The sequence below is a fragment of the Brevibacterium sp. 2SA genome, assembly GCF_005502845.1.
GTDB lineage: Bacteria > Actinomycetota > Actinomycetes > Actinomycetales > Brevibacteriaceae > Brevibacterium.
The window spans coordinates 1-56,489 of sequence record NZ_SCMW01000005.1 but is presented as its reverse complement, the minus strand read 5'-3'; the positions used below and the strand labels follow the sequence as shown (position 1 = coordinate 56,489).

The window sequence follows — 56,489 nt, the reverse complement described above, 5'->3', positions numbered from 1 at the left end:
GGCGCTGGCGACTCGGTGGGTGCGGGGTCTCCGGGTCCGAGGTCACCTGGTCCCGGTTCGGCTGGTCCCGGTTCGGCTGGTCCGGGCTCAGCCGGGCCGGGGGCCACCGGTGCTCGGGGCACCTGGGGCGTCGGTCCCGCAGCCGGACCGGGCAGAACGGGGCGCTCGCACGGTGTCAGCGGCGAGCAGAGCCCACCCGTCCGATCGACCGTCGTCGCCCCGGAGGCCTCGGGGGCTGTGGCCCCCACGGACGCCGGGACCGTGAGCGCGAGAGCAGCCAGGAGCAGCGCCGTCCGACGCCCCCGCGCCCTCATCCAGTCCCCTCATCGCTCGCCGTGGCGCGCGGTCCCATCCAGGCGACGACGAGTACGGCGCCGATGCTCGCCAGCAGCATGCCGAGGACGAATCCGCCGAGGTTGACCCCGACGAGCGAATAGATCGCGACGATGAGCGCGAGGATCCCGTAGAACACATGATGCGTCGGCATCGTGATCGCGAGGACGCCGAGGAGCACGAGCGCGATCGGGATGACCGTGGCCTGCAGGCCCTCGATGCCGAACTGGATCTGGATGTTACCGGTGTCGAGCTGGCCGGAGAAGAAGAGCTCGAGCCCGCCGAGGACGACGAGCACCCCGCCGATGAACGGCCGCTGCCGACGCCAGTGCCGAAAGCCCCGGCCGTTCTCGGCCGTGCGCGTCGTCGCGGCGATACGCGACTTCTCGGTGGCACGCGACTTCTCCGTGCTGCGGCGGCTGCGCCGCGACGGCGGTGCCTGCGCGTCCGGGGAGACTGCCGCGTCAGTGGTGGTGGCGGTGCTCTCGGTGTTGGTCGATGCCTCAGCCATCAGAAGCACGTCTTCGAGCCGTCGGTGAGCTCCAGCTTCATCCCCTTGAGGGTGAAGACGGACGCCTGGGTGCTCCAGGCCGTCTGCTCGAGGCCCGAGATCGCGATCGTATCGGCGTCCTGGGCGAAGTCGCCGGGCGAGCCCTTGGCTTTGGTCTCGACGTCCGAGGCGTCAACGCCGATGCGGATGTTCTCGAACTCGGCGTCGCCCTTGAGTCCGGTCATGCCGATCTGCAGATCGCTCGCGGTCGCTGGTTCGCCGTTTCCTCCGGCCGTGATGAGGACGCCGACCTTGCCCAGCGGCGTGTCGGTGACCGCAGACTGGCAGAGATCGTTCAGCTCAGCGCTCTTGATGTTCGCGATCGCGACAGTGTGGTCGCCGCCCTCGGTGTCCTTGGCGACACCGCCGTACTGGGAGAATCCGGTGCCATCGAGCTGGGAGGCGCTGATCTGGAACTGGCTGCCGGAGACGGAGAACGAGACGGGGACGGCACCCTGGGCGACCCCGCCCATGAGGCCGGCGGAGACGATGCCCGCGGGAATCGCGACGAGGGCGATGCGCCCTGCGTGAGTCGAGCCGAGTGCGCGCAGATGACGGAGCATGGGGAACTTCATTGATCCTCTTCCCGACGCCGACTGCAGCGTCGGCGCCTCGAATGTGACGTAAGTTACTACGGGGTGTTACTGCACGGTATAACGATCGTCGGCGGCAAATCAACACCCTGTTCGCGGGTCGACCGGAGCGCGGGCACCCCCGCCGAAACCGTGACATCCGTAGTGCCGGTGTGCGGATTCCGTCGGGTCCGCCGCGAAATCCGCACAGCCTCGGTGAGGGCATGATGACCGTCCGAGCAGTGATGATTCGCCCAGGTTTCGCCACTTGTTGCTCAGGTCACGTGTTGATAGCGTGAGACGCAGGCATGCGCGATCCGTCGCCCCAGACGGTGCTGTGGCATGCAATCGCGTCATCGGAGCCCACCCAGGGCACCGCGAGTCAAAGGAGTCCGATATGAGCAATTCAGTCAGTGCCGCGACCGGCTACCGGGTCGAGAACCCCGCGACCGGCGAGATCATCGAGCGGTTCGACACCGCGACGGACGAGCAGATCGGCCAGGTCATCGACGACGCTGCCGAGGCCTACCTCTCCTGGCGTGAGAAGACCATCGAGGAGCGCGCCGCGATCGTCAACAAGGTCGCCGACCTCTTCGGGGAGCGCAAGGAGGAGCTCGCGAAGATCATCGCCGAGGAGATGGGCAAGCCGATCCCCGAAGGCGTCGAGGAGGCCGAGTTCTCCGAGGCGATCTTCAACTACTACGCCGACAACGGACCCGAGTTCTCCAAGGACGAGGAGATCAAGTCGTTCTCCGGCGGCAAGGCGTTCATCCAGCGCCGCCCGGTCGGCGTGCTGCTCGGCATCATGCCGTGGAACTTCCCGTACTACCAGGTGGCGCGCTTCGCTGCCCCGAACCTCGTGCTCGGCAACACGATCATCCTCAAGCACGCGGAGATCTGCCCCCGCTCGGCGGCGGCGATCCAGCAGATCATGGACGACGCCGGTGTGCCCAAGGGCGTCTACAACACCGTCTACGCCTCGCACGACCAGATCGAGACGATCATCGCCGACCGCCGTGTCCAGGGTGTGTCCCTGACCGGTTCGGAGCGGGCCGGTTCGATCGTCGGTGCGCTCGCCGGCAAGTACCTCAAGAAGGCCGTCCTCGAGCTCGGCGGTTCGGATCCCTACATCATCCTCGACACCGACAACCTCGACGAGGCGGTCGACACCGCGTGGGGAACCCGTCTCTACAACACCGGTCAGGTCTGCAACGCGAACAAGCGCATGATCGTCATGGACGACATCTACGACGACTTCGTCGCCGGTCTCACCGAGCGCGCGCAGAGCTCGCAGAAGTCGAACCCGTCCGATCCGATCGAAGGCGGATACTCGCCGCTGTCCTCGCGCGCTGCCGCGGAGAACCTGCGCAAGCAGCTCGACCGCGCCGTCGAGCAGGGTGCGACGCTCGTCGGCGGTGAACTCGCCGACGACGGTTCGGCCTACATCACCCCGGCCGTGCTCACCAACGTCACCGAGCAGATGGACGCTTACCGCGAGGAGCTCTTCGGCCCGGTCGCGACCGTCTACAAGGTCTCGAGCGACGACGACGCCCTCAACCTCGCCAACGACACGGACTTCGGCCTCGGCGGCGCCGTGTTCTCGAAGGACGAGGAGCGCGCCGCGAAGATCGCACAGCGCCTCGACGTCGGCATGTCGAACGTCAACACCCCGGCCGGTGAGGGCGCGGAGATCCCGTTCGGCGGCACCAAGCGCTCGGGCTTCGGCCGCGAGCTCGGTCCCTACGGCATGGACGAGTTCGTCAACAAGCGCATGTACTACGTCGCCGAGTGACCACCTGGTGAACTCAGCCTGATCGGTCGCGCACCGATCACCGCGCGGGCGTCGCGCCGGGTCCGGGAGTCATCCCAGGGCTCGGTGCGGCGCCCGCGTCGCTGTGCGCTGATCGCTCGCCGCCGGATCCGGCGGCGTCAGGTCTCGAATTCCCAGTCGGCATCGTGAGGCAGCGACGGCACGGGCCAGCTCGGATCGGGCTGGAACGATTCATAGCCCGAGCCGAAGGGGAACCGCCACTGCTCCACATCGGCCACCGCACGCTGAGCGGCCTCGCGGATCGACGTGACGTCGGCGGAGGAGAACAGCCCCGCTGCCTCGGCGAATTCGAGTTCGTCCTCGTCCTTGAACCGATGCGTGCCGTCCGCGGTGACCACGAGATCGAGGACGAGATCGGAGGTCGTGATGCCTGAGCCGTCGCGGGTGAACGGAGCCTCGATGTTGACGTAGTAGGAATCGCGTCGTCCCGACGCGCTCTCGAAGAACCACACGGAGTGCATCGTGTCGGGTTGGAACACCGCGAGGATTCCCTTGCCCACCCAGGACCGCACCGCCTGCGCCCGAGGAGCCGTGAATCGTGCGGATCCTTCGGCGCTGCGCAGCTCCGAACCGTCCGCGAGGACCTGATGGAGCACGCGCGTTCCGGGTGCCAGCCACACCGCCAGATGCCGCTCGTCGTCGGCGACGACCGTGACAGGACGCTGATCGACGAGATCAGGGAAATCGGGGTTGATATAGGTCCACAGGATCGCGTCCCCGCGGTGCCATCGTCGGTCATCCATGCCTCCCAGTATCGCCTCCGAGGTGGATGCATCGCCTCCGAGGCGGATCCCGCTCGACATCAGCCCTGAATTCTGCGCTCATCTCCACCCTTTAGACTGCGCACTATGACGGAGCAGTGGACATCACGGTGGCACATCACCGGCAACGGCCAGGTCATCCGACAGTGGTCGAACAGCACGGACGCAGGCGAACAGGTGTTCCGGCGGATTCCCGCCGACCGCCGCCCCGAACTCTCCGAGATCGTCGCCCTCGACGAGGAGCTCAGCCGCTTCGACACTGTGTGGAGCCGGGTGACGATGGTCTTCGTCTGGCTCGGCGCACTCGCGATCCTCGGTGTGATCTTCGGGCTCTTCGGCCTCCCGATGTACGGCGTCGCCGACTCGATCTCGCTGGCCGTCGGCGTCACCTCGGTGATCATCATCGTCCTCATCCCCATCGCCGCGATCTTCATCATGCGCGCCCTGCGCTCCCGCGTCACCCGGCTCTACGCCGAGGCGGGACTGACCGACCCGCTCGGGATGATCGTTCCGGCCCCCGACGCCGAGATCATGGTCGGCGCCCCGAAGACCGTCTCCACGGACCCGACACCGGCCAAGGCGCCGGACATGAGCGCGCGCAGCCAGGCGGCCTGACCGCCTCGAGCCGCACGACCGACGGAGGTCCCCGTGCCCATCACCGCGAGCATCCTCGAGACCGCGGCGTCCCATCCCGACCGTCCCGCGATCGTCGGCGGCGACGACCGGCTCACCTACGCCGAGCTCGTCGCGGACTCCCGGGCCGTCTTCGCCGCCGTCGACGCCCTCCATCGCGCCCAAAGCGCCCCGCCGACACCGGCCCCGGAGGCCGCGGGCGTGCCGATCACAGCCGTGAGCCACACCTCGGCGTTCCTCACCGCCCGCATCGTCGCCGGGCTCGCCGGCTTCCGCGCGGTCTCCGCGACGATCGACCCCCGCTGGCCGCTGAGCCACCAGGTCGGGATCATCCGGGCCACCGGCATCGGCGTCGTCATCAGCGACTCACCCGCCCTCGCCGAGGCGCTCGCCGCCTCCGCATGGACCGGCACCGTCATCTCCGCGACCGCCTTCGAGGCCGCCGTCGCCGCCCACCGGTCCGATCCCGACCTGACCGCCCCGCGCGTGCGCGCCCCCGCGGAGCCCTTCCTCATGCTCTTCTCGTCGGGCACGACGAGCAACCCGAAGGCGTTCATCAAGACCCGGGAGCAGTACCGGGCGAACGTCGCCGTCTCCGCCGCCCACCTCGAACCGCTGCCGGGCGTCGCGACGCTCGCGCCCGGACCCGTGTCCTACAGCCTCACCCTCTACGCCGTCATCGAGAGCCTCGCGACCGGCGGCAGCGTCCACGTCGCCGACGAGTTCGACCCCGCCGCGATGGGTCGGCGCATCGCCGAGGAGAACGTCACCCGGATCGTCGCGGTGCCGGCAATCGTTCGGGCGCTCGCCGAGGCGGCCGACCGCGACCCCGAGCGTTTCGCCGGTCTCGACCTCGTCGTCACCGGGGGAGCGAACCTGCCCGCAGTCATCCGCGACCGCCTCGGCGCCGTTCTTCCCGACACCCGTCTCATCAGCTATTACGGGGCCGCGGAGATCGGATTCATCGGAGACTCCCGCGCCGGCGACGGCACGTGGATCACGATCTATCCGACGATCGGCGCACAGATCCGCGACGACTCCGGTTCCCCCGTGCCCGACGGTGAGCTCGGGACGCTGTGGATCCTCGCCGCCGCATGCTCCGAGGGCTACGTCACCGGCACGAGCACCGAGGTCCTCCGCGGCCCCGACGGCTGGGCCACCGTCCATGATCAGGGGCGGATGGCCGGTGGTCTCCTCCAGCTCGCCGGACGGGCCGGGGACATCGCGGTCACCGGGGGACACAAGGTCTCCCTCCCCGAGGTCGAACGGGCGTACGGCACCGTGCCCCACCTCGGCGAGGTCGTCGCCATCGCCCTCCCCGATGCGAACCTCGGCACCGTCGTCGCCCTCGTCATCGAGGACGGCGGCGACCGGCCGACGCCGACGCAGGAGCCGGAGTCGGAGCCGGAGTCAGAGTCGATGGCGGGCCTCCCGGACAAGGCGGCTCTCCTCGCGCACGGGCGGACCCAGCTCGCACCGCAGTTCGTGCCGCGGCGGTTCTACGTCCTCGATCAGCTCCCGCGCACGGTCGGCGGGAAGATTCGACGCGCAGAAACCGTTGACCTCATCGTGAACGAACAGGGACGCAGACTGTGAGGCGGCGACCGTGAGCGGTGACCGCCGCGCCGTCATCACCGGCATGGGCGCGATCACCCCGAGCGGGCTCGACCCCGAGAGCCTCTGGGACGCGGTCCGCGCGGGACGGAGCGCGATCGACGTCCTCGTCGGCGAGGAGTTCGCCGACCTCGCCGTGCGCATCGGCGGGCAGATCACGGACTTCGACGCCGAGGCGGTCCTCCCGCGAGCGCTCGCCCGTCGTCTCAGCCCGGTCCAGCACTGGGCGATCGCCGCCGGCGACCAGGCGCTGGCGCAGGCCGGCATTCCCGACCCTGCCGCGGCGCTGCCGTGGGACCGCGAGCGCGTCGGCGTCATCGCCGCCACCGGATCCGGACCCGTCGATGCCATGCAGGCCGCCACCCGCGCCCTCGACGCGGCGGGCCCGCGCGGTGTCCCGCTCACCCTCGCCATCCACGGCGCCCCCGATTCCGCGGCCGCCCTGCTCAGTCAGCGCTTCGACCTCCGCGGACCCGCACAGGGCGTGTCGGCCACCTGCGCGTCCGGGGCGATCGGCCTCGGCGAGGCGATGCGGCGCATCCGCCACGGATACGCCGACGCGGTCCTCGTCGTCGGGATGGAGGACTGCCTCGGACCGGTCAACCTCGCCTCGAACGCCAACCTCCGGGCCCTCGCCGCCGGGTACGAGGACGATCCGCATGCGGCGAGCCGACCCTTCGACGCCGCCCGGAAGGGCTTCGTCATGAGCCACGGGGCTGCGGCGATCCTCCTCGAATCCGCTGACAGCGCGGCCGCCCGTGGTGCCGCGGTGCTCGCCGAGCTCGCCGGGTTCGGAGCCGCGAGCGACGCCCACCATCCGACGAACCCGCACCCCGAGGGCCGCGGTGCGGCAGCGGCGATGCGCGCGGCACTGACCGATGCCGGACTCGAACCGACCGACATCGACCACATCAACGCCCACGCCACCGGCACCCCGGCCGGCGACCGAGCCGAACTCGCCGCCTTCGACGCCGCCCTCGGCGAGACCGCCCGCACGATCCCGATCAGCGCGACGAAGTCGAGCACCGGCCACCTCCTCGGCGCCGCCGGAGTCGTCGAAGCGATCATCGCCGTGCACACGATGCGGGATCAGACTCTGCCGCCGACGCTCAACCTCGGCGACCCGGACGCCGAGGGCTGGGACATCGTCGCTGGTCAGGCGAGGTCAGTGGGTGACGAGTCGCCGATCGACACCGTGCTGTCGACCTCCTTCGGCTTCGGCGGCCACAACGGCGCGATCATCCTCGCCCGGATCACCCCGTGAGGACTCGCCCGGATCACAGCGTGACAACAGAGAACAAGGAGAGACGATGACCGATCGCGAAGCCCACATCACCGAACTCGGCGAGCGCTTCCTGCCCGCAGAGATGCTCGAGCGCTTCCGGGAGCGCGCAGCTGTCACCGACCGGGAGAACGGCTTCTTCGACGCGGACCTCGAGGAGCTCAAGTCCCGCGGCTACCTCACGCTCTTCGTCCCCGTCGCCCACGGGGGACCGGGGCTGAGCCTCTTCGAGGTCGCCCGACTCCAGCAGCGCCTCGCCTCGGCGGCCCCGGCGACCGCGCTCGCCGTCAACATGCACCTCATGACCACCGGCGTCGTCAAGGCCTTGGCCGATCGCGGCGACGATTCGCTGAACTGGGTGTTCGACGAGGCGATGGCCGGTGAGATCTTCGCGTTCGGGATCTCCGAACCCGGCAACGACTGGGTGCTCCAGGGTTCGCACACCGAGGCGGTCCCGACCCCCGACGGCGGCTACGAACTCACCGGGGTGAAGATCTTCACCTCGCTGTCACCCGTGTGGACCCGGCTCATCGTCCACGGCGCGATCACCCCGGTCGACGACGGCATCGCCGGCCCCGACGGCGACGAGCCGGCGGAGGGCGAACTCGTCTACGGGTTCATCGACCGCGACGCCCCGGGAATCACCGTGTCGGAGACGTGGGACGTCCTCGGCATGCGGGGCTCCCAGTCGCGGGCGACGATCCTCGACCGCGTGCCGATGCGCCCCGACCGCGTCTCGCGGGTCATCCCCGCCGGTCGTCACCCCGACCTGCTCACGTTCGCGATCACGAGCAACTTCCAGCTCCTCATCGCCGCCGTCTACGCCGGCATCGCCGCGCGCGCCCTCGAAGTCGGGGCGGCAGCGCTGAAGACGCGGAGATCGGCGAAGTCCGGGACGACGTTCGCCGAGGTCCCCGAAGCCCGCGCCCGCCTCGCCGACGCCCACCTCGACTCCCTCACGGTGCCCGCGATGATCGACGCGTACTCCCGCGACTTCGACGACCTCGTCGATCACGGCGCCGGCTGGCCTCTGCGCCTCGTCGGTGCGCGGATCAAGTCCGCCGAGGTGGCCCGCCGCACCGCGGAGGCCGCCCTGCTGAGCACGGGCGGCAGCGGCTTCGACAACAGCCACGAGGCCTCCCGGCTCTACCGTGACGCGACGGCCGGGCTCTTCCACCCGCCGAGCCCCGACGCCGCCCGCCCGATGTACGCCGCAGTGCTTCTCGACGACTGAGCGCTCCTCGGCGACTGAGCCCTTGGACGACTGGGAATTCCCGCAAACATATTGACATATAAATATACGTGCATACGATTGGGGTATGGACGAGAAGCGGAACGAGTCGGCAGCTGTCACAGCGACGAACGACCGGTCGCGTGCGAAACCCGGCGATGACGGGCACGGCCACGGTCGCCTCGGCGGGCCTGCCTGGGAGCTCGGGTTCGCGATCACCTCCGGTGTCACCTACATCGCCGGAGCGATCTTCGAGTACTTCGTCCCCGGCGCACCCCTGACCCAGATCGCCATCCCCCTCTTCCTCGCGACGTACTTCTTCGGCGGGTTCTTCACCTTCGCCACGGCGATCAACTCCGTGCGGCACGGCCGGTTCGAGGTCGACTTCCTCATGCTCGTCGCCGCGATCGGCGCGGCCAGCGTCGGCCGGTTCGCCGAAGGCGCTGTGCTCCTCTTCCTCTTCTCCCTCGGTCACGCCCTCGAGGAGTACGCGATGGGACGGGCCAAGCGCTCGATCGAAGCGCTCGCGGAGCTCGCCCCGGCCACCGCGCTCGTGCGCATCGGCGATGTCGTCGTGGAGCGGCCCACCGAGGACCTCGAGATCGGCGATGTCGTCGTCGTGCGCCCCCATGCCCGCATCCCCGCCGACGGCTTCGTCGCCGTCGGCAACTCGGCCGTCGACCAGTCGGCGATCACCGGCGAGAGCATCCCCGCGGAGAAGTCCCCGGTCACCGACCGCACCGAGGCTGTCGACAACCCTGGTCGCATCGACCCGGCCTCCCGGGTGTTCGCCGGCACGGTCAACGGCTCCGGCTCCCTCGACATCGTCGTCCTCGCCGTCTCCGCGGACTCGACGCTCTCCCGGGTCGTGACGATGGTCCGCGAAGCCGATGACACGAAGAGCGCGACCCAGCGCTTCATCGACCGGTTCCAGCGCTGGTACGTTCCCGCCGTCATCGCGATGGTCCTCATCGTCCTCGCCGTCGGCTGGTTCGTCCTCGACGAGACGTTCGCCGACAGCTTCTACCGGGCGATGCTCGTCCTCGTCGCAGCGAGCCCGTGCGCGCTCGCCATTGCCACTCCCGCCGCCGTCCTCTCCGGTGTCGCCCGCGCGGCCCGGGCGGGACTGCTCATCAAGGGCGGTGGACCCCTCGAGACGCTCGGGAAGGTGCGCTCGATCGCCTTCGACAAGACCGGCACGCTGACCTGGGGACTGCCCCGGCTCACCGACATCCGACCCGCCGCGGGTGTCGAGGCCGACGAGCTCTCCCGCGTCGCCCTCGCCCTCGAATCCTCCGTCGACCATCCCCTGGCCACGGCGATCGTCACCGGGCTCGACCCGCAGGTGCCGGCCGCCGACCGGCTCGAGGCCGGCGACGTCGAATCGGTCACCGGTCAGGGCGTGACCGCGACGATCGCCGGGCAGCGCGCCGAACTCGGCAGCCTGCGGATGTTCTCAGGCGATCTCACTCCGGAGATCGAGGACCTCGTCACGCAGCTGCAGAACGCGGGCCGGACGATCATGGTCGTCCGCTGGGGCGGCCGGTTCCTCGGGGCCCTCGGCGTCATGGACGCCCCGCGCGCCGAGGCGAAGGCCGTCATCAGCTCCCTGCGGACCTCCGGCGTCGATGAGCTCGTGATGATCTCCGGGGACAATCAGCGCGTTGCCGACGCGATCGGGTCCGAGGTCGGCGTCGACACCGCCGCCGGCGACCTCATGCCCGAGGACAAGGTGTCGACGATCCGCCGACTCTCCTCGCAGGGCGACACTGCGATGGTCGGCGACGGCGTCAACGACGCCCCGGCCATGGCGAACGCCTCGGTGGGGGTGGCGATGGGGGCCGCGAGCTCGGCCGTCGCGCTCGAGACCGCGGATGTCGCACTGATGAGCGACGACATCGGCAAGGTTCCGTTCCTCATCAGGCTGAGCCGGGCCTCCTCGGCGATCATCCGGCAGAACCTCATCGCCTCCCTCGTCATCGTCGCCTTCCTCGTCCCCGCGAGCCTGCTCGGGCTGCAGATGGGACCGGTCGTGTTCATCCATGAGGGATCGACGTTCCTCGTCGTCCTCAACGCTCTGCGGCTGCTGCGGTTCGGCAACGGCGACGAGCACTCGGGCATCGCCCACGAGAACCGCCCCGAGCCCGCCCGGGCGTGAGCGGGTCTGCTGACCGGGGCGAGCCGCTTGCTAGACTGGGTGCCATGATCGATTCGATGAAACTGTGGAACCGCCGCTGACGGCGGCGGGACCGGTCTTCTCAACCCTCTGATCTCTCGTTCGCCGTCCAGGCTGATCGCCGGGCGGCTCCATTGTGCTGTCCGGCTCCATGACGAGCTGAGAGACTGCAATGCCACTGACTTCACCATTTCGACACATCACCCTTCCCGCAGGCGCGGCCGCGCACATCCGCGCTGAGAACCTCACCGTCGACCGCGGCGGATGCTTGGTCCTCGACGGCGTCGACGTCACGCTCTCCGCCGGCTCCCGGCTGGCCATCGTCGGCGAGAACGGGCGCGGGAAGACGACCCTGCTCCACGTTCTCGCCGGTGCGCTCGTTCCCGACGCGGGGACGGTGACCCGCACCGGAACGCTCGCGCTCGTCGAGCAGGAGCTCGACGCCGTGGGGGAGCGGACTGTCGGCGACCTCATCGCCGAGTCCATCAGCGACGAACTCGCGGCACTGGCGGCGCTCGAGGAGACGACCGCGAGGCTGGCCGGCGGTGAGACCGGGGCCGAGGACGACTACGCCGCAGCCCTTGACCGTGCGACGGGCCTCGACGCGTGGGACGCCGAACGGCGCATCGACATCGCCCTTGCCGGGCTGCACGCGACGACGGACCGAACCCGCACTCTGGCCAGCCTCTCGGTCGGGCAGCGCTACCGTGTGCGCCTGGCCATGGTGCTCGGATCGACCACGGACCTGCTCCTCCTCGACGAACCGACGAACCACCTCGACGCCGCTGCCCTTGACTACCTGACGACCCGCCTGCGGGAGCATCCCGGCGGGATCGCAATCGTCAGCCACGACCGGGCCATGCTCCGCGACGTCGCCATGACGTTCCTCGACCTCGATCCCAGCCGGGACGGGCGGCCACGCACGTACGCCGGCGGCTATGCGGGGTGGGTCGACGGGGTGCGACGCGAGCGGGAGAGCTGGGAGCAGGACTATGCCGCCGAGGTGGCCGAGCACTCCCGTCTCACGCAGGCCGCCGAGGATGCCCGGGGGCGCCTCTCCACCGGGTGGCGACCGCCGAAGGGCACGGGCAAGCACCAGCGCGCGACGCGGGCAGCCGGAGTCGTCCAGGCCTTCAACCGGCGAGTCGAGGAGCTCGAGTCCCACCGGGTGACGGTGCCGCAACCCCCGCTGCGCCTGTCCTGGCCGGTGTCGCGGACGCGCCCCGGGTCACCGATCCTCAGCGCTGACGACATCACAGTCGAGCGGCGTCTGACTGCGCCGGTGTCGATCGCTGTCGACGGCGGCGATCGGCTCGTGCTCAGCGGTCCGAACGGGGCAGGCAAGTCGACGCTGCTCGCGGTGCTCGCCGGACTGGTCACCCCGAGCACCGGGGTGGTGTCGCGGCATCCTGAGGCGCGGATCGCACTGCTGACCCAGGAGCCACCCGACTGGGACGCGACGACGCCGGCGTTCCGCATCTACGCCGAACACGTCGAACACGTCGAACACGTCGAGCGGAGCGCACGGGAGAATGGTCGGGCACGCGCGCGAAACGACGATGGCGCGCCGTCGCTGACGAGTCTCGGCCTGCTCGACTCGGCAGCGGCCAGGACGCCGGTCGGACGTCTGTCCCAGGGGCAGCAGCGACGCCTCCAGCTCGCGCTGTGCCTGGCCGAGCAGCCCGATCTGCTCCTCCTCGACGAGCCGACGAACCATCTCTCCGCGTCGCTCGTCGACGATCTCACCGATGCCCTGGGCACGACCGCCTCGGCGATCGTCGTCGCCACGCATGACCGGCAGCTGCGCGCTGACCTCGCGACATGGCCGCAGCTCGCACTCGAGTCCTCAGGTTCGGCGTGAGCGACGAAGTTCCGGACGCGGAGTGTCGATCTCGGTGACCAGAATCGACACTCCGCGTCCGGAACTTCCGTCACGCGGCCGTCACGCGGCGGCGTGACGACCGCCGCTGGCTCAGACCTCCGGGAGGAGGGAGATCGGGTTCTCGATGCAGTCGGCGACGAAGGTGAGGAACTCGCTCGGCTCGGCACCGTCGCACGCACGATGGTCGAAGACGAAGCTGAGGAACATCACCTTGCGCACCGTGAGCTCGCCGTGTGAGACCCACGGCCGGTCCTTGATCCGACCGAGGCCGAGCATCGCGACCTCGGGGAGGTTGATGATCGGGGCGGACCCGTCGACGCCGAAGACGCCGTAGTTGTTGAGGGTGAACGTCCCGCCGGTCAGCTCCGAGGACGCGAACTTGCCGGTCGAGGCCTTGCCCACGGTCTCGCCGATCTCGTCGCGCAGCTGCCGCAGACTCATCTCCCCGGCCCCGTGGACGACGGGAACCATGAGTCCGCGCGGCGTCTGGGCTGCGAGCCCGAGGTTGATGTCGCCGTGGGTGACGATCTCGTTCGCGGCCGTGTCGATCGAGGAGTTGAGGATCGGATACTTCTTCAGCCCGGCGATGACGAAGCGGGCGACGAGGGCGAGCAGCGAGAACTTCTCGCCCGTGCGGGCCTCGAGGGCCTTCTTCGTCGTCAGCAGCTCGGTCGCGTCGACGTCGAGCCAGATCGTCGCCTCGGGAATCTCCCTCCGCGACTGGGAGAGCCGCTCGGACACGACCTTCCGCAGTCCCGTGATCGGAGTGCGGGTGTCGCGGTCCGTGCTCGGGATCGGGGTTCCCGTCGTGGCCGCGGTGTGCGGCTGGCCCGGCGCCGAGGTGGGCGTGGCCTGGCGCTCAGGAGTGCCCTGGAGGCCGTCCGCACCCTGTCGGTCGACGGCGGCGAGGACGTCTGCCCTGGTCACGACCCCGCCTGGGCCGGTTCCCGGCAGGTGCTTCGCGCTGATGCCATGATCCTTCGCGAGTTTGCGCACGATCGGCGAGGAGACGGGGGAGGTGGTGGCGGTGTCTGCCGGCTGCGCGGGAGCCGGGGTGGACGGCGCGGCCGGCTCAGCCGACTGGGCCGGTGTGCTCGGCGTCTCCGCCGGTGAGACGGGCGACTTCGCGCCGAATGAGCGCTTCTTGCCCGAGCGCGCCTTCGGCGCGGTCGTCCCGTAGCCGATGAGGTTCGCTCCTCCGCCTTCGATGCCGACGGGGTCGGCGTCGTCGGTGGGCAGTTCGTCCGCGGCGGCACCCGAATCGGCACCAGTGGAACCGGCACCGGCGGCATCGCCCGCGGGGGCAGCGTCAGTGGCCCCCGCCTCGGCGACGGAGAGCAGGGCCTGCCCGGCCTCGACGGTGTCACCGGCGTTCGCGTGGAGCGCGACGATCGTGCCCGCGAACGGGCACGGCAGTTCGACGACGCTCTTCGCGGACTCGACCTCGACGACCATCTGGTCGACGTGGACGGTGTCGCCGACGGCCACCTTCCAGCCGATGAGCTCCGCCTCGGTGAGGCCCTCGCCGAGGTCGGGGAGGATGAAGTCGCGTGCTCCGGTGGTCGAGACAGCACTCATCACAGCTCCCAATCCCAGGATTCGAGGGCGTCGAGGACGCGTTCGGCGGTCGGCAAGTAGTACTCCTCGAGCTTCGGGGACGGATAGGGCACGTCGAAGCCGGTGACCCGGAGGATCGGGGCGGCGAGGTACGTGAAGTTGCGTTCGGTGACCCGGGCGGCCACCTCGGCGCCGTAGCCGCCGAACTGGGCGGCCTCATGGATGACCGCGGCCCGTCCGGTCCGGCGGACGGAGGCGGACACGGTCTCGTCGTCGAACGGCGAGAGCGAGCGCAGGTCGATGACCTCGATGGACAGTCCGTGCTCGGCTCCCGCCTCGGCGGCCGAGAGGGCCGTGCGGACGGTGGGCCCGTACGCGAGGAGAGTGACGTCGCTGCCCTCGCGGACCACCTCGGCGCGGTTCATCGGAGCCGTCGTCACCGGCAGGCTGAGCGTGTCCTTCATCCAGTACCGGGACTTCGGCTCCATGAAGATGACGGGATCGTCGGAGGCGATCGACTCGCGCAGGAGCGAGTACGCGTCGGCCGGATTCGACGGGGTGACGACGGTGAGTCCCGGCGTCGACGTCCAGTACGCCTCGGAGGAGTCCGAGTGGTGCTCGACGCCGCCGATGTCACCGGCGTACGGGATGCGGATCGTGATCGGCAGGGTGACACGGCCCTTCGTCCGGTTCCGCATCTTCGCGATGTGGGAGACGATCTGCTCGAACGCGGGGTAGGCGTACGCGTCGAACTGCATCTCGATGACCGGGCGCATTCCCGCCATCGCCATGCCGACCGCGGTGCCGGCGATGCCCGACTCCGCGAGCGGGGAGTCCCACACGCGTTCGGGTCCGAATTCCTTCCGCAGGCCCTCCGTGACCCGGAAGACCCCGCCGAGGCGGCCGACGTCCTCGCCGTAGACGACGACGTTCTCGTCCTCGGCCAGGGCATCGCGCAGCGCCTGGTTGAGGGCCTTCGTCATCGTCACCGAGGCGGGGGCGGCGGTGGTCGCGGTCGTAGCGGTGTCTGTGTCTGTGGCCGTGTCCGCGGTCGCTGCGGTCGCCGTCGCTGCGGTCGCCGGCTCAGGGGTGTCGGCGGGCGCGGTGTCGGTCGTGGAGTCGACGCTCATGCCTCAGCCCCTGCGAGTTCGGCCTCGAGCTGGGCGCGCTGCTCGCTCAGGCTCGTGCGCTCGGTCCCGTAGACGAAGGCGAACAGCTCGGTCGGGTCGACCTCGGCCTCGGTGTTCATCGCCTCGCGCACCGAGGCGGCCAGCGTCTCGGCCTCGGCAGCGATCTCTGCGACGCGGTCGTCATCGAGGACGCCGCGGTCGCGGAGGAACGTCTCGAGGCGGTCGATCGGGTCGAACTGCTTCCAGTGCTCGACCTCCTCGGCGTCGCGGTACTTCGTCGGATCGTCGGAGTTCGTGTGCGACTCCATCCGGTACGTGAGGCATTCGATGAGGGTCGGCCCGTCGCCTTCGCGACCGCGTTCGAGGGCCGCGGAGACGGCGGCGAACACGGCGGCGACATCATTGCCGTCGACGCGGATGCCGGGCATCCCGTAACCGGCGGCGCGGTCGGCGAGCATCGTCGCGTTCGACTGCTCGCGCAGCGGGGTCGAGATCGCGTACTGATTGTTCTGGATGACGAAGACCGTCGGGGTCTGCCACACCGAGGCGAAGTTGAAGGCCTCATGGGTGTCGCCCTCACTGCTCGCACCATCGCCGAGGAACGTCAGCGTCGCCGCGTGACGGCCCTTGAGCTTCGAGGCCATCGCGAAGCCGGCGGCATGGAGGGTCTGCGTGGCCAGCGGCGTCGCCGCTGGTGAGGTGTGGTACTCCTGCGGGTCGAAGCCGCAGTGCCAGTCACCGCGGAAGGCGGCGAGGATCTCACTCACGGGCACGCCGCGGGTGAGCAGAGCCGCGGAGTCGCGGTACGTGGGGAACAGCCAGTCGTTCGGCGACAGCGCAGTCGTCGCGCCGACCTCGCACGCCTCCTGTCCCGCCGCCGACGGATACGTGGCGAGGCGTCCCTGCCTGGTCAGGTGGGTCACCTGCGCCTCGAACCGGCGGACGAGGACCATCTGCCGGTAGAGGCCGGTCAGGGTCCGATCGCTCGGGATCGTCAGTCCCTCGGTCGGGGTGTCGGTCGGTCGGCCGTCGGGGCCGATGAAGCTGATGGGCTGCAGCTGGGGAAGAGCGCGGCCTGTGGTGGGAACGTCGATGGTCATGACTTCATGATGACGTGACCGCGATCACCGATCCAGGCTCTCCAGACGGTCACGGACGGGGGTGCCGATCGTGTCGCGAACGGTGGACGAACTGCCCGAACGAGGCGGGGTGGAGGGGACGAATGGCCGGGGTCGAATGGTCGAGCGGGAGCTGCTGAGCGTGGGAGCCGCTCAGATCTCACCCCAGCGGTAGCCGCGGGCGGTGAATGCCTCGGCGACCTTCTCCCTCCTGCCCTCGACGCCGCCTTTGAAGGCCTGGTGGCCGCCGGTGGTGAGGATCGTCAGCTGACGGCCGTCGAAGTAGGCGGTGACGAACGACTGCCGCGTGATCCGCACCGGGTCTCCGCTGCGCGACCCGACGGTGATCCCGTCCTCGCCGATCGTCAGCCGCGACGTCGACTCGACGACGACGAGCGCGGCCACACCGCCGAGCAGTGCGCCGAGGATCGGCCGGGCGACGACGATCCACTGCTCGTCGAAGGCGCTGAGCTTCTCGATGATGTCGCCGAAGGGAATCGGGAAGCGGGCGGCGAGCCCGGCGACCGCAGGCAGGAAGAAGCCGAGCGCGATGCCCGCGGCCACGCAGACGAGGCTGATGACGACGATGTCGGAACGGCTGAGGGCGAAGACGTCGGCGGGCGCGCGTGACATCGATCCTCCCGGGTCTCGTGACAGCGCGGATCTCACGCCGTTCTGGAACATCAGTGTACCAGGATGGAACATTAGTGTTCCATGGGGGAGAATCGAGAGACGGCGATCTCTCGATCCGACGGTCGGCGATGCGGCTGGGCGATGAGACACGATCCGACGACGAAGGGCGCAGATGGGCACAGGGATGGGACGGCTCGGCAGGGATGCCCTCGTGCGGGAAGCGCTGGCGGTGCTCGCGGCGAATCCGGCGGCGTCGATGGGCGAGGTCGCGACGCACCTCGGAGTCGGTCGCACGACGCTCTACCGGCACTTCGGCGATCGGGAGGCGATGATCGCCGAGGTGGCCCGCCACGGTGCGCGGGTGTTCACTGACGCCTTCCGATCGGCCCGGCCCGAGGTCGGCAACGGTCTCGACGCCGTAGAGCGGGTGTGCACCCAGCTCTTCACCGTCCCCGACGTGCTCACCCTGCTCTTCGCCGACAATCCCATCATCACCGACGACACCTTCGCCGAGGTGGAGCGCGAGCGTCGCGCCGCCGCGGCTGGCGACGGGGATGCTGCCGTCGGTCAGCAGGGTGGGGCTGAGGGTGACGCCCTCGAGGCGGTCATCGCCCGCGGTCAGGCCGACGGGTCGATCACCTCCGAGGTGCCCGTCGAGTGGGCCGCGATGTACGTGTTCCTCACCGTCGGCTCCGGGCATCTCCACTCCGTCAGCGCCGGAGTCGCTGATCGGGAGGCTCGGGCGCGGGCGCTCGCACTGACGATCCGCGCCGTCCGGCTGACCCTGGCCGCCGGCTGACCCTGGCCGCCGACTGTGCGGGTGCCGACTGTGCGGGCGCTGAACGGCGACACGCACGCCATGTCGGCAGGAAATCGTCAGGCGGGCAACTCGTCGCCGGCGCATCGACTTCTCGCCGACATCGCCCGCGTGTCGGCGTCGGGGAGTCGGGGCAAGCGGCCCTGTGGGGTCGGCACACGGCATTCGTCGGGGCGCGGTGTTCGCCTGACGATCAACCGCCTCGGCGGATTGCGGGGCGACGATAAATCAGGTTAGGCTAACCTACGAGATCACGAACGGACCGCGCATCACGGCAGTTGACACACCTGCTTGGAGTCGCGTCCCGCGGGATCTCACTGTTTCATCCGACACGGAACCCTCGACAGCGGCGATTCGGTCGTCCGCGCAGATGCTGCCGATCATCGTGCGCGCACGACTCAGCGACGACCGCTTCGAGGGTTTCCGTCGTTCGCTCCGCGAAAGGACGCCATGACACTGAAGACGATGACCGCGCTGACCGCCGGCTGTGCCGCGCTCGCCCTCCTCGCCGGCTGCGGGGGAGGCGGTTCCGCCGACGCCGAGGCGGCAGGCGGAGGCGAGACCCGCACCGTCACCGACGCCACCGGAGCCGACATCGTCATTCCCGCCCAGCCGCAGGCTGTCGCCACCCTGCACTACGCCGCGACCGAGACCCTCATGGACCTCGGGATGACGCCCGTCGGACAGGGCGAGTACCAGGAGGCCTCGGTGCCTCAGGGGTGGGTCGACCGCCTCGGCGAGGTGCCCGTCGTGGCGACCGACGAACCGGACATCGAGCGGCTCGCGACGACGGACCCCGACCTCATCCTCGCCCCGAACACCCTCGATACCGGTGTCGTCGACCAGCTCGAGGACATCGCTCCCGTCTACCAGTTCACCCTGCGCGGCGGAGACCGCGCGAACTGGAAGCAGCGGGTCGGGGAGGTCGCCGACGCGGTCAACCGGAGCACGGAGCTCAAGGCCCTCGACGACGCCTTCATCGCCGAGCAGACGCGCATCAGCGAGGAGTACAGCGACGTCACCGACGGGACGACGATCGCGACGCTCTCCTCATTCACTGAGAACACCGCGTACCTGTGGGGGAGCGGGAACATGCTCGGAACGATCTACGATCCGCTCGGTCTCACGTGGTCGGCCGACGAGGACAGAGTCATCGCGGAGAACGCCGAGGCGGCGGAGCCCGAAGCCGAGGTCTCGCTCGAACTCGTCGACAAGGCCGCCGGGGACGCCGACATCGTCTTCGTCACCTCGAATCTGCGCGGCGAGTACGACGAGCTGAGCACCGCGCTCATGGACTCACCGGTCTTCGCTCAGCTGCCCGCCGCGCAGGCCGGCAACGTCTATCCCAACGGAAAGTCGACGATCGCCGGATACTCCGACGCGAACTACAGCCTCGAGATGGTCGAACAGGCGCTGCAGGCGTACCGGCAGAGGTGAGTGCAGCTCAGCCCAGTGGGCTGTTCAGCCTGGTGGGCTGTTCAGCCCAGCGAGCTCTGCGCTCCGGGACGGTGACCCTCGGCCTCGTCGAGGATGAGCAGCGACCGTGACGAGGTGACGCCGGGAACCTCGTGGATGCGGCGGAGGATGACCTGGGACAGCGCCGTGTTGTCAGGTGCGTTGACGGTGACGAGCGCGTCGATGTCGCCGCTGACGGCCTGAACCTTCTCGACGAAGGGGAGTGCGGCGAGCTCGTCACGGACCTCCGGCCACGGCCGCTCGCCGACCTTGACGACGACCACCGCGGTCACGGACATGCCGAGGGCGGCGCGATCCACCTCGGCGGTGAAGCCCTTGATCGCCCCGGACTCGAGGAGGGCGGTGAGGCGCTTGTGCGCGGCGGAGCGGGAGATGTGCACGCGTTCGGCGAGCTGGCGCACGCTCAGCCGGGAGTCCTCGACGAGGGCAGCGATGATGCTGCGGTCGATGTCGTCGAGGTCGAATGACAAGGGCGTGCTCCTTCGGCGTCGCTGCTGGCTGCCGCCCGGCAGCCTCGGTGCGTCGTGCTCCTCACCGGGGTCGCGCTCGTCGTGAACCAGCATCCGGTCGAGGTTCCACCATTCTAAGTGGGTGCGGCAGGTCGTGGGGGCCGGAGCGGATCCCGGCGACCGGGATCGCGGTGGCGCTCACGGGTCACGGCGGTGTCGACGGCAGGTGCGGGCCGCCTCGGCGGGCTGGTAGGCTTAAAATCGATCGTTCGTTCAGTAACGATGAGCTCGTCCCGCACCGACAGGCACCCTGGTGTCCGAAGTGTGGCCTCCACCACGTACCATGGAGGGCGGAGCACGCCGCCGCATGCGCACGCGGATGCGGCGGGCGAACGGCATGTTTCCCGCCTGTAGATTATGGGGGAGACGACACTCAGCAGGACTGACTGCTCGGCGGCGGACCTGCGTCATTCGAATAGGAGCCACGTTGAAGATCGCTGTGTTGGTCAAAGAGGTCCCGGACACGTACGGGGATCGCAAGCTCGATCTCGAAACCGGCCTGGCGGACCGTGCCGCCTCGGAAGCCGTGCTCGACGAGATCGGCGAACGCGCCCTCGAAGTCGCCCTCAACTACGCGGACAGCCACGACGGCACCGAGATCACCGTCATCTCGATGGCCCCGTCGGGTGCGACTGCGACGATCCGCAAGGGCCTGGCCATGGGCGCCGGCAATGCGGTCCACATCTCCGATGAGGAACTCCTCGGCGCCGACCTCGGGCTCACTGCCGAGGTGCTCGCCGCCGCCATCCGCCGCGGCGACTACGACCTCGTCGTCACCGGCAACATCTCGACCGACGGCAACGCCGGCATGCTCCCGGCGATGCTCGCCGAGCACCTCGACCTCCCGCACGTCACCGGCCTGAGCACCGTCGAACTCACCGACTCCACCGTCTCCGGCACGCGCGCCGTCGACGGCGGTCAGCAGCAGGTGACCGCGGAGCTGCCCGCCGTCATCTCGATCACCGAGGCGCTGCCGGAAGCGCGCTTCCCCAACTTCAAGGGCATCATGGCGGCGAAGAAGAAGCCGTTCGAGGTCATCGGCCTCGCCGATCTCGACATCGACGCCGCTGACCAGTCGACCGCCCGGTCGATCATGGTCTCCGTCGCCGAGAAGCCCCCGCGCGAAGCCGGCGAGAAGGTCGTCGACGACGGCAACGGCGGAGCCGAACTCGCCGAATTCCTCATCAAGAACCGCCTCGCCTAAGGAGAGAAGACATGGCTGAATTCCCCCAGGACACCATCCTCGTCGCGCTCACGGTCGATCCCGAAGGCGCTCTCGAGAAGCCCGCTGCCGAACTCCTCGGCGGTGCCGCCGCGATCGGCAGCCCCGTCGCACTCATCGTCGCCCCTGCCGGCACCGGTGACGCCGCGGCGGAGACGGCGGCCTCGCTCGGTGCCGTCCAGACCCTGATCGCCGAGGTGCCCGCGGGCAGCTCCGCGCTCGGCACCTTCGCCGTCGACGCCCTCGTCGGCGCCGCGGAGCTCACCGCACCCGATGCCGTCCTCGTCCCGAACTCGATCGACGGCCGCGACCTCGCCGGCCGCTTCGCCGTGCGCACGGGCTCGGCGCTCTCGGTCGACGCGATCGGCGTCGAACGCGATTCCGAGGGCATCGTCGCCGACCACTCCGTCTACGGCGGCGGCTACACCGCGCAGTCGGCCCCGACCTTCGGCGCGCCCGTCATCACCGTCCGCCTCGGCGCGATCGAGAACCGCGCTGAGGCCCAGCCCGCGAACGCGCAGACCCTCGAGGTGACCGACTCCGGCAAGCGAAGCGCCGACGTCACCTCGTACGAAGCCGTCGTCGAGACCTCCTCGCGCCCCGAGCTGCGCGGAGCGCAGAAGGTCGTCTCCGGTGGCCGCGGTGTCGGCTCGGAGGAGTCGTTCGAGCTCGTCGGCGAATTCGCCGATGTCCTCGGTGCCGCTGTCGGCGCCTCGCGTGCCGCGGTCGACGCCGGCTACATCGCGCAGTCCCACCAGGTCGGACAGACCGGTGTGTCCGTGTCCCCGCAGCTCTACGTCGCGCTCGGCATCTCCGGGGCGATCCAGCACAAGGCGGGCATGCAGACCTCGAAGACGATCGTCGCGGTCAACAAGGACGGCGAAGCGCCGATCTTCGACATCGCCGACTTCGGCGTCGTCGGCGACCTCTTCAAGGTCGTCCCCCAGGCCGTCGAGACCCTGAAAGCGAAACAGGGCTGATATGGCCACCTTCTCCAACACGCTGCGCTCGGGTCTGCCCCGGGTCTCCGGCGGCGATCCGTGGCCGCCGGAGGGCACGGTCGGTCAGGCTGTCGAGTGGGAATCCCGGGAATGGGTGAGCGCCGAGGCGGGTGCCGCTGATCCTGCGGCTGAGCCTGCGGGTGCTGTCGATTCGGGCGCCGTCGATTCGGGCGCTCCCGTCGATTCTGCGGGCGTTGCCGATTCGGGAGCCGTCACCGAGGTGACCGCTGCCGAGACCTCGACCGTGGACTCCGTCGAATCGGATGCGACCAGGGTCGAGCCCGGTGCTGACTCCGGCGTCGACACTGGTGTCGACGAGACCGTGGCCGTTGAGGCCGACGGTGGGTCCGACGCCGAAGTGCCTGCCGGTGCCGCGAGCGATGCTGTTGGCTTGAGCGACGCCAGTGCCTCGAGCGACGCCGATGCACAGGCGGCCGGCGGCGCTGTCGCTGCCGGCGCGGGTGCAGCTGTTGGAGCAGGCGCGGCTGCTGCCGTCGCCGCTGATTCGGCCGATTCGGCGCCTGCGGCCGAGGTTCCCCTGCGCCGTGGTCTTCCCCGCGTGAGCGGTGGAGAGGCCTGGCCGCCGGAAGGGCTCGCCCCTGCCGGAGTGAAAGCTCCCGCGCAGGCCGTAGGAGCCGCCGAGCCTGGTACCGGGCTGTCCGAGCCGGGTGCGACTGAGCCCGGTGGTGGAGAACCCGTCGTCGAGCAGACCTCCCGCGCTGATGAAACGTTTGCCGATCAGACGTCCGCCGAGGACGCCGTCGCCGGTGCGGCGACGGAGCATGCTGGTGTGACTGGTGCCGGCTCTGCTGCCGGGGCAGGCGTTGCCGGAGCCGGCATCGCCGCTGCCTCTGCCGGGGACGAAGCGTCATCGGTGCCGTTGCGCCGTGGGCTGCCTCGCCGGTCCGGTGGGGACGCGTGGCCGCCGGAGGGCTTCGCCCCTGCCGGGGTTACGGGACCCTCGAGAAGCGCAGCGCCTTCTGCCGCGAGCGCTGATTCCGCAGCACCCGGGGCGGGTGACCAGAGTGTCGACTCTGCCAGCGCGGACGCTGTGCCTGCGGATGCTGTGACTGCGGACGCTGTGACTGCGACCGAGACCACGTCCGTTTCCTCGGCAGGTGCTGAGGCTCCTGCAGGTGCTGACCCTGCAGCCTCGACAGCTGCTGCCGCGGCACCTGCCGCCGGTGGAGCGAAGACCGCTCCAGTGAGTGGTGCCGCTGAGCTCAGCGATGTTCCGCTGCGCCGCGGTCTGCCGCGCACCGCAGGTGGCGACCCCTGGCCGCCCGAGGGCTTCGCCCCAGTAACGGCCACTGCGCCCACCGATGAGCAGCCGACGCCTGCACCGACGGCCGATGCCACCGGTGCAGCGGACACCGCCGACACAGCAAGCACCGCGGGTGCCACGGCGGCAGTCGCGGGCGCTGGGGTGGCCGGCGCCGTGGCTGCCGGCGCTGCCGCCTCGGCGAGTGGGAACACCGCAGAGAAGGACAGTGCCGCAGAGAAGGACAGTGCCGCTGAGAAGGACAGTGCCGCAGCTGACTCTGCGGCGGACGAACCCGCCAAGCCTGCGGGCCGCACGGGTCTGCCGAAGACCAGGACTGGCCTGCCGAAGTCCACCGGCCCTGACACCGGCAAGCCCGGCGACAAGCCCGCGGGACGGACCGGCCTGCCGAAGACCGGCGGACCGGCGACGAAACCGGCCGAGAAGCCGGCGGCGAAGACTCCGGCCGCGGGGACCGGCGCGAAACCGGCAGCCGCGGGTTCGACGGCGGCCGCAGCGACCGCCTCGGCGGGAACAGCGGCGAAGTCCACGACGTCCACAGGGGACTCGACGGCCGCGAAGTCGACCGCCTCGGCGAAGCCTGCATCCGACAAGCCTGCCCCCGCCGCCCCGGCAAAGCGCGACCCGATCATGATCGGATCGAAGTCGCTGGGGCAGTGGATCGGTCTCGGTTCGCTCGGACTCGGTGGGCTCATCGTCGCCGCAGGCATCCTCATCCTCGCCGCACGCGGAGTCACGACCCTGCCCGGAGTGCCGGGATTCCTCGAGCGCTACCCGGGCGAGTATCACCTGCCCGACTTCGTCGAACCGGGCTTCCCGGCGTGGGCGCGGTGGACGCACTTCCTCAACTTCTTCTTCATGGTCCTCATCATTCGCACGGGACTGCAGGTGCGTCACCAGCAGAAGCCCCCGGCGTTCTACACGCCGAAGAACGGCGGGAAGAAGATCAGCATCAACCTGTGGCTGCACACGAGCCTCGACGTTCTCTGGCTGCTCAACGGCGTCGTCTTCGTCGTGCTCCTCTTCGTGTCCGGCCACTGGGCGCGGATCGTGCCGACGAGCTGGGAGGTCTTCCCGAATGCCCTCTCGGCGATGCTGCAGTACATGACCCTGGAATGGCCGATGGAGGACGCGTGGGTCAACTACAACTCGCTCCAGCAGCTCATGTACTTCATCGTCGTCTTCATCGCCGCTCCCTTGGCTGCGATCACGGGTGTGCGGATGAGTGAGTGGTGGCCGAAGAACGCGACGACGCTCAACAAGATCTACCCGGCACCGCTGGCGCGGGCGATCCACTTCCCGACGATGATCTTCTTCGTGTTCTTCATCGCCGTCCACGTGTTCCTGGTCTTCACGACCGGGCTGAGGCAGAACCTCGGCTACATGTTCGCCGGGACGAACGTCGTGGGCTGGGCCGGAGCCATCTGGTTCCTCGTGGCCTTGGCCGTGGTCGTCGGCGCATGGTTCGCCGCCAGGCCGCTGGTGCTCGCCCCGATCGCGAACCTCTTCGGCAGGGTGTCGAGCAGGTAGGACAGCACGCCTGAGCAGGCTGGACACCCCACCTGAGCAGGCAGTCGAACTGAAGGGTTCGCGGTGCCAGGCTGGCGCGTTCGCCCTGTCGGAGGCCCCGCGTGGCATCTCGTCACGCGGGGCCTTCTGGCGTCTGCCTCATGGTTCTGTCGCGGGGGTCGTCGGGCGCTGGAAGCGTGGAGAGGCGACCGTTTCTCGGTCTGCGGCAGGTTCACGGCGATTGTGCGCCGCGCCCATGGCGATCTCGACGCGATTTTCGCCATGAGTCTGGCGCAGAGTCCCAGGGTCGCCATGAACCTGGCGCAGAATCCAAGGGAGGTGACGCTCAGGCTGGGGCACGCACGCGCTCGACGAACTCGACGACGGCCTCCTCGAGCTGCTGCAGCCCAGGCTCCTCGAGCGGGAAGTGGCCCGCGCGATCGAGGATGACCTCGGAGAACAGCTCCGGATCGAGCCTCGAGACGACGGGGTCCGACAGATCTCGCGGGGTCCATCGGTCCTCGCCGGGTTGGGTGAGGAGGACGGGGCACGCATCGAAGTCCACCGGCTCGACGGCCGGGACGTACGTGGCGTAGTCGGCGAGGAAGCGCAGCCACATCGCATTGCCCGCCGAGGTCTGATCGGCGAGGAAGACCTTCATTGCGCCCGGGTTGTTGGCCAGCGCCGACATCTTCGACGCCAGACGCATCGGGTAACGGACGCTGCGCAGCGGAGTCCTCGCCAGGAGGCGGACCCAGGGCATGCCGACGCGGGCGGTGATGAGACTGCGCGCCGTCCGGTCGACGACCTCCTGATGGCGCTGATCGAGGAACGTCATGCCGACGATGCCCCTCAGCGCACCCGGTGAGGCCTTCGCGGCGACATGGTAGGCGAGCATGCCGCCGGCCGACAGGCCGTAGAGCACCGTGGGCTTCGGGTCTCGCGCCTGCTCGGCGGCGAGGAAGTCGATGACCATGTCGACCCAGTCCGCATACGACGGCACGTACCCGGACTCGACCCGCGTCATCCCGTAGCCGAGATTGTCGAGCGCGACGACGTCGTAGCCCTGCCGGGCCAGCGGAGCACCGAGGATGAGCGACATCTGGCGCCCGTTCGTCCCGACGCCGTGGTGGAGGATGACACGGGCCTTCGCCTCGGGTCGGCGATAGCGATCAAGATGGATCCCGTGCCCCCGCCACCCCCAGAACTCCTCATCGGGAGCGGAGGTCTCGTCGAGTCGCAATCGCTCGGGCAGGAACTCCTGGAGGTCCTGCCACGCCTGCTGATCCTTATAGAGCGCTGCGCTTGCCATGCGTGTCCTCACGTCGACGATGACAACACCTTACGACAGAAATGACACCGAGTGTCAATACTGACTCGTGCGTACAATGCTGGAATGGACCTGCCCTCCCTGCGCGATCGCAAGCGCCTCCTCATCCAGGAGGACATCATGGCGGTCGCCCTCCGACTGTTCCGCGAACGCGGGTACGAGGCGACGACCGTCGATGACCTCGCCGCCGCCTCGGGGATGTCACGGCGCACGTTCTTCCGCTACTTCCCGTCGAAGGAGGACGTCCTCGCGGGGAAGTGGACGGCGATGGGCGAGGGGATCGTCGTCGCGCTCATCGAGCGTCCCGCCGACGAGGAGCCGTGGGCCTCGCTGCGCGCGTCGCTGGCCGGCGTCGTCGAGCACTACGCCGATCCTGCTCGGCGCACGGACAGCTATGCCCTCGACGAGGTCGTCGATTCCACGCCGTCCCTGCGCGCGGCATTCGTCGCGAAGGTCGACCTCCTCGCCGAGGCGCTCTCCGCCGTCCTCGTCTCCCGCGGAGTCGCCGAGGTGCGGGCGCAGATGCTCGCCAGAGCCTGCGGGGCAGCGCTGACGGTCGCGATGCGCCAGGCGCGCGCGACCGGCGCCGAGGGCATCGCCGACGACCTCGATCGTGCGATGGGAGTGCTCACCCCGGGGATGTGAGCGCCCGGCGGCCGGACGCGCGCGGCGCCAGGGTGATCAGTGGGCGCGCCGGCAATGTGGGGAGCTTCCGCGGTGATTGTGCGCCATGTTCATGGTGAGATCGGTCTGATTTTCGCCATGGAGGTGGCGCAGAAGGGTGTGGACCGCCCTTATGCGAGGGCCTTGCGGACGGTGGCCTCGAACTCGCGGACGTGTTCGCCGGCGAGCGCGCTGACGGCGGGTTCGTCGCCTGCGAGGATGCCCTCGAGGAGGGAGATGTGCTCGCGGATGTGGCCGAGCAGGTCGGGGATCTTCGGCAGGACGAGGCACCAGATCCGGGTGGCGAGGTCGTCGAGGCGCACGAGCGTCTCCTGGAGGTGGATGTTGTCGACGGCGCGGTAGATGAGGCGGTGGACCTCGAGGTCGCGTTCGATGAGCGTGCGTGCGTCGAGGCCGGCCTTCAGCTCGCCGAGTTCGGAGATCGTCGCCGCGAACTCCTCGCGCAGCTCCGGCGTGATGTTCCGGGCGGCCCGTGTTGCGGCAATGGGCTCGAGCGCCTGGCGCATCTCCGTGATCGCCGCGAGGTCGGTGATGTCGACATTGGCCGCGAACGTCCCGCGCCGCGGGTAGGACACGACGAGGTGGGCCCCTTCGAGGCGTTTGAGGGCCTCGCGGATCGGGGTGCGCCCCACCTCGAGTTCGGCGCTCAAAGCCGCCTCGTTGATGACGTCACCGGGAGCGATGTCGAGCATGACGAGCCGATGACGCAGCGCCTCATACGCGCGGTCGGCCAGAGACGAGCTGCTTGCCGAGGTGTCCGCCGTCGTTGTCATCCCACTCCTCCATGCGTCGTCGAGCCGACCCGGCCAGTGAGGCTCGGGCGGGTGGACAGGTCAGGTGGCAAGGCCGGGGGAAAAGTTCTCCCGCACCCATTGCCACGGCTGAAATTCTGCGCCTAGACTACAGGAACACAGCTGATATATTAGTTGACGATTAACGATCGAGGGAGATCGCATGACCGAGCAGCTCACAGGAATCCCGGACGCGCCTGAGGCCGGGTCCACGGCCCTGCCCACCGACTTCCCCAGTCGCGCCCCCGAGGAGCTGAGCACTCCGCTCGCGCAACTCGACCCGGAGATCACCGGCTTCATCGACGCCGAACTCGGCCGTCAGCGCGAGGGCCTGGAGATGATCGCCTCGGAGAACCACACCGCCACTGCCGTCATGGAGGCGCAGGGCTCGGTGCTGACGAACAAGTACGCCGAGGGCTACCCGGGCCGCCGCTACTACGGCGGCTGCGGGTTCGTCGACGAGGTCGAGCGCCTCGCGATCGCCCGGGTCAAGGAGCTCTTCGGAGCGGCCTACGCGAACGTCCAGCCGCACTCCGGCGCCCAGGCCAACGCCTCGGTGATGCACGCCCTCATCCGTCCCGGCGACACCGTCCTCGGCCTCGACCTCGCCCACGGCGGCCATCTCACCCACGGGATGAAGCTCAACTTCTCCGGCCGCCTCTACGACATCGTCGCCTACGGCGTCGACGAGGACACCCACCGCGTCGACATGGCCGAGGTCGCGCGACTGGCCCGCGAACACCAGCCGAAGCTCATCGTCGCCGGGTGGTCGGCGTACTCGCGACAGCTCGACTTCGCCGAGTTCCGGCGCATCGCCGACGAGGTCGGCGCCTACCTCATGGTCGACATGGCCCACTTCGCCGGCCTCGTCGCCGCGGGCCTCCACCCCTCCCCGGTCCCGCACGCCCACGTCGTCACCTCGACGACGCACAAGACCCTCGGCGGTCCCCGTGGCGGCATCATCCTGACCAATGACGCCGAGGTGGCGAAGAAGGTCAACTCGGCCGTCTTCCCCGGTCAGCAGGGAGGACCGCTCGAACACGTCATCGCCGGCAAGGCCGTGGCCTTCGGTCTGGCCGCGACCGAGGAGTTCGCCGACAAACAGCGCCGGACCCTCGCCGGCGCCGCCGAACTCGCCCGCCGCCTCGGAGAGAATGACGTGGCCGAGCGCGGCATCACGATCGTCACCGGCGGCACCGACGTCCACCTCGTCCTCGTCGACCTCCGCGACTCCGTCCTCGACGGGGCGCAGGCCGAGGATCTCCTCGCGCGGATCGGGATCACCGTCAACCGCAACGCCGTGCCCAACGATCCGCGTCCGCCCATGGTCACCTCGGGGCTGCGCATCGGCACGCCCGCGCTCGCCAGCCGCGGTTTCGGCTCCGCTGCCTTCGCCGAGGCGGCCGACATCATCGCCGAGGTCCTCATCGCCGGCACCGACGAAGGCGGACCGAGCCAGGAGACGATCGACGACCTCGGCGCCCGGGTCTCCCGCCTCGCCGCCGACCACCCGCTCTACCCGCACCTCACCCCGATCGGAGCACGCTGATGGCCGACCACCTGCCCGAACACCCCGACTTCCTGTGGCGCAATCCCGAGCCGAAGTCCTCCTACGACGCCGTCATCGTCGGCGGCGGGGGACACGGGCTCGCGACCGCCTACTACCTCGCGAAGAACCACGGGATGACGAACATCGCGATCCTCGAGCGCGGCTGGCTGGCCGGGGGCAACATGGCCCGGAACACGACGATCATCCGCTCGAACTACCTGTGGTACGAGTCCGCGGCGATCTACGAGAAGTCGCTAAAGCTCTGGGAGCAGCTGCCCGAGGAGCTCGATTACGACTTCCTCTTCTCCCAGCGCGGTGTGCTCAACCTCGCCCACACCCTCGGCGACGTCCGGGAGTCGCAGCGCCGCGTCGGCGCCAACGTCCTCAACGGCATCGACGCCGAATGGCTCGACCCGAGCCAGGTCAAGGAGGTCTGCCCGATCATCAACATCGGCGACGACCTGCGCTACCCCGTCATGGGGGCGACGTACCAGCCGCGGGCGGGCATCGCCAAGCACGATCACGTCGCGTGGGCGTTCGCCCGCAAGGCCGACGAGATGGGCGTCGATATCATCCAGAACTGCGAGGTCACCGACGTCTACCGCGACGGCGACCAGGTCATCGGAGTCGAGACGAACCTCGGGAGGATCGCCACGGAGAAGGTCGCGATCGCCGTCGCCGGCCACACCTCGGTGGTCGCCGCCATGGCGGGCATCCGCGTGCCCATCCAATCCCACCCGCTGCAGGCGCTCGTCTCCGAGCTCTTCGAACCCGTCCACCCGACGGTCGTCATGTCGAACCACGTCCACGTCTACGTCTCCCAGGCCCACAAGGGCGAACTCGTCATGGGCGCCGGCGTCGACTCCTACAACGGCTACGGGCAGCGCGGCGGCTTCCACATCATCGAGGAGCAGCTCGCCGCCGCCGTCGAGCTCTTCCCGATCTTCGCCCGTGCTCACGTCCTGCGGACCTGGGGCGGCATCGTCGACGTCACCCTCGACGCGTCCCCGATCGTGTCGAAGACGGAAGTCGACGGCCTCTACGTCAACTGCGGGTGGGGGACCGGCGGGTTCAAGGGCACCCCGGGTGCGGGTTACACGTTCGCCCACACGATCGCCAACGACGAACCGCACCCGCTCAACGCGCCGTTCGCTCTCGAGCGGTTCGAGACCGGCCATCTCATCGACGAACACGGCGCCGCCGCCGTGGCCCACTGAGGGAGAGGGACCGCCATGTTGCTCATCACCTGCCCGAACTGCGGGGCCCGTGACGAATCCGAATTCACCTACGGAGGTCAGGCGCACGTGCCCTACCCCGAGGACCCGTACGCGCTCACCGACCGCGAATGGGCCGAATACCTCTTCTACCGCGACAACGACCGCGGCCTCTTCGCCGAACGCTGGTGCCACAGCCTCGGCTGCCGGAAGTGGTTCAACGCGATCCGCGACACCGTGACCTATGACTTCGCCGCCGTCTACCCGATGGGACAGCCGCGGCCCGCCGAATTCGAAGGAGGCGTGAAGCGATGACCTCGACGCACACCGACTCGCACGCAGAGTCGCACACCGAGACCAGCGGGTCGGCGACCGGACAGCGCGAGCGCCTGCCGCACGCGACCGGCATCGACCGCACCCGGCCGCTGACCTTCCGCGTCGACGGCCGGTCTTACACCGGGTTCGCCGGGGACACGATCGCCAGTGCCCTCATCGCCGCCGGCCGCCTCGACTGCGGGAGCTCGACGTACCTCGACCGGCCCCGGGGAATCCTCGCCGCCGGGGTCGAGGAGCCCAACGCCCTCGTCCGCGTCCACGCCCCCGACGTCCATGCCCCCGACCGCGCCGAGGTGGCCGAATCGATGCTCCCGGCGACCCGCGTCCTCATCCGCGAAGGCCTGGAGGCCGACTACCTCTCCGGGCTCGGCATCCTCGACCCCGGCCGCGACGACGCCGTCTACGAGCACACGCACGCCCACACCGACGTCCTCGTCGTCGGGGCCGGTCCCGCCGGGCTCGCCGCCGCCCGGGAGGCCGCGAAGTCCGGGGCCCGCGTCCTCCTCCTCGACGACGAACCCGTGCCCGGCGGGGCGCTCCTCGCCGCTCCCGCGGAGATCATCGACGGGGTGCCGGCCCCGGAGTGGATCACCTCGACTCTCGCCGAGGCGACCGCCGCCGAGGAGTTCACCTATGTTCCTCGCACGACCGTCTTCGGCAGCTACGACTCGAACTACTTCGTCGCCCTCGAGGACCGCACCGGCGCCGAGGCGGGACCCCGGCAGCGCGTGTGGCACATCCGGGCCGGTCAGGTCGTCCTCGCCACCGGAGCGCACGAACGTCCCATCGTCTTCGCCGACAACGACCGACCCGGCATCATGCTCGCCTCCGCCGTGCGCACCTACCTCGGTCGCTACGGTGTCGTCGCCGGGCAGCGGGTGGCGATCGCGACGACGAACGACTCCGCCTACGCCCTCGTCCCCGAGCTGCAGGCCGCCGGAGTCGAGGTCGTCGCGGTCATCGATTCCCGTGCCACCGCCTCGGCGCGGGCCTCCCAGGTCGTCGCCGACACCGGTGTGCGCCTCATCCTCGGCGCCGCGGTCACCGGGACCGCGGGCGAGGGCCCGGCGGGACGGATCTCCGGGATCACCGTCTCCGCACTCGACGAGGACGCGGTCGCCGCACCCGGCGGCGAGGACGTCGCGGTCGACCTCCTCGCCGTCTCCGGCGGCCACTCGCCGGTCATCCACCTCCACGGCCAGCGTCGCGGGCCCATCGCCTGGGACGCCGACATCGCCGCCTTCGTGCCCACCGGCCCTGTCCGTGACCAGTCCACGGTCGGAGCGATGACCGGGGACTATGCGCTCGCCTCGGCGCTGCGGCAGGGCGCGGAGGCAGGCCACGCCGCCGCGGCGGCCACCGGCTTCGACGCCGAGCTGACCATCCCGCGCCCCGACACGTCCGACACGCCCCCCGCCCCGCATCGACCCCTGTGGGCGGTGACCTCGGCCGAGGCCGATCCCGGCGACCTGACCACGCACTTCGTCGACTTCCAGCGTGACCAGAGCGTCGCCGACATCCTCCGGGCGATGAACGCCGGCATGCGCTCGGTCGAGCACATCAAGCGGTACACGTCGATCTCGACGGCCAACGACCAGGGCAAGACCTCAGCGGTCAACACGATCGGAACGATCGCCTCGGTGCTCGGGGAGGACAACCTCGGCGAGGTCGGCCACACGACGTTCCGCGCCCCCTTCACCCCGGTCGCGTTCGCGGCGCTGGCCGGGCGGCGCAAGGGGGAGCTCTTCGATCCCGCCCGGGTCACGTCGATCCATCCGTGGCACGTCGCCCATGGTGCTCAGTTCGAGGACGTCGGGCAGTGGAAGCGGCCGTGGTACTACCCGCAGGAGGGCGAGGACATGGACGCCGCGGTGCTGCGCGAATGCCGGGCAGTGCGGGAGTCCGTCGGCTTCCAGGACGCCTCGACGCTCGGCAAGATCGAGATCCGCGGCACCGACGCCGGGAAGTTCCTCGGGCGGATCTACACCAACGGGTTCGCCAAGCTCGGGGTCGGCAAGGCCCGCTACGGGCTCATGTGCACCCCGGACGGGATGATCTTCGACGACGGCGTGACCCTGCGCGTGGCCGAGGACCGGTATTACATGACGACGACGACCGGAGGGGCGGCGAAGGTCCTCGACTGGCTCGAGGAGTGGCACCAGACGGAATGGCCCGAGCTCGACGTCGTCTTCACCTCGGTGACGGAGGAATGGGCGACCGTCGCCGTCGCCGGACCGAAGTCGCGGGAGGTCATCGCCCGGGTCGCCCCCGACCTCGACGTGTCCAATGAGGCGTTCGGCTTCATGGAGTTCCGGCACGCGACGCTGGAGAACGGGATCCCGGCGCGGATCTGCCGGATCTCGTTCTCCGGGGAGCTCGCGTTCGAGATCAACGTCGAAGCCTTCTACGGGCTGGCTGTGTGGGAGATGGTCGCCGAGGCGGGGGCCGAGTTCGACATCACCCCGTACGGCACGGAGACGATGCACGTGCTGCGCGCGGAGAAGGGGTTCATCATCGTCGGGCAGGACACCGACGGGACGGTCACCCCGGCCGATGCGGGGATGGAGTGGATCGTCTCGAAGGTCAAGGACTTCATCGGCAAGCGCTCGTACTCCCGCGTCGACACCGCGCGCGAGGACCGCAAGCACCTCGTCGGGGTTCTCCCCGTCGACGGGGAGACCCGGCTGATCGAGGGCGCGCAGCTCGTCGCCGCGGGCACCCCGCTCACCCCGGAGGCGGGACCGGTGCCGATGATCGGGCACGTCACCTCGTCGTATCTGTCCCCGACCCTGGACCGGCCGTTCGGGCTCGCGCTCGTCGAGAACGGCCGGAACCGCCTCGGCGAGATCGTCCGATCACCGCTCGGTGACACGGTCATCGACGTCGAGATCACCTCACCTGTGTTCTACGATCCGGAAGGAGAGCGTCGCGATGGCTGAGACCACCGACACCGCCCTCGATGACCTGCGGGTGTCCCCGGCCGCCCACCTCGCCGAGGCGATGGCTGAGGCGAGTGCGTCCGGCGCCGAGGTGGGGTTGCGGGAACGTCCCTTCGCCGTCCAGATCGGCGTGCGCGCAGTGCCGGGGACCTCCTCGGCGCGGGCGATCGAGTCCGCGCTGGGGATCACTCTGCCCGAGGCCGTCGGGGAGGTGACCGGGGATGCGGCCGGGCGGCACACGCTGTGGCTGAGCCCCGACGAATTCCTCACCGTCGACGTCGCGGCCACGCAGCGCCCGGGCGAGACGGACGAGGCCGAGGCCGCGCTCGAGGGACCGCCCGTGCAGGTCGTCGAGCTCTCGGCGAACCGGACGATCCTCGAGCTCACGGGGCCACGGGCGCGGACCGTGCTCGAGAAGAGCTGCCGCGCCGACCTCCACCCCAGGGTCTTCGGGGTGGGCACGGCGATCGTCACGCAGCTCGGGCCGGTGCCCGTCCTCCTCCATCGGTCGGGTCAGGAGGAGTTCCGGATCCTGCCGCGCTCGAGCTTCGCCGACTTCATGGTGCGGTGGCTGCTCGACGGAATGGCCGAGTTCACCGGGGCCTCGGGGGTCACCGGGGCCGCGAACCACGATCGGAAGGGCTGAGCATGCCGGAATACGTCCTCTCCCTCGAATGCGATGAGCGTCGGGGAATCGTCCACTCACTCACCGGGGCGCTGCTCGAACACGGCGGTGACATCAGGGAGCTCAAACAGTTCGACGACGCCCTGAGCAAGAGGTTCTTCCTCCGCGTCGAGTTCGAGCTCGAGGCTGAGGCGCTCGAGGATCTGCGCCGTGAGATCGAGGCGGTGGCCGGGGATCTCGATGCCTCGTGGAACCTCTGGCCGAAGGGGGAGAAGCGCCGAGTCCTCATCATGGTCTCGAAGTTCGAGCACTGCCTCAACGATCTCCTCTTCCGCGCCCGGATCGGGGAGCTGCCCGTCGAGATCGCCGCGGTCGTGTCGAACCATCCTGACCATCGGGAGCTCGTCGAATGGCATCACGTGCCGTTCTTCCGGATCCCGGTGACCGCAGAGACGAAGCCGGAGGCCGAGGCCAAGCTGCTCGACCTCGTCGACCGGTTCGAGATCGACCTCGTCGTCCTCGCCCGGTACATGCAGGTCCTCTCCGACGATCTGGCCCGTGAGCTCACGGGGCGGGCGATCAACATCCACCACTCGTTCCTCCCCTCGTTCAAGGGGGCGAAGCCCTACCATCAGGCGTACGAGCGGGGAGTGAAGACCGTGGGCGCGACCGCCCACTTCGTCAACAGCGAGCTGGATGAGGGGCCGATCATCGCGCAGGCCGTCACCGAGGTCGACCACGCCTTCGGTCCGCAGGATCTCGTCGCCGCCGGCCGGGACACCGAATGCAAGGCACTGTCGAACGCAGTGCGCTGGCACTGCGAGGGCCGGGTGTTCCTCAATGGGAAGCGCACCGTCGTCCTCCGGTGAGAGGTGGGGTGGGGTCGCAGTCGACTGCGGCATTCGGGCCCGGCGGGTGGAATAGTCAGGCCGCGGCTGCGGTTCACAAGAATGCGCCGGTCGACTCCGGCGATAGCGCCTCACACGAAAGGTCGAGCATGGCTGAGAACACCATCACGATGTACGGAGCGGAATGGTGCGGCGACTGCCGGCGCACGAAGAAGCAGCTGACCGAGCTCGGCATCGACTTCGACTACATCGATCTCGTCGCGGAGCCCGAGCGGGCCGACGACGCGAAGGCGATCTCGGGTCGGACGAACATCCCGGTCGTCGTCTACCCCGACGGCTCCCACCAGGTCGAGCCGACCAACACCGAGGTCGAGGACAAGCTCAAGGACCTCGCTCTGCTCTGAAGTCCGCACTGAGACCGCCACTTAGCGTCGAGACCGACACTTATGACTGTCCGTCTCGGCGCTAACTGTCCGTCTCGGCGGACGAGGACGAGCTCCCCGGCTCCGCGTCGGCGGCGAGCGCTATAGGCCAGCGGCGGGCCCGACGCGCCAGAGCCTCCCCGGCCGGTCAGTGACCCGCGAGAGCACCGGCGACGATCTCGTAGACGACGAACGCTGCCAAGCCGAAGAAGACTGCGGCCGCCACGGAATGGAGAGTCGTGGCTGCGCGAGGGCTGTCCGACAGGCGCTGCTGCAGAGTGCCGGCGAAGACGCCGACAAGCGAGTCGACCGTCAGCCCGATGACCATGAAGATGAGCCCGAGAGTGATGAACTGTGCAGTCGTCGACCCTGCATCCCCTGCGAACTGCGGAAGGAACGACAGGAAGAAGAGGACCATCTTCGGATTCGTCAGGTTGACGATGACGCCTCGGAGGAACCAGCGATGGTCTCCGGTGTCGGCATCATTGAGCGAGACACCCTTCCGCGCCGAGCGCAGTGAGTCGATTCCGAGCCAGACGAGATAAGCGGCGCCCACCGCTTGGAGGACGGTCAGTGCCCACGGCACTCGTGCAACGAGCTGACCGGCACCCGCGGCCACGACGAAGCTGTAGACGAGCACGCCGACGGCCACGCCGGCCGAGGCGCGAAGCGCCGCTCCCCGGCCACCGGCGATGCCGACGCCGATCATGTACGCCAAGTCGGTTCCGGGCGCGATGCAGATGAGCACAGTTGCGAGCACGAACGGCGGCAGGACGCTGATGTCGATCATGGCGACACCGCTGCTCGGCGCTGGGCGTGTGGATTCCGGTGGCGATGCCGATCGACGCGTGCCCGGTTCCCGCATCCCGGGCTGCACCACTTCTGGTTGACCCGTGAGCGGTGGAAGATCTGTCCGCAGCCTGGCGCCTCGCAGATAGCGATGGCCGCCAGGTCATCCCGGCCGAGGAGGTCGACGACCGATGCCGCGAGCACCCCGGCAAAGGCGGCGAATCCGTCGCCAGCCGTCAGCCGACTGCCGCGGGGTCGGGATCCGAGCAGACGGAACACCCGACCCGTTTCGACGAGGCTGTTGATGAGGGCGGTGTCGGCGGGATCCCACTCCTCTTCACGGACCGCAGCACGCAGCGTGCGACCGGCGGCATCTCGCAGGGCGCGGAGATGAGGCAGATTCTCATCGGTGATCTCCACTTTCGGCAGTTCGGTCGGCTCGAGGTCGATCCACTCGTGTGCGTCCTCCACTGTTGCGATGAGGTCAACCGTCTCGAACTCGCGACCAATAGTCGTGTTCGCGAAATCGACGGCAAGATGGTCGCCGAGCCAAATCCACTTCTCTGATCGATTCATAGACCCAGTGTGGAGGGGTAACGGAAAGTTTTGCAAAAACCATTACATCACCACATTGAGGGCGTCGCTTGACCGACTGAAGGAAATCGCCCAGCGTGCGCCATCGCGCACTGTCGGAACGATCGCGACCCTGGATGCGACGTTCTGCAAAGCAATGTTCCAGATCATAGATATCCGTTGACCGATGACCCAGACGTGAGTCACGATGATGGTGGTTCGGCGAAATCGGCCTGGGACTTCCGCAGTTGCGGTGACGTTGTGAACGCCGGCTCTAAGGGGAGTCGATTGCTGCCCGATCCTTCATCGGGTGAACGCATAGCAAGCTCGGCTGCTCCGATTCGCCGATCCAGGCGACGATGGCAGACGTCGTGAGAGATGCAATCGCCGACGCTGGACTTAAGAAAAAAGGATCAGTCTGGCGGAGTCGGTGCGATCACTTGATGGATGCGGCGAGACCGACCAAATATCGGGCGGCAAGCGGCGGCCGACGATCCACCCTTGCATCGCAGTGGACTTTCAGGCGAGACCTGGTTGTCGCAGATTCGGTTGGCCCGGGGTCTGCCAATGAATCATGCGTGAGTGGAACGGTAACGCGCGGCTTTTGCCTGGTTGCCGCAAGTCTTCATGCTGCACCAGCGCCGCCGACGACTGCGGGAGGAATCAACAAAGAACCACCCGCACCGATCGCAGGCGCGTACACCCTGGGGCGGTGGATCGAGGAGGAGCGTGATAGCTCTGAGCGCCACGATAGCGAGTGAACCCTGCGCGTTCTGCGCAGTGGCTGTCCCGTCAGCGTGGACGGTCATGTCGGTAATGGAACGCTGGGTGGTGTCGAGCAGGTCTGTGAAGGCGTCGGCGGGAATACTGCGGTCGTCCTTGTGCGCATCGAAGACCGTCCACAGCAACGCTCGTAGCGCGCGAGCTTCGTGCAGAGTCCCCTCGTCCACGTCGGATTCACCGTCCAGTAGCAGACCGGTGTGGGCGAGCCAGGTTGCGAGATCGGTGGTGTCGCTGAACAGGTCCGGGCCCGGCTCGGGCCAGCGGCGGTAGACGGTGTTGGCGAAGTCGAGTGCGAGGTTCCCGGCAATGAAGTGGTCCTCGATCCATTCGGTGGTGGCGGTCATGGCAGCTCGTATCTCAGAACGGGGCGATCGTGCTTGCGCCGGGCGACCTCGGTGAACCCGGCATCAGTGAAGGCGCTGGAGATGCCGGTCATCGCGGTGTCCGGGCCAGCCCTGCGCCTCTTGCGAGGTTCAACGGGGTACGCCTCGACGATGCGGGTCGGCGACGTCTTGGCGATATGGCCACACACGGCAGCGATCCACGCCGACAGCAGTCCTTCGCCGCGATGACTCTTGACCATGAACAGGCAGGTCAATGAGACGACCGGTTCGTCATCGACCGACTTCAGCAGCGTCGAGCGTCGCAGGCGGGAGAAGTCGGCGCGGTCACCGAAACCGCACCATGCGACCGGTTCGTGGTTCAGATACCCCACGATGCCCGGCGACCGATCGCCTTCGGCCAGTTCCCGCATGGCCGCCTTGTTGCCCTCGCCCTTGTTCTCCATCCACTCATCGATTCTCAGCCGCCAGTGCATGCACCAGCAGCCACGAGCACCGCCCCTTTTGCCCATCACTGTCTCGAAGTCGTCCCACGTGGCCGATTCGAGCGACTTGACCGTCAGCGTCAGCCCGCTCATGTGCCGGCGCTCGCGCGGTAGAAGACGTCACGGGTGAAGGCGACCAATAGGTCGGCGACCTCGGCGGCATGGGTCTCCAACAGGAAGTGCCCGCCGTCGAAGATGTGCGCTTCGAACGTGTCCAACGCCCGGTGGTAAGCCAGCACCTCGCTGATATCGAAGGCCGGATCGTGACGTCCCCACAGCACCATGCACGGCGGCTGGTACGTGGCGTGATACTCGGCAATCTCATCGAAGCGGGCCACATGTTTGCGATAGTCGTAGAAGAACTGAAAGTACACCTCGATATTGCCCGGCCGCGACAAGTGCTCCCAGTCCAGATGCCACGACTCCGGCGGATGCAACTCCGCAACCCCCTCGGGCAACCCTCCGAGATAGGTGTCCTTAGTGCCTTCGAAGGTCAACCAGTCCGGCAACGCAGCCCTGTTCTCCTCGGTGGGCGCGGCCCAGTAACGACGGCCCGAGTCCCACCCCTCACCCAAGCCGGCCTCGTGCGCGTTGCCGTTCTGCACCACCAGACCCAGCACCCGCTCCGGGTGACGGGTGGCCAGAAAGTAGCCTACCGGCGTGCTGTAGTCCGTCACGAAAACGATGTACCGCTCCACGCCGAGGTCGTCCAGCAGCGCCTCGACCACTCGAGACAGCCCCTCGTATGTGTAATCATGCTGCTCCACCGGCGGGGAGTCGGAGAACCCGAAGCCCGGGATGTCGGGTGCGACCACGTAGGCATGCTCGCCCATGGCCGGGAGCACCTCGCGGAAGGAGTAAGACGAACTTGGTGCTCCGTGCAGCAACACGACCGCCGTTGATGAGGGCGCCCCCGCTTCGCGGTAGTGAACCCGCAAGCCTGCCACCTCACGATCGCGATGCCTTGTCTTGGCTATGTGCTTCATGGGGCTCTCCTCTCTTTACCGACTCGCCCCTCATGAGTAACCCTTGTTTGCTATTTTAACGGTTACTGCCAGGTTACGAACAGAGCGGGGTTCGACCGAGGCGGCCGAATTGTCTTGACCTTGTCCACGACGAGGCCGATTCTGAAGACAGCAGCCTCCTGATCGGGTTGCTGTTCATCAGATGCGGCGTCGGGGCTTCGCTGACGAACACATCTTGATCGCTGAGACCAGCTCGCTCTCCGAAATCAAGGAATCCGTCGCACGCGTATTCGCGCACCACTGACTCCTCTGACCGAACTCGACTTCGACTACGTCGATCTCGTCGCGGAGCCCGAGCGGGCCGACGACGCGAAGGCGATCTCGGGTCGGACGAACATCCCAGTCGTCGTCTACCCCGACGGCTCCCATCAGGTCGAGCCGACCAACCCCGAGGTCGAGGCCAAGCTCAAGGACCTCGCTCTGCTCTGACGTCCGCACCGAGACCGCCACTTCTCACCGAGACCGACGCTGAGAAGTGTCGGGCTCGGCGCTAACTGGCCGTCTCGGCGGACGACGGTGAACTCCCCGGCTCCGCGTCGGCGGCGAGCGCCTCGGCGATGATCTTCGCCTCACGCCGGAGCAGGGCGACGAGGTGCTCGACCCGCTGACCGGTGACGCGATCGGCGATCGAGGCGATCGACAGGGCGGCGCGCGGGCGCTCCCCGCGGACCTTGAGTGCGACTCCCACGGCCCACGACCCCTGCGCGAACAGTCCGGGGTTGTGGACGAAGCCGTCGATGCGGGCCTGGTCGATGATGTCGCGAAGCTGGTCGATGCGGACCTTCGGATAGCGCTGCGCGAGAATCTGCTCGTTCGCCGCGAACAGGGCGTCCACCTCGGCGCCGGGAAGCTCAGCCATGATCGCGAGACTGCCGGCTCCGATGCCCAGCGGATGCCGGTCGCCGACGGCGAGGGCGTTGTTGAAGATCTCCCCGAAGCCCTCCTCGCGCCGCGCGCAGATCGAATAGCTGCCGGTGCGCAGGGTGAGGAACGCGGTGTCCTGGGTGATCTCGGCGAGCCTGAGCAGACTCGACTCGGACTCGATGACAAGAGGGTCGACGGACTTCTGCGCGAGCTGCCCGAGGATCTGCGACTGCACCCCGAGGCGATACCCGCCCTCATCGAGGCGCTCGACATAGCCCATCGCGATGAGCGCCTGAAGCATCCGGTGGACGCTCGCCTTCGGCCGGCCGCTGATCGAGGCGATCTCCGACAGGCTCGCCCCGTGTTTCCCGTCACTGGCCAGCAGACCGACGAGTCCCAGCAGCGAGAGCGCCCGCTGGATGCTCTGCGCGCCGGTGCCCGGCTCGAGGTCATCGACGGCGTGGGCGACGTTGAACGAGGCGGACCGGCGCAGGATCTTCCCCCGCATCTTCATCCGCCCGATGTCCTCGGGATCCACGCCAGTGACCATGGTTCGATTATCGCGCGCCGAGGTGGTCCCACCACGGAGAATCCATGATGTGGAACCTCGGCGACGGCAGAGCGGACAGTCCCAAGGTGTCCTGTTCCGAACCCCTATCGCCGAGGCGGTTCGAGGGCTAGTCTCGAAGCACTCGACAACCACATGCACCGCTGCATTGGGAGGACCGCCATGACCGCCACGTACACGTTCGACGTGTTCAGCAGCCTCAACTCACGCGCCACCGTCTCCGAGGAGTCCGACTGGGGCGGTTACTGGGGAAAGCAGGGTCCCGAACTCCTCGAAGAGCGCCTCGGCGAGTACTCCGGCAGCCAGCGGCTCGTCCTCGGGGCGAACACGTACCGGGCGTTCGCCGCGATGATCGCCGCAGCCGGGGAGGACTCCGAGGTCTTCGACCCGTGGGTGACCGAGATGCGCAACCTCCCGACCACGGTCATCTCGAACACGCTGAGCGAACCGCTCGACTGGCCCGACGCGACCTTGGTGCGCGGCGATGCCGTCGAGGTCGTCACCCGGCTCAAGGAGAGCTCCGATGTGCCGCTGCGCTCCCACGGCAGCCTCGCGATGAACCGCGCACTCATGGACGCGGGCCTCGTCGACCGCCTGCAGGTCACGATCTTCCCCGCCCTGACCGGCCGCACCGGAACCGAACCGATCTTCGACGGCGCCGAGGACTTCGACCTCGAACTCCTCTACTGCCGCACCCTCGACGGGCGCACCCAGGAGCTCATCTACCGCCCGCACCTGCACTGAGCGCCTCACCTGCACTGACGGCGGGAGGGCGAGCCGCCTCGGCGCGGTCGTGACCGGAGGTGTCCACCGATCGGGGGACAGCGGTCGTCCACTGCTCGGGCGTTTCGGGCAGGCCGCCGTGCGCCGAGGATGGAGGCATGGCTCACGCAATCATCGCCCGTGAACTCGTCAAGACGTATCGGCGACCCCAACAGGATCCGGTCAACGCCGTCGACGGGATCGACCTCGAGATCGACTTCGGCGAGTGCTACTGCCTGCTCGGACCCAACGGTGCGGGGAAGTCGACGACCGTGGAGATGCTCGACGGTGCCCGAACGCCGACCTCGGGCGAGCTCTCCGTCCTTGGATTCGTCCCCGCCCGCGCCCCTGCCGCATTCCGCGCCCGCATCGGCGTCGTCGTGCAGGAAGCCACGGACGGCTCTCACTTCACTGTGGCGCAGACGATGCGCCACCTCGCTCGCATCTACCCGAATCCCGCCGACTGCGACGAGCTCATCGCCGCAGTCGGCCTGTCCGAGAAGGCGAACGACAAGGTGAGCAGCCTCTCCGGCGGGCAGCGGCGCAGACTCGACGTGGCGCTCGGACTCGTCGGGCGCCCGGAGATCCTCTTCCTCGACGAACCGACCACCGGGTTCGATCCGGTCTCGAGACGGCAGTTCTGGGACCTCATCCGCCGACTCCACGGCGACGGCACGACGATCGTCCTGACCACCCACTACCTCGACGAAGCGGAGGCGCTCGCCGATCGCATCGGCATCATCAACCACGGCGTGCTCATCGATGAGGGCCCACCCGATGCCATCGGGGGTCCCTTCGCCCGTGTGCCCCGCGTCCGGTGGGTCGATGAGGTCGGCACCGACCGCGTCGAGCGCACCGAGACTCCGACCGCCCTCATCTCCTCCTTGGCCCCGCCCGACGGTGGGGAGATCACCGGTCTGCGGGTGGTGAGGCCGAGCCTCGAAGACGTCTACGTCGAGCTCATCGGCAGTGCCGACGATGCCGGCACTGTCAGTGACGCTGCCGCGGGGGCGCCGACCGAACAGTCACCCGCGACAGCAGATTCCCCGAGCGCTGAGGTGAGGAGCCGGTGATGAATGGACAGCACACCGCCGAGGTCGACCGACGGTCCGCAACCACGATCTGTCCCCAGTGGCGGCCGTCGGTCGTCGCGCTCGGCTGGCAGCGGACGAAGATCGAGATCGCCATCCTCTCCCAGGACTACCTCTCCCTCTTCCTCGTCCTCTTCTTCCCCGCACTGCTCATGCTTCTCTTCGGGATGATCTTCGACGATATGCCGCCGTTGCCCGGTCCCGACGGTCAGAGTCTGTCCGTGGCCCAGACCTACCTGCCCGGACTGCTCGCCGTCGGCACCGTTCTCAGCGGTTTTCAGAACCTGACCGGCTACGTCGCCGTCGACCGCTTCAACGGCACCATCCGCCGACTCTCGTCCACCCCGCTGCCGGAGGTCAGCTACTTCCTCGGCAAGATCGGGATGACTCTCGTTCTCGTCGTCGCTCAGAGCGTCCTCCTCCTGCTCGTGGCCACGCTTGTCTTCGACGTCCCACTTCCCGCGGACCCGATGCGCTGGGTCGTCATCGCCGGAGTCATGCTGCTGTCGACGGCGGCCGGGGCGGTGCTCGGGATCGCGCTGGCCTCCGCTGCGAAGACCGAGCAGGCAGGGACGACACTGGCGGTCGCGCCGACGATGGTGCTGTCGTTCATCTCCGGCGTCTACATGCTGCCGAGCCTCCTGCCGGACTGGCTGCTCGGCATCTCCGCGATCTTCCCGCTGCGGTGGACGGCTGTGGGACTCCAATACGCATTCCTCCCGGAGTGGGCGTTCGAGATCCCGGAGATGAAGACGGCCGACCCGTGGCTCGGCATCGGCATCATCGCCGCCTGGTTCGTGCTCGGACTGATTCTGGCGATGAAGACCTTCAAATGGAAGCCGAAAGACTCATAGAGTCATGGGTATGGACAGGGCAGCGGTGAGGGACGAGGGAACCGACGCCGAGGCGGTGGGCGGGACCTCGGTCGTCGAGACCTCTGCGCGCTGGTGGCATCTCGCGTTCTACCTCTGCTTCGCCGGCACTGCGGTCTTCTATGCCGTCGTCATCCCGTGGCCCGAGGCGCTGCTGGCGCTCGCCCCCTTGGCCGTCATCGTCGTCGCCTACTCGCTGCTCGTCATTCCCGACTGGCCGTCGCCGAACCGCGGGCGCGCCTATGTCCTCATCGTCATCGTCTGCTTCGTCGTCGCCACGACGCTGACGCCCTACGGCGCCTTCATGTACTTCTTCGCCCTCGGCCACATCTGGATGTTCTCCGGCGGGCTGCGCGAAGTGGTCATCGCCTTCATCGTCCTCGCCGCGGGACTGACTGCGGGGATCGGCATCCGCACCGGAGGACTCAATCCCCTGGACATCGTCCTCCAAGTGGTGCTGCCGTGCGCGGGGAGTTTCGCCATGGGCCTGTGGATCGATCGGATCATCAGGCAGAGCGAGGACCGAGCCGAGCTGCTGCGGGAGCTGCGGCGCACCCAGGACGAGCTCGCCCGTGTCAACCACCTCGCCGGGGCTGCCGCGGAGCGGGAACGGGTGGCCCGCGACATCCACGACACCCTCGCACAGGGCTTCACCTCGATCGTGCTCCTCTCCGAAGCCGGACTCGACCAGGTGCGCCGGCCCGCCGAGGCGGAGGCGACCCTGCGCTCGATCCGTCGAGTCGCCCACGACAACCTCGGCGAGGCCCGGGCGCTCGTCCAGTCCGGCCAGCAGCGGTGGGACGACACCGCGTTCCTCGGGGCGCTCGAGCGCACATGTGCCCGAGCCCAGACGGCGAGTCCTGGCCGCACCGAGGTGCGGGCCGCCATCGACAAGTCCGCGACCGGACTCGACGTCACTGAGAAGATCGTGGTCCTCCGCGGTCTCCAGGAGGCACTGTCGAACGTCATCAAGCACGCCGAGGCCGCCTCGGTGACGGTGACCTTCACCGCTGCTGAGGACACGGTGCGCCTGAGCGTCAGCGACGACGGCATCGGCTTCGATCCCGACGCCGAACAGGGCGCGACCGACGGACACGGCCACTTCGGACTGCCGTCGATGCGGCAGCGTGCCGCCGAGATCGGCGCAGACCTCTCCATCGCCTCCCGGCCGGGGCACGGCACCCGCCTCGACATCACGGTCGGGCGCACCGGAAGGGAGGCCGGGCATGCCTGATGTGCGAGTGATCCTCGCCGACGATCATCCGGTCGTGCGCAGCGGACTCGTCGCGCTGCTGGCCTCGAAGGACGGCATCGCCGTCGTCGCCGAGGCGGGTGACGGGCAGGAATGCGTTGAGGCGGTGGCGCGGCTGGATCCCGACGTCGTGCTCATGGATCTGCGGATGCCCCGCCTCGACGGGGCCGCAGCGACCGCAGCGATCACCTCGGCGCATCCGGCGACGAAGGTCGTCGTCCTCACCACGTACGACGAGGACGCCGACATCGTCCGCGCGGTCGAGGCCGGGGCGGTCGGGTATCTCCTCAAGGACAGCGGTGCCGACCAGATCGCGCGCGCGGTGCGGGACGCCGCGCGGGGGGAGACGGTGCTCGCGCCGCGGATGGCGACGACCCTGATGAACCATCTGCGCGCCCCGTCCGGACCGCCGCTGTCACCGCGGGAGATCGAGGTCCTCGGTGGGGTCGGCGAGGGCTTGAGCAATGCCGAGATCGGCAGACGCCTCCACATCACCGAGGCGACGGTGAAGACCCATCTCGTGCGCGCGTTCGCGAAGCTCGGCACCCAGGATCGGACGCGCGCGGTGCTCGAGGCGATGCGGGCCGGGTATCTCCCCGGACCGTGAGGTCACGGGCGGGGTCGGTCCCGCCGACAGAGCCACCCATCCACGATGCGGAACACGATCGCGGATGCGGTCGACCGCCTCGGTGAGCGTCGGTCCTAGACTCGAATCGATCCTGACCGGACGATGAAAGGCGGCGCTGTGGCCGAAGCAGTCCTCGATCTCAGCGCGGTGACGTTCCGGCGCGGGGAGACGAAGATCCTCCACGGGATCGACCTGAGGATCGCGCGCGGCGAGCACTGGGTGCTGCTCGGCCCGAACGGGGCGGGGAAGTCGACGATCCTCTCGTTCGCCGGCGCCCAGGTGTTCCCGACCTCGGGGACCGTCGACGTCCTCGGGCAGCGGATGGGCCGGGTCGAGCTCGCGGCCCTGCGCCGGCACATCGGGCATGTCAATCCGCGCCATCCGCTGCGGTCGAACCTGCCCGTCCGCGACGTCGTCCTCACCGGTCTGACGGGGACGATCGAGCGACCGCTGCGGTGGGAGCCGACCGACTCCGACCTCGCGCGCGCCGCTGCGATGCTCGCCGAGGTGGGGCTGACCTCCCGTGCCGACGCCGGGTGGCAGGTGCTGTCCCAGGGGGAGCGGGGTCGCGCTCTCGTCGCCCGCGCGCTCATCGCCGACCCCGAACTCCTCCTCTTCGACGAGCCGACCACCGGCCTCGACGTCGCCGCCCGCGAACAGCTGCTCGAGACAATCGATGCCCTGTCCGAGTCCTCGCCGGAGCTCACCACGCTGCTCGTCACCCATCACCTCGAGGAGATCCCCGAGACGACCTCGCACGCCGTGCTCATCTCCCGCGGCAGGCTCACGGCCGCCGGCCCGATCGCCGAGGTGCTCACCACCGAGGCGGTCTCGGCGGCCTTCGAGCACCCGATCGACGTCGGGCACGCCGACGGACGCTGGTCAGCACGGACGGTGCGTGCGCGGGTGTGACAACGCTCTTTACCTCTCGATACCCCTCACCTGACGACCACGACCCACGGCAGTCCGACAAGGGGTCTGGCCAAGGCGGCCGCGGACGGGCAGACTGTGGACACGGGCATGCTCAGCCCGACACGCAAGGGAAATGAGGACGCCATGGGACACCACAAGAACAACGACGAACTGCGCGAAGAGCGGTTCGAGCAGGAACAGCACCGCCAGGACCTGCGCGACGAGGTCTTCGCGGAGACCGACGGCGACGTCGACGACTCGGGGTCGCAGGACGAGCGCCGCAAGGAGGGCCTGCCGGCGGAGGAGTGAGTGACGACCGCCTCGGGGTGGGCCACCTCGGCGCCGGTCGCCTCGGCGCGGGTCGCAGCGCATTGCGGCCTGCTGCCGCGGCGACCTAGGCTGGACTCATGAAGATGAGCACAGTCTGGAGCGTCGTCGGCGCGGTACTCGCGATCATCATTGCGTGGTGGCTCGTCAGCGTCGTGTTCTCGATCGCATGGTTCCTCGTCAAAGCCCTCATCGTCGTCGCAGTTGCGGCCGTCGTCTACGCATTCCTCAAGGGCGCATTCCGCGCGAAGGACCGGCAGTAGCGGCACCCCGTCACCCGTGGAGACCATTCGCGCGGCCAGCGTCGTCATCGTCGACGAGCATGCTCGTGTGCTGCTCGTCCGGCGCGGCCGGGAACCCGACCGCGGTAAGTGGTCGGTGCCCGGCGGCAAGTGCGAAGCCGGGGAGACCTTCGCCGAGGCGGCCGCCCGGGAAGCGCGCGAAGAGACCGGCCTCGACGTGCGCGTCGACCGCGAACTCTGGTCCCTGACGATCCCCGCGGCCGGCGGCCGCGAATACGACGTCCACGACTTCGCCGCCACCGTCATCGGCGGCGTTCTTGAGGCCGGTGACGACGCCGCGGACGTCCGCTGGTTCACCGACGCCGAACTCGACGCCCTCGACCTCACCGACGACCTCGCCGGCTATCTGCGTCGGGCGCGGGTCTTCGACCCTAGGTGAGATCGCCGAGGTCGGTGTTCGCTCCGCAGAGGACGACCGCGACCTTCTCGCCGGGTTCCGGCGTGTACCCGCCCGAGCTGTGGACCCCGGCGAGCGCGGTCGCCGCCGCGTGCTCGACGACGAGCCGGTGCTCGGCCCACAGATGACGGCGGGCCGCGCTGATGTCGGCATCGCTCACGAGCACCGAGGTGACGAGGTCGGTCTGTGCCGCCGCGAGCGCGAGCGGCGTCGCGCGCCGTGCGCCGAGGGAATCAGCGGCGACGGAATCGACGGTGACGTCGACGGGCGCACCGGCCTCGAGCGCGGCATTGAACGCGCGCGACCCCTGCGGTTCGACCGCAACGGTGCGCACCCCGTGGAACGTCGCCGCCGTCGCGACCCCGGCGAAGAGTCCGCCCCCGCCGACCGAGACGACGACGGTGTCGAGATCGGGCACCTGGGCGAGGATCTCCGTGAACACCGTGCCGGCACCCGCGGCGATGAGCGGATTGTCATACGCATGGGACGCCAGCGCCCCGGAGGAGTCAGCGAACTCCGCGCAGGCCGCGGCCGCCTCGGCGTACTCCGATCCGACCAACCGGACATCGGCACCGTAGGACCGCAGTCGGTCGACCTTGACGGCCGGGGCGGTCTCGGGCACGAAGACGGTCGCCCGCACCCCGGCCGCCTGGGCGGCCCACGCACACGCGAGCCCGGCGTTCCCACCCGAGGCGATCGTCACCCCCGCCGCGGGGAACGAGCCCTCGTCGAGGTGGGCCCGGATGAAGTTCTGCGCGCCGCGGGCCTTGAAGGTCCCCGTGTACTGCATGAACTCGAGCGCGAAGTAGAGCCCGGCGGCCGCGGGGTCGGTGGTCGGCAGCGCCACCCACGTCGCCCCGGTGTCGGTCTCGGCCTCGGGGCGACGGCCGTGCTGCGCGGCAGCCACGGACACCGCGCGCACGCGACCGGTGATCCGCTCGGCGGCCGCTTCGATGTCGGGATAGTCGAGCCGGGTGCGGGTGGGCTCGGGCATGGGCGCCTCCTCGGTGGTCGTCACTGACGTGTCTCTCCACCCTAGACGCACGGGATCGAATCCCGGATCCGGCCGGCCGCTGAGGTGGCACAGCTCCGGCCGGCCGCCGAGGTGGCACGGCTCCGGTCGGCCGCTGAGGTGGCACGGCTCCGGCCGGCCGCCTCGGCGAGGATCCCTCCGTGGCCGACGATGCGCGTCAGTGGTGCTTGGGCACGCCCAGCGGGGTGCCCTTCGTCTCCTTGACGAGGCTGACGCCGATGAGCGAGATGACGCAGACGATGATGAGGTAGATCGCGATCGACAGGGAGTTGCCGGTCCGCGCGAGCAGGGTCTCGGCGATGGTCGGGGCGAACGCGCCGCCGAGGATCGCGCCGAGCGCGTAGCCGATCGACACGCCCGAGTACCTGACCTGGGGCGGGAACATCTCCGCGTACATCGCCGACATCGGGCCGTAGCTCAGGCCCATGCCGACGGTGAGGATGAAGATGCCGATGCCGTACATCCAGATGTTCACCGCGTCGATCATGAGGAACGTCGGGATGAGCCAGAGGATGAGGAGGATGTAGCCGATCTGGAAGGTGCGCACGCGCCCGAGCCGGTCCGACAGCGCCCCGCCCCACATCGTGAAGATCAGCCAGCCGAAGCTCGCGAGCGTCGTCGCCAGCAGCACGGGGGCGCGGTCGAGGCCGACGGTGCCGCCCTCGGTGAGCGGGCGGGAGGCGTAGGCGGCGAAGAACGCGATGATCATGTAGCCCACGGCGTTGTTGCCGATGAAGATGATCGCCGAGAGCACGACCTCCTTCGTGTTCTTCCTGAACAGGGTGCCCAGCGGGGCCGAGGATTCGGCCCGGCGCTCGGCGAGTTCGGCGAAGACGGGGCTCTCCTCGACCTGCTTGCGGATGTAGTAGCCGACGATGACGAGGACGACGGAGAAGAGGAACGGGATGCGCCAGCCGAAGCTCGCGAACTGCTCGGGCGTGAGGACCGTGGTGAGGATCCAGATGACGCCGGTCGCGAGGATCATGCCCACGGGCACGCCGATCTGCGGGTAGGCCCCGAAGATGCCGCGCTTGGCATCGGGGGCGTGCTCGACGGAGAGCAGCGCCGCCCCGCCCCATTCGCCGCCGGCGGAGAACCCCTGGAGGATCCGCAACAGGGTGAGCAGGATGGGGGCGGCAACGCCGATCGCCGCGTACGTCGGCAGCAGGCCGATGAGCGAGGTCGCCGCTCCCATGAGGATGAGCGTGAGGACGAGCATCCGCTTGCGGCCGATCCGGTCACCGAGGTGGCCGGCGATGATCGCGCCGAGCGGACGGAAGAGGAACGAGATCCCCAGGGACGCCCATGCCATGATCTGGCCGAGCGCCGGGTTGTCGGCGGCGAGCGGACCGAAGTACTGCACCGAGAGGATGAGGCCCGCGGCCTGCGCGTAGATGAAGAAGTCGTACCACTCGATGGTGGTGCCGACGAGGGTGCCGGCGAGGACTTTGCGCTCCTCGCGGGTGATCGGCTGTGTCGCGGTGGACATGGGTGATCTCTCCGTTGAAATCCGGGGCCCGCTGGTCGCACGCTGCCTGTCGTTCTGCGGTGAGCGGCAGGGAGGCGACCTTTGGTGACTGTTTGGTCAGTTAATACGGATGATCATAGTCCACCGAGGTGACCCGCACCACCCGCGGGACCGCCGATGACAATTACCGACCGATTGGTTAGTATATGGACTGATCGGTGAGCTCGGACACACATTCCGGGCCAGGTTCGGAAACCATCACCTCCGGGCCGCGCCCGGGTGCGGATCCGGGCGCTGAACAGTCGACAGCGGCGACGGGGCACGAGCGGCCCCGAGCGTCGAGAATGCGGGAGACCTTATGACCGAGACCCTGAGCTCCTTTGCCGCCGGCACCTGGCACACTCCGGCCGACACCGCCGGGGCACGCGATGTCCGCGATGCGACGAACGGGCAGCTGCTCCACCGCGTGTCCTCCGACGGCATCGACTTCACCGCCGTCGCCGACCACGCGCGCCTCGTCGGCCTCCCCGCCCTGCAGAAGCTGACGTTCCACCAGCGCGGCGTCATCCTCAAGCAGCTCGGCGCGCACCTCATGGAGAGCGCGAAGGACTACCACGAGATCTCGTTCACCACCGGCACGACGAAGCGCGACGCGTTCGTCGACATCGAGGGCGGCATCGGCACGCTCTTCACCTACTCGGGCGTCGCACGCCGTCAGATGCCGAACTCGACGGTCCTCCTCGACGGCGATGTCGAGCGCCTGTCGAAGAACGGCACCTTCGTCGGCCGCCACATCCTCACCTCCCGCCAGGGTCTGGCGCTGCAGATCAACGCGTTCAACTTCCCCGTGTGGGGCATGCTCGAGAAGTTCGCCCCGATGTTCGTCGCCGGTGTCCCCGTCGTCGTCAAGCCCGCGACCGATTCCGCGCACCTCACCCGCGCCGTCGTCGCCGACATCATTGCCTCCGGACTCCTGCCCGAGGGAGCGATCCAGCTCGTCACCGGCGACATCTCCCCGCTCTTCGACGAACTCGCCGAACAGGACACGATCGCGTTCACCGGTTCGGCCGGCACCGCCCGTCGCCTCGCGTCGCTGAGCTGCGTCACCGAGCGCGGCACCCGCTTCTTCGCCGAGGCCGACTCGCTCAACTTCTCCCTGCTCGGCCCCGATGCCGCTCCCGGCACCCCGGAGTTCGATCTCTTCGTCGACGGCGTCATCGCCGAGATGACCGTCAAGGCCGGGCAGAAGTGCACCGCGATCCGCCGCACCTTCGTTCCCGCCGAGCACGCCGAGGCGGTCGGGGAGGCCCTGACGGCGAAGCTCGCCACCGTCACCGCGGGCGACCCGCGGGAGAGGTCGACGAAGCTCGGCCCCGTCATCTCCGACAAACAGCGCGGAGACGTCCTCGACGCCGTCGATGAGATCGTCGCCGGCGGCGCCCACCTCCTCACCGGCGGCCGCGAAGCCTCCGACGCCCTCGCTGCCGAGCTCGGCGGCTCGTTCATCGCCCCGACCGTCCTCCAGGCCGACGACCCCTGGGTCGACGCCGTCCACGACATCGAGGCCTTCGGTCCGGTGACGACGCTCATCACGTACTCGACCCTCGCCGAGGCGGTCGACCTCGCCGCGCGCGGGCGCGGGTCCCTCGTCGGCTCGGTCGTCACCCACGATCCCGCGTTCGCCGCGGAGTTCGTCCGCTCGGTCGCACCGTGGCACGGCCGCATCCTCGTCCTCGACCGCGATGACGCCGAGGAGTCGACCGGTCACGGGTCCCCGCTGCCCAACCTCGTCCACGGTGGGCCCGGCCGTGCCGGCGGCGGCGAGGAGATGGGCGGTCTGCGCGGCGTCACGCACTTCATGCAGCGCACCGCCGTCCAGGCCTCCCCGGACATGCTCACCGCGATCGGCGGGGAATGGGTGACGGGAGCGGAGCGCCACCTCGGCGACCATCCGTTCACGAAGTCCCTTGCTGATCTGCGCATCGGCGACGCCCTCGAATCGGAGTGGCGGGAGGTCACGCTCGAGGACATCGCGCACTTCGCGGAGTTCACCGGGGACACCTTCTACGCGCACACCGACGAGGAGGCCGCGGCGGCCAACCCGTTCTTCCCGGGCCGCGTCGCCCACGGGTACCTCATCGTCTCCTTCGCCGCCGGCCTCTTCGTCCAGCCGGATCCCGGTCCGGTGCTCGCGAACTACGGGCTGGAAGGCCTGCGCTTCGTCACGCCTGTCTCCCCGGGTGACAAGCTCAAGGTGACGCTGACCGCCAAGCGGATCACCCCGCGCGAGACCGACGAATACGGTGAGGTCCGCTGGGACGCCGAGGTCGTCAACCAGGACGGCGAGCCCGTCGCGAACTACGACGTCCTCACCCTCGTCGCGAAGGAGTGAGGGCCGGCGGGGATGCTCAGGTGCGCGCTTCGTCCTCGGCGGGGACGGCCGGATTCCGGATGCCGGCCAGGGACACGAGCCCGCCGATGATGAGGAGGATCGCGACGAAGACGGCGGCACGATGGAAGCCGGTGAGATCGATGGCCCCGCCGACGATGACGCCGACGATGGCGATGGTGATGAGCCCGGCCACGCGCGAGATCGCATTGTTCACGGCACTGGCGATGCCGCTGCGCTCCTCCGGGATCGCCCCGAGGACGGTCGAGGTCAGCGGGGAGACGGTGGCGGCGAGTCCGAGGCCGAAGACGATCATCGCCGGCAGCACCTGCCACCAGTAGTTGAAGTCCTCGCGGACGAGGAGCAGCATGAGCGACCCGACGCCCATGAGGATCGGTCCGAGCGCCATGAACAGCCGCGGACCGATGCGTCCGGCCAGGCGACCGCTCGTGGAGCTGAAGAGGATCATCATGATCGTCGTCGGCAGGCTCGCGAGACCGGCGGCCGTGGCCGTCAGTCCGGCCTCCTCCTGGAGGTAGATGGCGACGACGAAGCCGTTGAGCGACAGGGCTCCGTACATGAGCGTCGTCGTGATGTTGCCGACCCAGAAGTTCCTGGCCCGGAAGAGATCGAGGGGCAGGATCGGGTCGCTGACCCGCCGTTGGCGCAGCAGGAACAGGAGGAAGAGCGCGGCCCCACCGAGGAGGGTGATCGGGATGAGCGGATTGCCCCACCCCAGCCGCGGCTGTTCGATGAGGCCGAAGACGAGGCCGCCGAGGCCGAGGATCGAGAGGATCGCCCCGAGGATGTCGATGCGCGCGTCGGGACGGTGGGGCGGATCGGGCACTTTGCGCAGCAGCCACAGTGTGATGGCGATCGGGATGACGTTGATGAGGAAGGCGAACCGCCAGCTCGCGAAGTCGACGAGGACGCCGCCGATGAGCGGACCGACGATCATCGCGCCGGTGGTCAGTGCGGTCCACGTGCCGATGGCCTTCGCGCGGGCCGCACCGGAGAAGTGGGCGCTGATGAGCGCGAGCGAGCTCGGGACGAGGAAGGCGCCGGCAGCACCTTGGAGCATCCGCGCGATGATGAGGATGAGCGGGTCCGGGGCGAGCGTGATGATCACCGAGGCGATGCCGAACCCGATGAGGCCGATGACCATCACTCGGCTGCGACCGTAGGCGTCGCTGATCGAGCCGGCGACGAGCATGATGGCCCCGAGCGTGATGAAGTAGCCGTCGACGACCCACTGCTGGGTGACGAGCCCGCCGCCGAGCTCACGGTCGATCGCGGGCAGAGCGACGTTGACGATTGTGCCGTCGAGGAACGCCACGAACGAGGCGAGCACGGCGATCCACAGGATGCGAGAAGTCACCCTGTCAGAGTACGCCCTCAGGCAAGGCTCACTGGGCAAGGTCGCGGCGCGTGACTCGGTGAGGCTCGTGTCTCGGACTTCCGGTCGCAGAGTGTCGATCTGCGCGCCCGTCATCGACACTCTGCGACCGGAAGTCGGCGGGTTCGGGGCCTCTCACGTCGGGGGTGGGGCCTCGAGGCCGGTGAACGCCATCGCCGTCACTGCCTCGGCGATGGTCTCGGGGTCGACAGGATAGCCGGGGCGGTACCACTCGGTGATCGAGTTGACCATCCCGAAGAGCAGGCGGGTGACGAGGCCGGGCGGGAAGTCCGCGCGGATGCCGCCCTCGGCGATCGCCTCGGCGACCAGGGCGCGGATCTTGTCGTCGATGCCGCGCCGCTGTTCGAGGGCCTCGCGTTCGACCTCGGAGTTGCCGCGCACCCGCAGGAGCAGAGTGACGGAGTGGTGGTATTCGATGAGGATGAGGACGCTGGCGTGGACGGCGAGCCGCAGACGCTCGAGGGCGTCGGTGCCGGTGCGCCGGCTCTCGGTCTCGACCGCCGAATCGAGGGCGCTGATGCCGCGGTTGATCGCGAGCCGCAGCAGCTCCTCCTTCGACTTCACATGGTGGTAGATCGCCGACTTCGTGATCCCGAGCTCGCGGGCCACGGTGTCCATCGACGTCCCGTCGTAGCCGCGGAGGACGAACACCTCGGTGGCCTTGTTGATGAGCGTCTCCCGGTCGTAGCCGGGACGGCCACGGCGCGGACGCGACTGTGCGGTCGCCTCGGCGACGATGGCACCACCAGCCCCACCGGCGGCACCAGCCCCACCCGGGGCATTCGCACCGGCCGCCTCAGCGGCAGGATCCCCGCCGGCAGCCGACGGCACGACGGCCTCTCCGGCCGAGGTCGGCGGAGTCTGCGCAGGTGACGGGCTCTTGGACATGCGCACCAGTCTAATCAGCGAGACGCTGCCGCCGCCGCGACACGGGTCACACCCGGCCTCAGCGGATGTTCTCGCGATGGTCGATGATGCGCTTGAGCTTGCCGACCGAGCGCGGCAGCGACCCGGGATCCTTGACGTCGACGGTCGAGGAGACGCCGAGGCGCTCCTTGATCCGCGCGGCGACGCGGCTGCCGAGCCCCTCGCGTTCGACCGCGCCGACGCCGTCGCGGCACTCGACCTCGACGGTCACCTCGTCCATTCGGCCCGGGCGGGTGAGGACGAGCTGGAAGTGCGGGCTGAGGTGCTCGAACTCGAAGAGCACGGACTCGACGTTGGCGGGGTAGACGTTGACGCCGCGGATGATGATGAGGTCGTCGGAGCGGCCGGTGATGCGTGAGATGCGGCGGAAGTTCGGGTGGGCGGTGCCCGGCAGCAGGCTCGCGAGATCGTGCGTGCGGTAGCGGATGATCGGCAGCGCCTCCTTCGTCAGGGAGGTGAAGACGAGTTCGCCCTCCTCGCCGTCGGGCAGCACCTCGCCGGTGAAGGGGTCGACGATCTCGGGGTAGAAGTGGTCCTCCCAGATCGTCGGGCCGTCCTTGGTCACTGCGGATTCGCAGGCGACGCCGGGGCCCATGACCTCGGAGAGGCCGTAGATGTCGACGGCGTCGATGTCGAAGGACTTCTCGATCTCGCGGCGCATCTCGTCCGTCCACGGTTCGGCGCCGCAGATCGCGACCTTGAGGCTCGTCGAGGTCGGGTCGATGCCCTGCCGGTGGAATTCGTCGAGGATCGTGAGCAGGTAGGTCGGGGTGGCGGTGATGATGTCGGGCTGGAAGTCCTGGATGAGCTGGACCTGGCGCTCGGTCTGTCCGCCGGAGATGGGGACGACGGTGAAGCCGTGGCGTTCGGCGCCGTGGACGCCGAGTCCGCCGGTGAAGAGTCCGTACCCGTAGGCGTTGTGGAGCATCTGGCCGGGGCGTCCGCCGGCGCCGATGATCGAGCGGCGGATGAGGTCGCTCCACACGTCGAGGTCGTTCTGCGTGTATCCGACGACGGTCGGCAGTCCGGTCGTCCCCGAGGACGCGTGGATGCGGGCGACGTTCTCCCGGGGGACGGCGAAGAGTCCGAACGGGTAGTTCTCCCGCAGGTCCTGCTTGCTCGTGAACGGCAGCTTCGCGATGTCGTCGAGACTGGTGATGTCTGCGGGAGTGATGCCGAGCTCGTCGAAGGCCTTCCGGTAGAAGGGGACCTTCTCGTAGACGGTGGACACCGTGGTCGTGAGGTTGGTCAGCTGATGAGCGCGCAGTTCATCGAGGCTCATCGTCTCACCGGCGTCGCTGGCGGTCGCGGTCATCGTGGTCTCCTGGCGGGTGTGTCGAATGCGGTGTGGATGTCCTGGAGCGCCGAGGTGGTGGCGCGACGCGGGCGGCGCCGGGTGAGCGGGGTCCGCGGGGTGAGGGTCAGGG

The 56,489-nt window shown here is 69.0% G+C and carries 52 protein-coding genes; 32 read left to right on the top strand and 20 right to left on the bottom strand.

Features of this window, described 5'->3' with window-relative positions; genetic code table 11:
• Positions 1-310: 310 nt before the first annotated feature.
• Positions 311-844: a DUF6114 domain-containing protein gene (locus tag FFS20_RS18055; RefSeq protein WP_181365643.1), complete on the bottom strand. Its 534-nt coding sequence runs from the start codon at positions 842-844 to the stop codon at positions 311-313.
• Positions 844-1,458 (bottom strand): DUF6230 family protein, encoded by a 615-nt coding sequence (locus tag FFS20_RS03625; RefSeq protein ID WP_137824569.1) that lies wholly within the window; start codon positions 1,456-1,458, stop codon positions 844-846. The genes FFS20_RS18055 and FFS20_RS03625 overlap by 1 nt, the downstream gene beginning before the upstream one ends.
• Positions 1,459-1,852: 394 nt before the next feature.
• On the opposite strand from FFS20_RS03625, the gene FFS20_RS03620 reads away from it, so the two are divergent.
• Positions 1,853-3,247, top strand: a complete 1,395-nt coding sequence (locus FFS20_RS03620) for an NAD-dependent succinate-semialdehyde dehydrogenase (protein WP_137824568.1) — start codon at positions 1,853-1,855, stop codon at positions 3,245-3,247.
• Positions 3,248-3,384: 137 nt separating this feature from the next.
• Here FFS20_RS03620 and FFS20_RS03615 read toward each other — a convergent pair whose 3' ends face one another.
• On the bottom strand, positions 3,385-4,029 hold the full coding sequence (locus FFS20_RS03615) for a DUF402 domain-containing protein (protein ID WP_171006967.1): 645 nt from the start codon (positions 4,027-4,029) through the stop codon (positions 3,385-3,387).
• A 105-nt stretch (positions 4,030-4,134) separates the two neighbouring features.
• Here FFS20_RS03615 and FFS20_RS03610 point away from each other — a divergent pair, with 105 nt between their 5' ends.
• The 6 genes from FFS20_RS03610 (at position 4,135) to FFS20_RS03585 (ending at position 12,844) form a co-directional block, all read left to right on the top strand.
• Positions 4,135-4,662 (top strand): DUF2207 domain-containing protein, encoded by a 528-nt coding sequence (locus tag FFS20_RS03610; protein WP_137824566.1) that lies wholly within the window; start codon positions 4,135-4,137, stop codon positions 4,660-4,662.
• 33 nt (positions 4,663-4,695) lie between these two features.
• A complete protein-coding gene (locus FFS20_RS03605; RefSeq protein WP_137824565.1) occupies positions 4,696-6,276 on the top strand; it encodes a class I adenylate-forming enzyme family protein in 1,581 nt (526 codons plus the stop codon).
• A 10-nt stretch (positions 6,277-6,286) separates the two neighbouring features.
• A complete protein-coding gene (locus FFS20_RS03600; protein ID WP_137824564.1) occupies positions 6,287-7,558 on the top strand; it encodes a beta-ketoacyl-[acyl-carrier-protein] synthase family protein in 1,272 nt (423 codons plus the stop codon).
• Between the two features lie 46 nt (positions 7,559-7,604).
• Positions 7,605-8,810, top strand: coding sequence for an acyl-CoA dehydrogenase family protein (locus FFS20_RS03595; RefSeq protein WP_137824563.1), 1,206 nt, complete (start codon positions 7,605-7,607; stop codon positions 8,808-8,810).
• Positions 8,811-8,895: 85 nt separating this feature from the next.
• Complete coding sequence (locus FFS20_RS03590) at positions 8,896-10,965, top strand: heavy metal translocating P-type ATPase (RefSeq protein ID WP_137824562.1); 2,070 nt, start codon at positions 8,896-8,898, stop codon at positions 10,963-10,965.
• Positions 10,966-11,155: 190 nt separating this feature from the next.
• On the top strand, positions 11,156-12,844 hold the full coding sequence (locus FFS20_RS03585) for an ABC-F family ATP-binding cassette domain-containing protein (RefSeq protein ID WP_137824561.1): 1,689 nt from the start codon (positions 11,156-11,158) through the stop codon (positions 12,842-12,844).
• Between the two features lie 111 nt (positions 12,845-12,955).
• On the opposite strand, the gene FFS20_RS03580 is transcribed toward FFS20_RS03585, so the two are convergent.
• From FFS20_RS03580 to FFS20_RS03565, 4 genes are all read right to left on the bottom strand, one after another.
• A complete protein-coding gene (locus FFS20_RS03580; RefSeq protein ID WP_137824560.1) occupies positions 12,956-14,443 on the bottom strand; it encodes a dihydrolipoamide acetyltransferase family protein in 1,488 nt (495 codons plus the stop codon).
• Complete coding sequence (locus tag FFS20_RS03575) at positions 14,443-15,405, bottom strand: alpha-ketoacid dehydrogenase subunit beta (RefSeq protein ID WP_137824624.1); 963 nt, start codon at positions 15,403-15,405, stop codon at positions 14,443-14,445. Before FFS20_RS03575 ends, FFS20_RS03580 begins: the two co-directional genes overlap by 1 nt.
• 143 nt (positions 15,406-15,548) lie before the next feature.
• Positions 15,549-16,652, bottom strand: a complete 1,104-nt coding sequence (gene pdhA / locus FFS20_RS03570; RefSeq protein WP_137824559.1) for a pyruvate dehydrogenase (acetyl-transferring) E1 component subunit alpha — start codon at positions 16,650-16,652, stop codon at positions 15,549-15,551.
• Between the two features lie 171 nt (positions 16,653-16,823).
• Positions 16,824-17,303, bottom strand: coding sequence for a hypothetical protein (locus FFS20_RS03565; RefSeq protein ID WP_137824558.1), 480 nt, complete (start codon positions 17,301-17,303; stop codon positions 16,824-16,826).
• A gap of 172 nt (positions 17,304-17,475) precedes the next feature.
• On the opposite strand from FFS20_RS03565, the gene FFS20_RS03560 reads away from it, so the two are divergent.
• Both FFS20_RS03560 and FFS20_RS03555 read left to right on the top strand, forming a co-directional pair.
• On the top strand, positions 17,476-18,102 hold the full coding sequence (locus FFS20_RS03560) for a TetR/AcrR family transcriptional regulator (RefSeq protein ID WP_137824557.1): 627 nt from the start codon (positions 17,476-17,478) through the stop codon (positions 18,100-18,102).
• A gap of 468 nt (positions 18,103-18,570) precedes the next feature.
• The gene (locus tag FFS20_RS03555) at positions 18,571-19,557 is read left to right on the top strand and encodes an ABC transporter substrate-binding protein (protein WP_137824556.1); all 987 of its coding nucleotides are present in this window, start codon (positions 18,571-18,573) and stop codon (positions 19,555-19,557) included.
• 41 nt (positions 19,558-19,598) lie between these two features.
• Here FFS20_RS03555 and FFS20_RS03550 read toward each other — a convergent pair whose 3' ends face one another.
• Positions 19,599-20,066 (bottom strand): Lrp/AsnC family transcriptional regulator, encoded by a 468-nt coding sequence (locus FFS20_RS03550; protein ID WP_137824555.1) that lies wholly within the window; start codon positions 20,064-20,066, stop codon positions 19,599-19,601.
• Positions 20,067-20,532: 466 nt separating this feature from the next.
• Between FFS20_RS03550 and FFS20_RS03545 the strand changes: the two genes are divergently transcribed.
• Genes FFS20_RS03545 through FFS20_RS03535 form a run of 3 tightly spaced genes read left to right on the top strand, consistent with a single transcriptional unit; the run spans position 20,533 to position 25,140 of the window.
• Positions 20,533-21,309, top strand: a complete 777-nt coding sequence (locus tag FFS20_RS03545) for an electron transfer flavoprotein subunit beta/FixA family protein (RefSeq protein ID WP_137824554.1) — start codon at positions 20,533-20,535, stop codon at positions 21,307-21,309.
• An 11-nt stretch (positions 21,310-21,320) separates the two neighbouring features.
• A complete protein-coding gene (locus FFS20_RS03540) occupies positions 21,321-22,307 on the top strand; it encodes an electron transfer flavoprotein subunit alpha/FixB family protein (RefSeq protein WP_137824553.1) in 987 nt (328 codons plus the stop codon).
• Position 22,308: 1 nt separating this feature from the next.
• Complete coding sequence (locus FFS20_RS03535; protein ID WP_137824552.1) at positions 22,309-25,140, top strand: cytochrome b/b6 domain-containing protein; 2,832 nt, start codon at positions 22,309-22,311, stop codon at positions 25,138-25,140.
• Between the two features lie 325 nt (positions 25,141-25,465).
• Here FFS20_RS03535 and FFS20_RS03530 read toward each other — a convergent pair whose 3' ends face one another.
• Entirely contained in the window at positions 25,466-26,431 is a 966-nt protein-coding gene (locus tag FFS20_RS03530) for an alpha/beta fold hydrolase (protein WP_137824551.1), read from the bottom strand.
• An 84-nt stretch (positions 26,432-26,515) separates the two neighbouring features.
• Between FFS20_RS03530 and FFS20_RS03525 the strand changes: the two genes are divergently transcribed.
• Positions 26,516-27,094: a TetR family transcriptional regulator gene (locus FFS20_RS03525; RefSeq protein WP_137824550.1), complete on the top strand. Its 579-nt coding sequence runs from the start codon at positions 26,516-26,518 to the stop codon at positions 27,092-27,094.
• 149 nt (positions 27,095-27,243) lie between these two features.
• Here FFS20_RS03525 and FFS20_RS03520 read toward each other — a convergent pair whose 3' ends face one another.
• The gene (locus FFS20_RS03520; RefSeq protein ID WP_137824549.1) at positions 27,244-27,906 is read right to left on the bottom strand and encodes a GntR family transcriptional regulator; all 663 of its coding nucleotides are present in this window, start codon (positions 27,904-27,906) and stop codon (positions 27,244-27,246) included.
• A 181-nt stretch (positions 27,907-28,087) separates the two neighbouring features.
• On the opposite strand from FFS20_RS03520, the gene glyA reads away from it, so the two are divergent.
• From glyA to FFS20_RS03485, 7 genes are all read left to right on the top strand, one after another.
• Positions 28,088-29,473: a serine hydroxymethyltransferase gene (gene glyA, locus FFS20_RS03515; protein WP_137824548.1), complete on the top strand. Its 1,386-nt coding sequence runs from the start codon at positions 28,088-28,090 to the stop codon at positions 29,471-29,473.
• Positions 29,473-30,690, top strand: a complete 1,218-nt coding sequence (locus tag FFS20_RS03510; protein ID WP_137824547.1) for a sarcosine oxidase subunit beta family protein — start codon at positions 29,473-29,475, stop codon at positions 30,688-30,690. The genes glyA and FFS20_RS03510 overlap by 1 nt, the downstream gene beginning before the upstream one ends.
• A gap of 15 nt (positions 30,691-30,705) precedes the next feature.
• The gene (locus tag FFS20_RS03505) at positions 30,706-31,002 is read left to right on the top strand and encodes a sarcosine oxidase subunit delta (protein WP_137824546.1); all 297 of its coding nucleotides are present in this window, start codon (positions 30,706-30,708) and stop codon (positions 31,000-31,002) included.
• The gene (locus FFS20_RS03500; RefSeq protein WP_137824545.1) at positions 30,999-33,962 is read left to right on the top strand and encodes a 2Fe-2S iron-sulfur cluster-binding protein; all 2,964 of its coding nucleotides are present in this window, start codon (positions 30,999-31,001) and stop codon (positions 33,960-33,962) included. The genes FFS20_RS03505 and FFS20_RS03500 overlap by 4 nt, the downstream gene beginning before the upstream one ends.
• A complete protein-coding gene (locus FFS20_RS03495) occupies positions 33,955-34,608 on the top strand; it encodes a sarcosine oxidase subunit gamma family protein (protein ID WP_095376591.1) in 654 nt (217 codons plus the stop codon). The genes FFS20_RS03500 and FFS20_RS03495 overlap by 8 nt, the downstream gene beginning before the upstream one ends.
• Before the next feature lie 2 nt (positions 34,609-34,610).
• Positions 34,611-35,456: a formyltetrahydrofolate deformylase gene (gene purU, locus FFS20_RS03490; RefSeq protein ID WP_095376590.1), complete on the top strand. Its 846-nt coding sequence runs from the start codon at positions 34,611-34,613 to the stop codon at positions 35,454-35,456.
• Positions 35,457-35,584: 128 nt separating this feature from the next.
• Positions 35,585-35,839 (top strand): glutaredoxin domain-containing protein, encoded by a 255-nt coding sequence (locus FFS20_RS03485; RefSeq protein WP_137824544.1) that lies wholly within the window; start codon positions 35,585-35,587, stop codon positions 35,837-35,839.
• Positions 35,840-36,005: 166 nt separating this feature from the next.
• On the opposite strand, the gene FFS20_RS03480 is transcribed toward FFS20_RS03485, so the two are convergent.
• Positions 36,006-36,647, bottom strand: a complete 642-nt coding sequence (locus FFS20_RS03480) for a LysE family translocator (RefSeq protein ID WP_171006966.1) — start codon at positions 36,645-36,647, stop codon at positions 36,006-36,008.
• Positions 36,648-36,757: 110 nt separating this feature from the next.
• Here FFS20_RS03480 and FFS20_RS18205 point away from each other — a divergent pair, with 110 nt between their 5' ends.
• Positions 36,758-37,213, top strand: coding sequence for a hypothetical protein (locus FFS20_RS18205; RefSeq protein ID WP_232254139.1), 456 nt, complete (start codon positions 36,758-36,760; stop codon positions 37,211-37,213).
• A gap of 578 nt (positions 37,214-37,791) precedes the next feature.
• Here the strand turns inward: FFS20_RS18205 and FFS20_RS03470 are convergent.
• The 3 genes from FFS20_RS03470 to FFS20_RS03460 are packed head-to-tail and all read right to left on the bottom strand — an operon-like array spanning position 37,792 to position 39,814.
• Positions 37,792-38,346: an ABATE domain-containing protein gene (locus tag FFS20_RS03470; RefSeq protein WP_095375272.1), complete on the bottom strand. Its 555-nt coding sequence runs from the start codon at positions 38,344-38,346 to the stop codon at positions 37,792-37,794.
• On the bottom strand, positions 38,343-38,921 hold the full coding sequence (locus tag FFS20_RS03465; protein ID WP_137824543.1) for a GNAT family N-acetyltransferase: 579 nt from the start codon (positions 38,919-38,921) through the stop codon (positions 38,343-38,345). Before FFS20_RS03465 ends, FFS20_RS03470 begins: the two co-directional genes overlap by 4 nt.
• Entirely contained in the window at positions 38,918-39,814 is an 897-nt protein-coding gene (locus FFS20_RS03460) for an alpha/beta fold hydrolase (protein WP_137824542.1), read from the bottom strand. The genes FFS20_RS03465 and FFS20_RS03460 overlap by 4 nt, the downstream gene beginning before the upstream one ends.
• A gap of 252 nt (positions 39,815-40,066) precedes the next feature.
• On the opposite strand from FFS20_RS03460, the gene FFS20_RS18200 reads away from it, so the two are divergent.
• Positions 40,067-40,282: an NrdH-redoxin gene (locus tag FFS20_RS18200; RefSeq protein ID WP_095375301.1), complete on the top strand. Its 216-nt coding sequence runs from the start codon at positions 40,067-40,069 to the stop codon at positions 40,280-40,282.
• Positions 40,283-40,343: 61 nt separating this feature from the next.
• Here the strand turns inward: FFS20_RS18200 and FFS20_RS03450 are convergent, their stop codons facing one another.
• Entirely contained in the window at positions 40,344-41,267 is a 924-nt protein-coding gene (locus FFS20_RS03450) for an IclR family transcriptional regulator (protein ID WP_095375269.1), read from the bottom strand.
• Positions 41,268-41,447: 180 nt separating this feature from the next.
• Here FFS20_RS03450 and FFS20_RS03445 point away from each other — a divergent pair, with 180 nt between their 5' ends.
• The 9 genes from FFS20_RS03445 (at position 41,448) to FFS20_RS03405 (ending at position 47,810) form a co-directional block, all read left to right on the top strand.
• Positions 41,448-42,029 carry a dihydrofolate reductase family protein gene (locus FFS20_RS03445; protein WP_095375268.1) on the top strand — a complete coding sequence of 194 codons (582 nt, stop codon included), beginning with the start codon at positions 41,448-41,450 and terminating at the stop codon, positions 42,027-42,029.
• Between the two features lie 137 nt (positions 42,030-42,166).
• Positions 42,167-43,120, top strand: coding sequence for an ABC transporter ATP-binding protein (locus FFS20_RS03440; RefSeq protein WP_095375267.1), 954 nt, complete (start codon positions 42,167-42,169; stop codon positions 43,118-43,120).
• Positions 43,120-43,992 carry an ABC transporter permease gene (locus FFS20_RS03435; protein ID WP_095375266.1) on the top strand — a complete coding sequence of 291 codons (873 nt, stop codon included), beginning with the start codon at positions 43,120-43,122 and terminating at the stop codon, positions 43,990-43,992. The genes FFS20_RS03440 and FFS20_RS03435 overlap by 1 nt, the downstream gene beginning before the upstream one ends.
• Positions 43,993-44,002: 10 nt before the next feature.
• A complete protein-coding gene (locus FFS20_RS03430; RefSeq protein ID WP_171006965.1) occupies positions 44,003-45,244 on the top strand; it encodes a sensor histidine kinase in 1,242 nt (413 codons plus the stop codon).
• A complete protein-coding gene (locus FFS20_RS03425) occupies positions 45,237-45,869 on the top strand; it encodes a response regulator transcription factor (RefSeq protein ID WP_095375264.1) in 633 nt (210 codons plus the stop codon). The genes FFS20_RS03430 and FFS20_RS03425 overlap by 8 nt, the downstream gene beginning before the upstream one ends.
• A gap of 138 nt (positions 45,870-46,007) precedes the next feature.
• Positions 46,008-46,802: an ATP-binding cassette domain-containing protein gene (locus FFS20_RS03420; protein ID WP_095375263.1), complete on the top strand. Its 795-nt coding sequence runs from the start codon at positions 46,008-46,010 to the stop codon at positions 46,800-46,802.
• Between the two features lie 144 nt (positions 46,803-46,946).
• Positions 46,947-47,111: a hypothetical protein gene (locus FFS20_RS03415; protein ID WP_171006963.1), complete on the top strand. Its 165-nt coding sequence runs from the start codon at positions 46,947-46,949 to the stop codon at positions 47,109-47,111.
• Between the two features lie 98 nt (positions 47,112-47,209).
• Positions 47,210-47,392 carry a hypothetical protein gene (locus FFS20_RS03410; RefSeq protein WP_095375262.1) on the top strand — a complete coding sequence of 61 codons (183 nt, stop codon included), beginning with the start codon at positions 47,210-47,212 and terminating at the stop codon, positions 47,390-47,392.
• Positions 47,393-47,408: 16 nt separating this feature from the next.
• Positions 47,409-47,810, top strand: a complete 402-nt coding sequence (locus tag FFS20_RS03405) for an NUDIX domain-containing protein (protein ID WP_095375261.1) — start codon at positions 47,409-47,411, stop codon at positions 47,808-47,810.
• On the opposite strand, the gene FFS20_RS03400 is transcribed toward FFS20_RS03405, so the two are convergent.
• The gene (locus FFS20_RS03400; RefSeq protein ID WP_095375260.1) at positions 47,803-48,822 is read right to left on the bottom strand and encodes a serine/threonine dehydratase; all 1,020 of its coding nucleotides are present in this window, start codon (positions 48,820-48,822) and stop codon (positions 47,803-47,805) included. The genes FFS20_RS03405 and FFS20_RS03400 overlap by 8 nt on opposite strands.
• Positions 48,823-49,018: 196 nt before the next feature.
• On the bottom strand, positions 49,019-50,350 hold the full coding sequence (locus FFS20_RS03395) for an MFS transporter (RefSeq protein WP_095375259.1): 1,332 nt from the start codon (positions 50,348-50,350) through the stop codon (positions 49,019-49,021).
• Between the two features lie 337 nt (positions 50,351-50,687).
• On the opposite strand from FFS20_RS03395, the gene paaZ reads away from it, so the two are divergent.
• Complete coding sequence (gene paaZ / locus FFS20_RS03390; protein WP_095375258.1) at positions 50,688-52,721, top strand: phenylacetic acid degradation bifunctional protein PaaZ; 2,034 nt, start codon at positions 50,688-50,690, stop codon at positions 52,719-52,721.
• 16 nt (positions 52,722-52,737) lie between these two features.
• Here the strand turns inward: paaZ and FFS20_RS03385 are convergent, their stop codons facing one another.
• From FFS20_RS03385 to paaK, 3 genes are all read right to left on the bottom strand, one after another.
• Complete coding sequence (locus FFS20_RS03385) at positions 52,738-54,096, bottom strand: MFS transporter (protein WP_095375257.1); 1,359 nt, start codon at positions 54,094-54,096, stop codon at positions 52,738-52,740.
• A 153-nt stretch (positions 54,097-54,249) separates the two neighbouring features.
• A complete protein-coding gene (locus FFS20_RS03380) occupies positions 54,250-55,023 on the bottom strand; it encodes a TetR/AcrR family transcriptional regulator (protein ID WP_095375256.1) in 774 nt (257 codons plus the stop codon).
• 58 nt (positions 55,024-55,081) lie between these two features.
• Positions 55,082-56,377 (bottom strand): phenylacetate--CoA ligase PaaK, encoded by a 1,296-nt coding sequence (paaK, locus tag FFS20_RS03375; protein ID WP_095375255.1) that lies wholly within the window; start codon positions 56,375-56,377, stop codon positions 55,082-55,084.
• Positions 56,378-56,489: the final 112 nt, after the last annotated feature.

Bases quoted from the DNA above. Each gene is read 5' to 3' on its own strand.
- FFS20_RS03430 (WP_171006965.1), top strand. From the start codon at position 44,003: ATGGACAGGGCAGCGGTGAGGGACGAGGGAACCGACGCCGAGGCGGTG.
- FFS20_RS03495 (WP_095376591.1), top strand. From the start codon at position 33,955: ATGGCTGAGACCACCGACACCGCCCTCGATGACCTGCGGGTGTCCCCG.
- FFS20_RS03415 (WP_171006963.1), top strand. From the start codon at position 46,947: ATGGGACACCACAAGAACAACGACGAACTGCGCGAAGAGCGGTTCGAG.
- FFS20_RS03505 (WP_137824546.1), top strand. From the start codon at position 30,706: ATGTTGCTCATCACCTGCCCGAACTGCGGGGCCCGTGACGAATCCGAA.
- FFS20_RS03555 (WP_137824556.1), top strand. From the start codon at position 18,571: ATGACACTGAAGACGATGACCGCGCTGACCGCCGGCTGTGCCGCGCTC.
- pdhA (WP_137824559.1), bottom strand. From the start codon at position 16,652: ATGACCATCGACGTTCCCACCACAGGCCGCGCTCTTCCCCAGCTGCAG.
- FFS20_RS03595 (WP_137824563.1), top strand. From the start codon at position 7,605: ATGACCGATCGCGAAGCCCACATCACCGAACTCGGCGAGCGCTTCCTG.
- FFS20_RS03565 (WP_137824558.1), bottom strand. From the start codon at position 17,303: ATGTCACGCGCGCCCGCCGACGTCTTCGCCCTCAGCCGTTCCGACATC.
- FFS20_RS03395 (WP_095375259.1), bottom strand. From the start codon at position 50,350: ATGTCCACCGCGACACAGCCGATCACCCGCGAGGAGCGCAAAGTCCTC.
- FFS20_RS03435 (WP_095375266.1), top strand. From the start codon at position 43,120: ATGAATGGACAGCACACCGCCGAGGTCGACCGACGGTCCGCAACCACG.
- FFS20_RS03585 (WP_137824561.1), top strand. From the start codon at position 11,156: ATGCCACTGACTTCACCATTTCGACACATCACCCTTCCCGCAGGCGCG.
- FFS20_RS03615 (WP_171006967.1), bottom strand. From the start codon at position 4,029: ATGGATGACCGACGATGGCACCGCGGGGACGCGATCCTGTGGACCTAT.
- FFS20_RS03460 (WP_137824542.1), bottom strand. From the start codon at position 39,814: ATGAAGCACATAGCCAAGACAAGGCATCGCGATCGTGAGGTGGCAGGC.
- FFS20_RS03425 (WP_095375264.1), top strand. From the start codon at position 45,237: ATGCCTGATGTGCGAGTGATCCTCGCCGACGATCATCCGGTCGTGCGC.
- FFS20_RS03530 (WP_137824551.1), bottom strand. From the start codon at position 26,431: ATGGCAAGCGCAGCGCTCTATAAGGATCAGCAGGCGTGGCAGGACCTC.
- FFS20_RS03480 (WP_171006966.1), bottom strand. From the start codon at position 36,647: ATGATCGACATCAGCGTCCTGCCGCCGTTCGTGCTCGCAACTGTGCTC.
- FFS20_RS03445 (WP_095375268.1), top strand. From the start codon at position 41,448: ATGACCGCCACGTACACGTTCGACGTGTTCAGCAGCCTCAACTCACGC.
- FFS20_RS03580 (WP_137824560.1), bottom strand. From the start codon at position 14,443: ATGAGTGCTGTCTCGACCACCGGAGCACGCGACTTCATCCTCCCCGAC.
- FFS20_RS03380 (WP_095375256.1), bottom strand. From the start codon at position 55,023: ATGTCCAAGAGCCCGTCACCTGCGCAGACTCCGCCGACCTCGGCCGGA.
- FFS20_RS03440 (WP_095375267.1), top strand. From the start codon at position 42,167: ATGGCTCACGCAATCATCGCCCGTGAACTCGTCAAGACGTATCGGCGA.
- paaZ (WP_095375258.1), top strand. From the start codon at position 50,688: ATGACCGAGACCCTGAGCTCCTTTGCCGCCGGCACCTGGCACACTCCG.
- FFS20_RS03525 (WP_137824550.1), top strand. From the start codon at position 26,516: ATGGACCTGCCCTCCCTGCGCGATCGCAAGCGCCTCCTCATCCAGGAG.
- FFS20_RS03410 (WP_095375262.1), top strand. From the start codon at position 47,210: ATGAAGATGAGCACAGTCTGGAGCGTCGTCGGCGCGGTACTCGCGATC.
- FFS20_RS03465 (WP_137824543.1), bottom strand. From the start codon at position 38,921: ATGAGCGGGCTGACGCTGACGGTCAAGTCGCTCGAATCGGCCACGTGG.
- FFS20_RS03400 (WP_095375260.1), bottom strand. From the start codon at position 48,822: ATGCCCGAGCCCACCCGCACCCGGCTCGACTATCCCGACATCGAAGCG.
- FFS20_RS03540 (WP_137824553.1), top strand. From the start codon at position 21,321: ATGGCTGAATTCCCCCAGGACACCATCCTCGTCGCGCTCACGGTCGAT.
- glyA (WP_137824548.1), top strand. From the start codon at position 28,088: ATGACCGAGCAGCTCACAGGAATCCCGGACGCGCCTGAGGCCGGGTCC.
- FFS20_RS03625 (WP_137824569.1), bottom strand. From the start codon at position 1,458: ATGAAGTTCCCCATGCTCCGTCATCTGCGCGCACTCGGCTCGACTCAC.
- FFS20_RS18055 (WP_181365643.1), bottom strand. From the start codon at position 844: ATGGCTGAGGCATCGACCAACACCGAGAGCACCGCCACCACCACTGAC.
- FFS20_RS03535 (WP_137824552.1), top strand. From the start codon at position 22,309: ATGGCCACCTTCTCCAACACGCTGCGCTCGGGTCTGCCCCGGGTCTCC.
- FFS20_RS03520 (WP_137824549.1), bottom strand. From the start codon at position 27,906: ATGACAACGACGGCGGACACCTCGGCAAGCAGCTCGTCTCTGGCCGAC.
- FFS20_RS03610 (WP_137824566.1), top strand. From the start codon at position 4,135: ATGACGGAGCAGTGGACATCACGGTGGCACATCACCGGCAACGGCCAG.
- paaK (WP_095375255.1), bottom strand. From the start codon at position 56,377: ATGACCGCGACCGCCAGCGACGCCGGTGAGACGATGAGCCTCGATGAA.
- FFS20_RS03620 (WP_137824568.1), top strand. From the start codon at position 1,853: ATGAGCAATTCAGTCAGTGCCGCGACCGGCTACCGGGTCGAGAACCCC.
- FFS20_RS03500 (WP_137824545.1), top strand. From the start codon at position 30,999: ATGACCTCGACGCACACCGACTCGCACGCAGAGTCGCACACCGAGACC.
- FFS20_RS03510 (WP_137824547.1), top strand. From the start codon at position 29,473: ATGGCCGACCACCTGCCCGAACACCCCGACTTCCTGTGGCGCAATCCC.
- FFS20_RS03590 (WP_137824562.1), top strand. From the start codon at position 8,896: ATGGACGAGAAGCGGAACGAGTCGGCAGCTGTCACAGCGACGAACGAC.
- FFS20_RS03485 (WP_137824544.1), top strand. From the start codon at position 35,585: ATGGCTGAGAACACCATCACGATGTACGGAGCGGAATGGTGCGGCGAC.
- purU (WP_095376590.1), top strand. From the start codon at position 34,611: ATGCCGGAATACGTCCTCTCCCTCGAATGCGATGAGCGTCGGGGAATC.
- FFS20_RS03450 (WP_095375269.1), bottom strand. From the start codon at position 41,267: ATGGTCACTGGCGTGGATCCCGAGGACATCGGGCGGATGAAGATGCGG.
- FFS20_RS03575 (WP_137824624.1), bottom strand. From the start codon at position 15,405: ATGACGAAGGCCCTCAACCAGGCGCTGCGCGATGCCCTGGCCGAGGAC.
- FFS20_RS03470 (WP_095375272.1), bottom strand. From the start codon at position 38,346: ATGACCGCCACCACCGAATGGATCGAGGACCACTTCATTGCCGGGAAC.
- FFS20_RS03560 (WP_137824557.1), top strand. From the start codon at position 17,476: ATGGGCACAGGGATGGGACGGCTCGGCAGGGATGCCCTCGTGCGGGAA.